Here is a 57,228-nt window from a genome sequence, read left to right on the forward strand (position 1 = left end):
CGTCCGGGAACAGGGCCGGAAAAAAGTTCCGCGAACCCGCGTAATGATCCGTGCCCCCGGTCCCTCTCCACTCGTACGGGCCCGCCCACGCGGCCCGCACGCGTCACGAGAGAGGACACGTACGTCATGCATCAGACCGTAGAGCGCGAGCTGGAGCTGCGGCTCATCCTGTCGCCGGAGCGGCGCATCCCCGTGCCGGCCCTGCTGAGCTATCACAGTGACGATCCGTACGCCGTGCACATCGCCTTTCACATCAACTCCGATCACCCGGTGCACTGGACCTTCTCCCGCGATCTGCTCGTGGAGGGGGTGTTCCGGCCGAGTGGGCACGGGGACGTGCGGGTGTGGCCGACGAAGGTGGACGGGCGCAGCCTGGTGCTCATGGGGCTGAGCTCGCCCGACGGGGACGCTCTGCTGGAGGCGCCGGCGGCGCAGGTGTCGGCCTGGCTGGAGCGGACGTTGCGGCTGGTGCCGCCGGGGGCCGAGGGCGAGCAGCTGGGGATCGACGACGCGCTCGACCAACTGCTCGCCAGGTGAGCCGTATCGAAGGGACGGATCAGAACAGCTTGCCCGGGTTCAGAATGCCCAGCGGGTCGAAGACCTGTTTGATGCCGCGCTGCAACTCGATCCCGACCGGGCCGATCTCGCGCGCCAGCCACTCCTTCTTCAGGACGCCCACGCCGTGCTCACCGGTGATCGTGCCGCCGAGTTCCAGGCCGAGCGCCATGATCTCGTCGAAGGACTCGCGGGCGCGCCGGGACTCGTCGGCGTCGGTCGCGTCGAAGCAGACGGTGGGGTGCGTGTTGCCGTCACCGGCGTGGGCGACGACGCCGATGGTGAGCTGGTGCTTGTCGGCGATCCGCTCCACGCCCTCGATCAGGTCGGCGAGCCGGGAGCGGGGCACGCACACGTCGTCGATCATCGTCACGCCCCGCACCGCCTCCAGTGCAGTGAGGGACAACCGCCTTGCCTGGAGCAGGAGTTCGGACTCGGCCGCGTCGTCCGCCGGGACCACCTGGGTGGCACCGGCCGCCTCGCACAGCGCGCCGACGGCCGCGAGGTCGGGGCCGGGGTCCGGGGTGTCGAAGGCGGCCAGGAGGAGGGCCTCGGTCGTCTCCGGCAGCCCCATGTTCGCGATGTCGTTGACCGCCTTGACCGTCGTACGGTCCATCAGTTCCAGCAACGACGGGACATGCCCGCCTTCCATGATCCGGCACACCGCGTCGCACGCGGCCGCCGCGGTCGCGAACTCGGCGGCGAGCACCAGCTGCTGCGGCGGCTGCGGCTTCAGCGCCAGGACGGCCCGTACGACGATGCCGAGCGAGCCCTCGGAGCCGACGAAGAGGCGGGTCATGTCGTACCCGGCGACGCCCTTGGCGGTACGGCGGCCCGTGGACATCAGGCGCCCGTCGGCGAGGACGACGTCCAGGCCGAGGACGTACTCCGCCGTCACCCCGTACTTCACACAGCACAGGCCGCCGGAGGCCGTGCCGATGTTGCCGCCGATCGTGCACATCTCCCAGCTGGAGGGGTCCGGCGGGTAGTACAGGCCGAGTTCGCCGACCGCGCGGGAGAGGGTGGCGTTGATGACACCGGGCTCGACGACGGCGATGCGGTCGACGGGGTTGATCTCCAGGATCCGGTCCATCTTGGTCAGGGACAGCACGATGCAGCCGTCGGAGGCGTTGGCCCCGCCCGACAGGCCCGTGCGGGCGCCCTGCGGGACGACCGGGACGCGCAGCTCGGTGGCGGTGCGCATGACGTGCTGGACCTCTTCGACCGTGCGCGGCAGCACGACCACGGCGGGGGCGCCGGCCGGGCAGAAGCTGGCCATGTCGTTGGCGTAGGAGGCCGTGATGTCGGGGTCGGTGAGGACGGCCTCGACAGGCAGACCCGCGAGCAGCCGCTCGGTGAGGTCACCCCGGGCCTGGTCGGGTGCGGCTTCGATACGGCTCATGATCACAGCGTGACACCCGGGGGCCATCGGTGTGAACCCCATGTACGGCAGCCGGGGTCGGACGGGTGTGGTCGTCGTATTGACGCAGGGTTTCACGCACAGTGATCGCCATGGAGAACAGCGCCCCGAAGAAGGCCGGGTCGGACAACGACGGCTCTGAGAACGCCGGGTCCGAGAAGGCCGGCTCAGAGAAGGCCGGCTCTGCGAACGACGCCTCGAAGGACCGGCAGGGCACGCCCGGCCGCCGCCCGCGCAACCGGGGGCGCGTGCTGATCGCCGCCGTGGCGGGGTGTGCCGTGCTCGGCGGGGTGCTGACGCTGTTGCCGTGGGGGCCCAGCGGGACACGGGCGGCTCCGCCGGCACCGGGGGCGCAAGCGCTGACCGCCGTCACCACGGGGGTGACCGCCGCGCTGCCCGATCTGGCGGTGCTGATCGACGAGCGCGAGGCTCACCTGCGGACGCATCCCAAGGACGCCCGGGCGTGGGCGGTGCTGGGGGCGGCGTATGTGGAACAGGGCCGGCGGACCGCGGAGCCGGCGAACTACCCGAAGGCCGAGAAGGCACTGCGGGCGTCGCTGCGGGTGCGCGAGCGCAACGCCGAGGCGCTGGACGGCATGGCGGCGCTGGCGAACGCCCGGCGGGACTTCCACGCGGCGCGCACGTGGAGCGAGGCGGCGCTGAAAGTGGACCGGAAGCGGTGGACGACGTATCCGCTGCTGATCGAGGCGCAGACGGGGATGGGTGACTACAAGGCCGCCAAGCGGACCCTGGACCGGCTGCTGAAGCTGCGCTCGGGACCGGCGGTGCAGGCCCGGGCGGCGGCCCTCTACCGGGACCGGGGCTGGCGGGAGGACGCGGCGGCGGCCCTCTCCGACGCGGCGGCGGCCACCGAGGCCCCGGCCGAGCGGGCGGCGTATCTCGAACAGGCCGGGCAACTCGCCTGGGAACGCGGCGACCTGGAGGTGGCCCTGCGCCACTTCCAGGAGGCGGTACGCCTCGACCCCGACCAGCGGGCCGCGCTCGCCGGGCAGGGTCGGACCCTGGCGGCACTGGGCCGCTCGACGGAGGCGCTGAACGCGTACCGGGTCGCCCTCGCCAAGCAGCCGCTGCCCGAATACGCCCTGGAGCTGGGCGAGTTGTACGAGTCGCTGGGCCTGGGCCAGGCGGCACGCGTGCAGTACGACCTGCTGCGCGAGCGGGCGGCGCGGGCCGCGGCCGGCGGGGTCGACGAGGAGTTGGTGCTTGGCCGCTTCGAGGCGGACCACGGCGACACGGAGATGGCCGTACGACGGCTCAGGGTCGAGTGGCGCCGGCAGCCGGGGATCGCGGTGGCCGACGCGCTGGGCTGGGCGCTGCACCGGGCCGGGGAGGACAAGGAGGCGCTGAAGTTCGCCCGGCGTGCGACCGACCGGCAGAAGGGGGGCGGGGTGCGCAGCGCGCTGTACGCCTATCACCTGGGGATGATCGAGCGGTCGCTGGAGATGACGGGGCCCGCGCGACGGCATCTGGAGGAGGCGCTGCGGATCAATCCGCACTTCTCGCCGACGCGGGTGCCGCTGGCGGAGGCGGCGTTGGAGGAGCTCGGGGAGCCGTCGGTGGAGGACGTACCGGACATGGACGCCAAGCCGCGCCGGAAGTGACCTTCGGCGGCCTTCTTCCACGGCCGTCGCTCGGACGGCACGGACAGATCGAACCGGTCCTCCACCGACGTCCCCCTGGTCGTGCGGGTGCCCCGTGACACCCGCACGACCGGACAGGCTCAACCAGCCGTCACAGGTTCCCGCGCTTGGCCTGCTCCCGCTCGATCGCCTCGAACAGGGCCTTGAAGTTGCCCTTGCCGAAGCCCATGGAGCCGTGGCGTTCGATGATCTCGAAGAAGACCGTCGGACGGTCCTGGACCGGCTTGGTGAAGATTTGCAGCAGATAGCCGTCCTCGTCGCGGTCGGCGAGGATCTTCAGCTCGCGCAGGGTCTCGACGGGGACGCGGGTGTCGCCGACCCACTCGCCGAGGGTGTCGTAGTACGAGTCCGGGGTGTCGAGGAACTGGACGCCGGCCGCGCGCATCGTGCGGACCGTCGCCACGATGTCGTTCGTGTTCAGCGCGATGTGCTGGACACCGGCGCCGCCGTAGAACTCCAGGTACTCGTCGATCTGGGACTTCTTCTTGGCGATGGCGGGCTCGTTGATCGGGAACTTGACCTTGAGCGTGCCGTCGGCCACGACCTTCGACATCAGCGCGCTGTACTCGGTCGCGATGTCGTCGCCCACGAACTCCTTCATGTTCGTGAAGCCCATGACCTTGTTGTAGAAGCCGACCCATTCGTTCATCCGGCCGAGCTCGACGTTGCCGACGCAGTGGTCGATGGCCTGGAAGGTGCGCTGGGCGGGCGGTTCGACCATCGGCTGCGCGGCGACGTAGCCGGGCAGGTAGGGGCCGTCGTAGCCGGTGCGCTCGACGAGGGTGTGGCGGGTCTCGCCGTACGTCGCGATGGCGGCCAGGACGACGGTGCCGTGCTCGTCCTTCAGCTCGTACGGCTCGGAGACGGACGTGGCGCCGTGCTCCAGCGCGTACGCGTACGCCCGGCGCGCGTCCGGGACCTCGATGGCGAGGTCGACGACTCCGTCGCCGTGCTCGGCCACGTGCTGGGCGAGGAAGTGGCCCCAGGTGGTGGCGGGCTTGATGACGGAGGTGAGGACGAAGCGGGCAGAGCCGTTCTCCAGCACGTAGCTCGCCGTCTCGCGGCTGCCGTTCTCCGGTCCGGAGTACGCCACGAGGCGCATGCCGAAGGCGGTCGAGTAGTAGTGCGCCGCCTGCTTGGCGTTGCCCACGGCGAAGACGACCGCGTCCATTCCCTTGACCGGGAAGGGGTCGGCCTGCCGGGCGGTGTCGGGAGTGTGGTGTGTGGTCTGCGTCATAGGCGCAGCCTCACTCCGATACGGCAAGGTGCGCAATAGTTTGGTTTCCGGCTGGGCAATCTGCTCAGTGACCGACCCGCTTCGGCGGGCTTTCTGTACAGGATGACCACCCACCCGGGGGCTGCTGTGGCGATCGATCATCTGGACGGGCGGATCATCGTGCTGCTGGCGCGGGAGCCGCGGATCGGGGTGCTGGAGATGTCCCGGCGACTGGGGGTGGCCCGCGGGACCGTGCAGGCGCGGCTGGACCGGCTTCAGTCGAACGGAGTCATCCGCGGGTTCGGTCCCGAGGTGGATCCGGCCGCGCTCGGGTATCCGGTCACCGCCTTCGCCACGCTTCAGATCCGGCAGGGGCAAGGGGCCGACGTACGGGCGCACTTGGCGACCGTGCCGGAGGTGCTGGAGCTGCACACCACCACCGGGACCGGGGACATGATGTGCCGTCTCGTGGCGCGTTCCAACGCCGATCTCCAGCGTGTGATCGACCGGGTTGTCGGTTTCGATGGGATCGTCCGGGCCTCCACCGCGATCGTGATGGAGAACCCCGTTCCGCTGCGGATCATCCCGTTGGTGGAGCAGGCGGCGGAGGACCCGGAGAGGTAGCCGACCCCGGGTGGTGCGCTTGTGAGCTTCTGGGAGTACCTGGGCAACCGCCACCAGCAGCTGTTCACCGACGCCCTACAGCACGCCAGCGCGGTCTTCCAGTGCATGGTGGTGGCGACCCTGCTCGGGGTGCTCATCGGTGTGGTCACCTATCGCAGCGAGTGGGCCGGCAATTTCGCCACCCTGTCCACCTCGGGCATCCTGACCATTCCGTCGCTCGCCATGATCGGTCTGCTCATCCCGATCGTGGGGCTGGGCGTACCGCCCACGGTGATCGCTCTGACCCTGTACGGCCTGCTGCCGATCGTGCGCAACGCGATCGTCGGGCTGCGCGGCGTCGACCCGGCGCTGGTGGACGCGGCCCGGGGCATCGGGATGTCCCGGCTCGCGCAGTTGCTGCGGGTGGAGCTGCCGCTGGCCTGGCCGCCGATCCTGACCGGGATCCGGGTCTCGACGCAGATGCTGATGGGCATCGCGGCCATCGCGGCGTACGCGTCGGGACCCGGGCTCGGCAACGTGATCTTCCGCGGCCTGGCCTCGCTGGGCAGCGCGAACGCGCTCAACCAGGTGCTCGCGGGGACGCTCGGGATCATCGTCCTGGCCCTGCTGTTCGACGCCGCGTACGTCCTGATCGGGCGGCTGACCATTCCCAGGGGGATCCGTGTCTGAGTACGGCAGCACCGCCGACGCCCCCGCCGACATCCCCGCCGGCACCCCCTCCGACGCTCCGCCCGACGCCACCGGTGAGCATCACGGCGCCTCCATCGAGCTGGAGAACCTGACCAAGCGGTATCCGGGCAGCCCGCAGCCGGCCGTGGACAACGTGAACATGGAGATCAAGGCGGGCGAGGTGGTCATCTTCGTCGGCCCTTCCGGGTGCGGAAAGTCGACGACGCTCAAGATGATCAACCGGCTGATCGAACCGACCGGTGGCCGTATCCGCATCGGCGGCGAGGACGTCACCGACATCGACCCGGTGAAGCTGCGTCGCAAGGTCGGCTACGCGATCCAGTCCGCCGGCCTCTTCCCGCACATGACGGTCGCCCAGAACATCGCGCTGGTGCCGAAGATGATCGGCTGGCCGAAGGCGCGGATCCGGGACCGGGTCGAGGAGCTGCTGGACCTGGTCGGCCTCGATCCCGGGGAGTTCCACGGCCGCTATCCACGTCAGCTCTCCGGTGGCCAGCAGCAACGGGTGGGGGTGGCGAGGGCGCTGGCCGCCGATCCGCCCGTCCTGCTGATGGACGAGCCGTTCGGGGCGGTCGACCCGATCACCCGTGATCATCTCCAGGACGAGTTGATCAGGCTCCAGCACGAGCTGCACAAGACGATCGTCTTCGTCACGCACGACTTCGACGAGGCGATCAAGCTCGGTGACCGTATCGCCGTTCTGCGCGAACGGTCCCACATCGCTCAGTTCGACACCCCCGAGGCGATCCTCACCAACCCGGCGGACGACTTCGTGTCCGGGTTCGTGGGCGCAGGGGCGGCGCTGAAGCGGCTGAACCTGACCCGCGTGCGGGATGTGGAGATCACCGACTACCCGACGGTGACCGTCGACGACCCGCTCCAGGAGATCTTCAACCGGCTCCGGTCCAGCGGCACCAACGAGATCCTGCTGCTGGACAAGCGCCGGCGGCCGTACAAGTGGCTGCGGCGCGGTGACCTGATGCGGGCCAGGGGTTCACTCGCCCGGGCCGGGACGCTGGTCACCGACACGGTGACGCGGGACGCCACGCTGCGGGACGCCCTGGAGGCGGTCCTCACCGACAACGCGGGGCGGGTCGCGGTGACCGGGCGGCGCGGTGAGTACACGGGCGTCGTCGACATGGAGACGCTGATCAACTCGGTGCACGAGCTGCTGGAGGCGGACCGTCTTGAGGCGCTGGAGGCCCAGCACGACCTGGAGGAGACACGGGCCGACCTGACGCACGCCGAGCAGGAGGGCGACGGAGGGGAGAGGAAGGCGTGAGCAGCCCCGAGGCTCCGAGGACCGGGACGGCGACGCCGGAGGAGACCGACACGGCCGACGTGACCGACGTGACCGACGTGACCGGTGTGACCGACGCGCCCTCCGCCGCCTCCTCCCCCACCGCCGCGAAGCCCCCGCGCCGGAAGGTGAGCTGGCAGAAGCTCACCTTCGTGCCGGCCCTGCTGGTGGCGATGCTGCTGGCGACCTGGCTGTGGTTCCAGCAGGCCGACCTGGACGCGGTCTCCGAGAACGCGCTGTCGAACGGCCAGGTCTCCAAGGCGTTGTGGCAGCACGTAGAACTCACGGTGATCTCCACGTTCTTCGTGCTGATCATCGCGATCCCGCTGGGGATCCTGCTCACCCGACGGGCGTTCCGGAAGGCGACCCCGGTGGCCATGGCGTTCGCCAACATGGGCCAGGCGACCCCCGCGATCGGCCTCCTCGCACTGCTGGTGATCTGGCTCGGCATCGGCCGGAAAGCCGCCCTGATCGGCATGATCGCCTACGCCGTCCTACCCGTGCTGTCCAACACGATCGCGGGCCTGAAGGCGAACGATCCGACGCTGCTGGAGGCGGCGCGCGGCATCGGCATGTCCCCGACGGGCGTGCTGACCCGGGTGGAGCTGCCCCTCGCGGTCCCGCTGATCCTGGCGGGCGTCCGCACGGCCCTGGTCCTCAACGTCGGTACGGCCACCCTGGCGGTCTTCGGCGGGGGCGGCGGCCTGGGCGTGCTGATCACGGCCGGCATCACCAACCAGCGCATGCCGGTGCTGGTGCTGGGCTCGATCCTCACGGTCGCCCTCGCCCTGCTGGTGGACTGGCTGGCGTCGCTGGCGGAAGTGCTGCTGCGGCCACGGGGGTTGGGGACATGAGGCGCCGGACGCGCGTATTCCTGGCGGTGGCACTCCTGGCGCCCTCGGGGTGCGGTCTGACCAGCGGCTCCCCCATGGTCGACGACGTACGGCCCGGCTCGATCGGGCGGGGCGAGCCGTTGAAGGGGGCCGAGCTGACGGTGACGTCGAAGTCGTTCACCGAGCAGCTGATCCTCGGCGCGATCATGGGCATCGCCTTCGAGGCGGCCGGCGCGGAGGTGCTCGACCGCACCGGCATCCAGGGTTCCATCGGCAGCCGGGAGGCGGTGCGGAAGGGGGAGGCCGACGCCGGGTACGAGTACACGGGCACGGCCTGGATCACGTACCTGGGCCGCAGCGAGCCGATCCCCGACCCGCGCGCGCAGTGGGAGGCGGTGCGGAAGGAGGACGCGAGGAACGGGGTGACCTGGCTGGAGCCCTCCGCCCTGAACAACACCTACGCCCTGGCGATGAACCAGGCCAACCACCGGAAGTACCGCACGAACACCCTGTCCGAGGTCGCCGCGCTGTCGAAGTCGGACCCCGGTGCGGTGACCCTGTGCGTCGAGGTCGAGTTCGCCAACCGCGCGGACGGGCTGCCGGGCATGGCGAAGGCGTACGGCATGGACCTGCCGACGAGGAACATCACCCAGATGGACACCGGGATCATCTACACCCAGGTCGCGAAGGGAAGTTGTGTCTACGGCGAGGTCTTCACGACGGACGGCCGCATCAAGTCGATGAACCTCGTGGTCATGGAGGACGACAAGAAGTTCTTCCCCAACTACAACGCCGCCCCCATGATCAACACCAGGACTCTCGAGGAGTGGCCGGCCATCCCGGAGGTCCTCGACCCGATCAGCAAGAAGCTGAACAACTCCGTGGCGCAGGACCTGAACGCGAAGGTGGACGTGGACGGGGAGGATCCGCATCAGGTGGCGTTGGACTGGATGAAGGAGGAGGGGTTCGTGAAGTAGGGGGACTTACAAAGAAGTTGTTGCAAAGAACCCTTTGCAACGCTACCTTTGCATGCATGGCGAACCCCGACCAGCCCAAGGTTCACGACCTCGACGCCCGGTCCCTGCGCGGACTGGCTCATCCCCTACGCATGCAGCTGCTCGACGCCCTGCGCATCGGCGGACCGGCCACCGCCTCCCAACTCGCCGGGAAACTGGGCGAGTCCAGCGGAGCCACCAGCTACCACCTGCGACAGCTGGCGGCGCACGGATTCGTCGAGGACGACCCCGGGCGGGGCAAGGGGCGGGAGCGGTGGTGGAAGGCGGCGGTGCAGGGACTGCGATTCGACGACGCCCTTCTGCGCGACCCGAGTCCCGACGTGCGCGGCGCCGCCGACCTGTATCTCCACGAGGTCGCCACCCAGCAGACCCGGGAGCTGTCTACCTGGCTCGGCACCCGTGAGGAGTGGTCGGACGCCTGGAACCGCAGCATGGACATGAGCAGCATGACGCTCCGCCTGACGCCGCAGCTCGCGACCGAACTTGCGCACAAGATGCACGAGTTGGTCGACAGCTACCGCGACCGGCCCGGCGTCGAGGACGCCCCCGAGGCGAGCACCGTTCGCGTACAGACCCGCACCTTCCCCCTCAGCACGGACTGAAAGGCAGCAGCCGATGCAGCACCCCGAGACCCACCTCGCCCTGCACCACGCCCGCGCCGCCGACCTCCACGCCGAAGCGCGTATGCACGCCCTCGCGGTTCAGGCCACACCCGCCCGGGATCTGCGGACGAGGGTGGGCTGGACGCTCATGGAAGTGGGTCTGCGGCTCGCCACCACGAAGCCGGCGTTAAACCCCTAGGCCGGACACGGTCTAAGCCCTGTCGTTTGGATCAGCCCGGCTGTGAGGCGCGGCTCCTTTCAGCCGACCCGAGCGGGGCCTGGTGCGTGCAGCTGCAAGGCGGAGGAGGGCGCCAACGCGGAGCGTTGGCAACCGACGACAACGCCGCAGATGCGCGTGCCAGGCCCCGCGACGCCGGGGTGATCCAAACGACAGGGCCTAGCAGCTGGGGACGGAGCCCTTCCCGCTGTCCAGGGCCTCCAGTGCGTTCACCGCGCCCTTCAGTGTGGTCACCGGGATGAGGCGCAGGCCCTTCGGGAGTTCCGCCTTCGCGTCGGAGCACTCTGCCTTCGGGACGAGGAAGACCGTCGCCCCGTCGCGCTTGGCCGCCTGGGTCTTGAGGGAGACGCCGCCGACCGCGCCGACCTTGCCGGCGACGTCGATCGTGCCGGTGCCGGCGATGGTGCGGCCGCCGGTGAGGTCGCCGTCGGCGCCGTCGCCGTTCAGCTTGTCGATGATGCCGAGGGAGAAGAGGAGGCCGGCGCTGGGGCCGCCCACGTCCGCGAGGGTGAGGGTGACCTCGATGTTCTTGTCGTTCAGGTCCAGGTAGTTCAGCGCGGCCTCGGTCGCGGCGTCCTGGGACTGCTTCATCTGCTCGGTGTTGTACTGCTCGATCTCCCGGGTGCTCTGCCCGCTCGGATACACCGAGTCACGCGGCATGACCGCCTCGTCCGTGCGGAACCAGGCGTCGATCACATCGCCCAGCCGCACATCCGTGTCCGGGGAGGTCGCCTCGATGGTCGTCATGCGCAGCTCACCGCTCGTGTCCCGGGTCGGCGCGCCGGAGATCGTGATCACCGGCTCGCCCTTGTTCTCGCCCAGGACGTCCGCCGTCAGGCCGGGCTGCGTCAGCGAGAACGGCAGTGGCGCGAAGGCCGCCGTGGCGAGCAGGGCCACGACCGGCAGGGCGCAGACGGCGACGGCCCGGGGGCGCGTGAGACGAGAGAACACGGGATCAATCTAACGTGGCGACGGAATCCGGCCGGGTGCAGGTCGGAGCTGCCCAGGATGCCCCGTTCAGATCACGTACAGGTCTCGGCGTTCCTCGGTGAAGCGCCGCAGCGCCTCCGGCAGCGGCTCCACCCCGATGCCCGGTGACCGCGGAACCGGAAGGTGGCCGTCCACCAGCACGAACGGCTCCGTGATGTCCTCGGCGAAGTAGCGGCCGGACGCCGAGGTGTCCCCGGGCAGTGTGAAACCGGGCAGGGCAGCCAGCACCAGGTTGGGCGCACGCCCGATGCCCGTCTCCAGCATGCCCCCGCACCACACCGGCACCCCGTGCGCGTAGGCCACGTCATGGACCCGCCGCGCCTCCAGGTATCCCCCGACCCGCGCGGGCTTGACGTTCACGACCCGGCACGCGTCCATCGCGATGGCGGACGCGGTGTCACGGGCGTTGTGCAGGGATTCGTCCAGGCAGACGGGGGTCGCGATGCGCTGCTGAAGGCGGGCGTGGGCGTACAGGTCGTTCTCGTTCAACGGCTCTTCGATCAGCAGCAGCCCGAACTCGTCCAGGCGCCGCAGATGCTCGGCGTCCGCGAGGGTGTACGCCGTGTTCGCGTCGACCTGGAGCGGCAGGTCCCTTCCGAAGCGGTCCCGCACGGCCCGTACGGGTTCGAGGTCCCAGCCGGGTTCGATCTTCAGCTTGATCCGCACATACCCGTCGGCGAGATAGCCCTCGACGGCGTCCAGCAGCTCGGCGATCGTCCGGTGGATCCCGACCGACACCCCCGCCGGCACCCGCTCCCGCACCGCCCCGAGATACGTGGCCAGCGGCATCCCGTACGACCGCAGCTCCGCGTCGAGTACGGCCGTCTCCAGCGCCGCCTTCGCCAGCTCGTGCCCCTTGATCCCGGCCATCGCGGGCGCGAGGTGGGCGGCGGCGAGCACGGGGAGCGCGGCGGCGCGCGGCAGCAGGAAGTCGCGCAGGACGATCTCCGCGCCGGCCACGAACTCCGAGCAGTACAGCGGCTCGGGGTCGCCCGCGAACTCCGACCAGCCCTCGGCGGTGTCCGTGACGACGTGCAGCAGGAAGGTGTCCTTCGCCGTCATCGTGCCGAACGACGTACGGAAGGGGGTGACCAGCGGGATCGCGACGTGGACGAGCTCGACGCGTTCGAGTTTCACGAGGCGGCCTCCCGCCGGGTCAGCGTGTACCAGCCGTCCCGGGACATACCCGTCGCGAGGAAACCGTCGGCGAACGCCTTCGTGAACACGTCCCGCACCGCCCGCCGCCAGCGCAGCGCCAGCTCGGGGTCGGCGGCCCGCAGCGCCACGATGTCGTCCGGCACCCGGCACCAGACGTACCGGTCGGAGAGGTCGCGGCGGGCGAGGGGGCCGCCATCGGGGGCCGCGTGGGTGGTGGGCGCCGCTTCTCGCTCACCGGGCCGGCCGTCGTCCTCGTCACGCTCCGGCTCGATCAGGTCCCAGGTCACCGCCAGCCGGTCGGTCTCGTCGCCGTCGTTCACGCCGTCCGCCATGGGGCCGTAGAAGTCGACGAGGTACTCGGTGCCGGCCGCGCCGAGTTTGACGAAGTTGAACCGCGCGTTGCGGCCGACCAGCGGATCGAAGGTCCAGCGCATGGTGCGCGCCCCCAGCTCCACCGCCCACGCGCGCTGCGCCTCCTTGAGCCGCACCCCGAGCCCCCGCTCGGCGGCGGCCAGCACGGAGTACGCCTCTCTCGACACCGGCGGCCCGAACACGGCCACACAGGCACCGGCGAGCCGCTCCCCGTCCCACGCGGCGTGCACCGCCCCGCCCGCGTGGGCGATGCTGTGCAGCGTCTCGGGCAGTAAGGGCGGCGCGCTGCGGGGCGTCCGCCATACGTCGCTGAAGTAGTCGGCGACCGCGGCGAACCCGGCGACGTCGTGAACGGTACGGATGCTGAGTGAGGTCATGTACCGAGTGTCGGAGCCGGTGACCGCCCTGCCTAGGGTGCCTCGGGCCCGCCGTACCGACGCCGGACGCCGCCCGCCCGTACCCCGCCTCAGCGCAACGCCTCCGCCACCTCCCGTGCCGCGTCCACGACCCGCGGCCCCACCCGCTCCGGCACCGCGTCGGCCAGCATCACCACTCCCACACTGCCCTCGACGCCGGTGACCCCGATGAGCGGCGCGGCGGCCCCACTCGCTCCCGCCTCCAGCTCCCCGTGGGTCAGGGTGTATCCGGGGTCGTCCAGCGGCTGCTGCCGGGCGGCGAGGATGGCCCGGCCCGCGGCACCGCGGTCCAGGGGGTGCCGGAAACCGGCCCGGTAGGCCACGTGATAGTCCGTCCAGGTCGGTTCGACCACGGCGACCGCCAACGCCTCCGTGCCGTCCACCAGTGTCAGATGGGCCGTGGCCCCTATGTCCTCGGCGAGCGAGCGCAGCGCGGGCAGCGCGGCCTCCCGTACCAGCGGGTGCACCTGGCGGCCAAGGCGCAGCACGCCGAGCCCGACCCGGGCGCGGCCGCCCAGGTCGCGGCGTACGAGTGCGTGCTGTTCCAGCGTGGCGAGCAGCCGGTACACAACGGTCCGGTTCACGCCCAGTTTGTTGGATAGCTCGGTGACGGTCAGCCCGTGGTCCGTGTCGGCCAGCAGCTTGAGGACGCGCAGTCCCCGGTCGAGCGTCTGAGAGGTCTCCGCGGTCACGACGCCCACTCCTTAGTGGTGAGGTCGGCAGCCCCCTCGCGGCGGATGCGTCACCGAGTCCCGTCAGTGACGCGCTTCAGAGGCCGCCGATCGGCCCGCGGCCCGGGCTGTCCCGGACCGCGTCGCTTCACGGCTGCGCTCCGCGGCGGCGCTGCCACGGGGCGTGTGCGTAGCGGGACATTAGCGAAGCCGGTTCGCTGAGCGGAAGGCTCCGTCCAGAATCCGGTCAGCGCCGGGTACGGAGCACGCCGGTATGCCCGGAAAGGCACGGGCCGTGGAGCGCCCCGAAGGGGCGCGGAGCGCCTTTCAGGGCGCGGGGCTGTGTCGACATGCGCCTCCGCCGCGTGGGCGCGACCAGCCCCACCGGCCCGGCAGCCGACATACGGCCTGCCGAACCACTCACCTCATGCGCGTGGCCCACTCCTGCACCTTGGCGATGCGCTGCCGCAACTGCCCCGCCGTCGCCTCCGCACTCGGCGGCCCGCCGCACACCCGCCGCAGCTCGGTGTGGATCACCCCGTGCGGCTTGCCGCTCTGGTGGACGTACGCGCTGACCATCGTGTTGAGCTGCTTGCGGAGCTCCATCATCTCCTTGTGCGAGACGACGGGCCGTCGCTCGGCGGGCAGCTCCAGCAGGTCGGCCTCGGAATCCGGCTTCTTACGGCTGTGCGCGATCTGCCGGGCCTGCCTCTTCTGGAGGAGCAGCTGAACCTGATCGGGCTCCAGCAGCCCGGGGATCCCGAGGTAGTCCTGCTCCTCCTCGCTCCCCGGGTGGGCCTGCATGCCGAACTCGGCACCGTCGTAGAGCACGCGGTCGAAGACGGCCTCGGACTCCAGCGCCTCGAAGGAGAACTGCTCCTGCTCGCCGGTGTCCTCGTCCTGCTCCTTGTTCGCCTCCTCCATCTCCTTCTCGGACTCGGCGTAAGGGTCCTCCTCGCCCTCCTTCTTCGGCTTGTCGAGGGCGTGGTCGCGCTCGACCTCCATCTCGTTGGCGAAGGTGAGGAGATCGGGGACGGTCGGCAGGAAGACGGAGGCGGTCTCACCGCGCCGGCGCGACCGTACGAAACGTCCGACGGCCTGCGCGAAGAAGAGCGGGGTGGAGATGGTGGTGGCGTACACGCCCACCGCGAGCCGAGGCACGTCGACGCCCTCGGACACCATCCGCACGGCGACCATCCACCGGTCGTTGCTGCCGCTGAAGTCGTCGATCCGCTTGGACGCGCCCGCGTCGTCGGAGAGGACGAGGGTGGCCCTGGTGCCGGTGATCTCGCGGATGAGCTTGGCGTAGGCGCGGGCGGAGTCCTGGTCGGAGGCGATGACGAGGGCGCCGGCGTCCGGGATGCCCTTCCTGACCTCGGTCAGCCGCTGGTCGGCGGCGCGCAGCACGCTCGGCATCCACTCACCGCGCGGATCGAGGGCGGTACGCCAGGCCTGGCTGACCGCGTCCTTGGTCATCGGCTCACCGAGCCGGGCGGCGATCTCGTCACCCGCCTTGGTCCGCCAGCGCATGTTGCCGCTGTAGGAGAGGAAGATGACGGGCCGCACGACATGGTCGGCGAGCGCGTTGCCGTAGCCGTAGGTGTAGTCGGCGGCGGACCGCCGGATTCCGTCGTTCCCCTCCTCGTACGTGACGAAGGGGATGGGGTTGGTGTCCGACCGGAAGGGCGTACCGGTGAGCGCGAGCCGGCGCGTGGCGGGCTCGAAGGCTTCGAGACAGGCCTCGCCCCAGGACTTGCTGTCACCCGCGTGATGGATCTCGTCGAGGATCACGAGGGTCTTGCGCTGTTCGACCCGGTTCCGGTGGAGCATGGGCCGCACACCGACACCGGCGTACGTCACGGCGACGCCGTGGTAGTCCTTGCCGAGCGGCCCCGCGCTGTACTCGGGATCGAGCTTGATGCCTATCCGCGCGGCGGCCTCGGCCCACTGCTTCTTCAGATGCTCGGTCGGCGCGACCACGGTCACCTGCTGCACGACATGGTGGTGCAACAGCCAGGACGCGAGCGTCAGGGCGAACGTCGTCTTGCCGGCGCCGGGCGTGGCGACCGCGAGGAAGTCACGCGGCTGCTCCTGGATGTACTTCTCCATCGCCCCCTGCTGCCAGGCACGCAGCTTGCTGGCGGTGCCCCAGGGGGCACGGCCGGGGAAGGCGGGGGACAGGTGGTGGGAGGAGGAGGCGGCGGTGGTAGTCACGGTCTCCGTAAGGGGTCAGGGCTCGGCTACGTATGACAACCGGGCCACCCTACCGGCGGCCCGGTTGTGCCAACGCGCGGACGGGGCCTGCTCGCACGCGGGTGGGACCGAGGTCACAGTCAGCGCGCGAAGCGGGCCAGCTGAGCCGCGATCTTGGGCACGTCCCACGCGCCCTGGCAGACGTCCAGCACGAACCGCTCGGCCTCGTCCACGTCGAAGTCCGCGTCCAGGGGGTGCCCATTCATGTGCAGGAAGACCCAGGTCGCGTACCAGGCGATGCGCTTGTTCCCGTCGACCAGTGCACGGTTGCGGGCGAGGGACTCGATCAGCGCAGCAGCCTTCTGCCATACGTCCGGGTAGGCGTCCTGCCCGAACACGCTCGACCGAGGACGTGCCAGCGCGGAATCCAGCAGCCCGTAGTCGCGCACCTCGTCCGCCCCGAGCCGCTGCGCCAGATTCAGCAGCTCCGGCAGAGTGAGGTAGTGCATCAGGCGAGCCTCCGGTTCAGCTCGGCGCTGGCCTTCAGCACGTGCTCGGCGGCCTCGTTGAACAGCCGTGAGTGCTCGTTTATCGCCGCGATCACGGCGTCGTGCGCGAAGGCCTGCATGCTGCGCCCTTCCGCCGCCGCGCGCTCACGCAGGGCGTCGAGCTCTTCGTCCGAAAAACGCAGGTTCAGTCCAGCCACGCCTCGACGGTACTACGCGGTACCACTCGGTTTCACCGGGGTTCGCCACGCAACCGCGTAGTCACCCAAGCCCCCACCAACGCCACCCCCGCCATCGGCAGGAACACCGCCGCGAACGCCGCCGGATGCGAACCGGACACCTCCGTGGCGGCATGACTCACCGCGCCGCCGCCCAACGCGGCGAACGCGGCGCCACCCGCGGCCAGCAGCACGACGTTGGACAGCGCGTCGGAGATCTGGAGCGCCGCCGAGTTCGTACCCGCCTCCTCGGGCGCGGAGAGCTGGAGCAGCAGCACGCTGGTGGAGGAGATCACCAGGCCCATCCCGAAGCACCCGAAGGCCCACGCCACGGCCAGTGCCCAGGCCGGCACGGAGTCGATCAGCACGCTCGGCGCGGCGGCGATGGACGCCGCCACCAGCACCATCCCCAGCGTCATCAGACGTTCCCGGTACGGCTCCGCCCGCGGCCGCGACTGCACCCACGACCCCAGCGCCCACGTCCCGCCACCCGCCGCGAGCGAGAACCCGGCCAGCGTCGGCGACAGCCCCCGCTGGGTGACCAGCATCAACGGTACGAAGGACTCGGCCGCGATGAACGATCCCGCGGCGACCCCACGCAACAGCACCACCGACGGCAACCCGCGCGCCGCCCGGTACGTGCCGCGCGGGAGCAGCCCGAGCACGGCCGGCACGAGGAGCGCGGCGCCGGCGACGCCGGGGACGAGGGAAATCCACCGCAGATCCTGGGCGGCGTACTGCAACAGCCCCGCGCCGAGGGAGATACCGAGGGCGAGCCGGATACGCCGCCGGTCGAAGGAGGCGCTGCCCGCCGCGCCGTCGACCGGTCCCGCCGCCCGCCGCCGTATCTGCGGCAGCGCGAGCGCGAGCGGAAAGATGACGAGCACCGGGATCCCGACGAACACCCAGCGCCAGCCCAGATGTTCGGTCACGGCCCCGGACGCCAAGGGCCCCACGATCGACGGCACGACCCAGCTCGCCGCGAACGCCGCCATGATCGCCGGCCGCAGCCGCCCGGGGTAGGCCCGGCCGACGACGACGTACAAGGCGACGATCACCAGCCCGCCGCCCAGCCCCTGCACGGCCCGCCCGAGGACGAACAGCCACATGGCCCCCGCGGTCCCCGACAACAGCAGCCCGGCCCCGAAGGCCGCGATCCCGGCCGTCAGCGCCCCGAGCGGACCCCGCCGGTCCGACCACTGTCCCGCGAGCACCATCCCGAAGAGGCTGGTGGTGAAGTACCCCGAGAACGCGAAGGCGTACAACGACACCCCGTCCAGCTCCCGCGCCGCCACCGGCATGGCCGTCCCGACGGCGGTCGCCTCGAAGGCGATGAGCAGCACGACGGAGACGATCCCGACGCTGAGGGCCCGATAGGTCCTGCTCAGCACGGTCTCCTCGGCCTCGGGGACCAGGGGGACGTCGGCTCTCTTCGTGACGTCGGCGTCACGCGGTTCAAGGGCGGTCATGGCCGCCAGCGTAAGGGCCACAACCAAGTTTGACCCCTGTCGGGAGACGGGGCCCGACCTGCGACCTTGGTCGTAGGACCGCGGCTTTCATGAACGCGGTGTGGCAGTCCCGTTGCACCACCCCCGATTCCCTTGAGCCACGCACGAACCCCTACGTACGCTCGGTTCACCGATCGAGCCCGGCTCAACCCGACCCAACCGGACCGGACTTGCCGACGGCCGTGTGCCCGAGTGGTTCAGGGGCTCGCCTGCGCTGCGTCCATCAGCGAGCTCCGCTCGCGGGGAGTTACGTGGGTTCGAATCCCGCCACGGCCTCAACACGCCTACCCGAACACGCCTACCCGACGTTCGGCAGCGCCTCCGCAGTGCCGCTCTCGTCCGCCTTCCGCCGAGCGCGACGCTCGTTGTCCGCACGCACAGCGTCCAACCACCGCCATAGCCCGATCTCCTCCAGCCGCAGCCCGGGACACGCCACCTGATGCGGGATCCGGCACATGGCGCCCGGCTCGGGCTCGTCCTCGCGGCTGTTCCAGGCCGTCCCGTTGGAGTCGACGTACCAGCGGTGCCATGCGGGCACCCTGTGCGCAGGCACCGGCAGGCCCGGCTCGAGGAGAACGTAGAAGCCGTAGTAGGTGACATGCCGATCGCCGGCGAGGCCGCAGTGGGGGCACAGGGGTGGAGCGGGCGGCTCCGGCCCGGTGGCGCCCTCCTCCGCGGCCTGGGCGCGGTCGGTCTTCTCCCATGGCTGCGGCGCGCCCGGTGGCTGCTGCCGGTGTCCGTCCGGGTCGGGTTCGGAGTCAGGTTCGGGGTCGGGTAACGGGATGATGCTCGACTCGCCTGTATCCCCCATGGGTCCGAGCATGTGGGCGGGCCCAGGAGTGAGGTAGGGCGCGACCAGGGCGCAACGGGAGCAGACCGGTGGGGAGCGGCAGCGTGGTCGTGCCCCGGCGTTGCCTTGCGGATGCGGCCCGCAGATCGCGGGTGTTGAATGGATATCAGCGTCCGCCGCGTCACGCCGCGTCCAGCGCGCCACCGCGATTCGCGATCGGCACTCGACGCCGAAACCCTTCCTCATGCCGTTCGAGGTCAGCCATGAGCAGGACATTCCGGATGCGCATATGCGCGGCAGTGATCACGTCGATACTGCTCGCCAGCGGAGGTTACGCATACGGCGCGCCCGCGAAATACGGTGACCCGATGCAGGAGGACATAGACGCGGCGGTGCAGGGCGTGGACGAGTTCTGGAAGAAGCACTGGTCGGACTACTTCACCGAAAGCTACACCTCACCCCAGGTGTTGGGCCTGTACGACGGCACGGCGCCGGACGCGCCCACCTGCGACGGCGCCCCTCTGGAGGCGGGCAATGCGGTCTACTGCCCGTCGGAGGACTTTCTCGCGTGGGACGTCGGTCTGATGAAACAGGGATATTCGACCGGGGACAGCTACGTCTATTTCGTCGTTGCCCATGAATGGGGACACGCGATACAGAGCCGGCTGGACGTCGCACTTCAGGAAGTCTCCACGGAACTCCAGGCGGACTGTCTCGCGGGAGCGGAACTCCAGGGTGCCCAGGACGACGGAACGATCGGCTTCGAGGAAGGGGATGCCGCCGAACTGGAGCAGGCAATACACAGTGTTTCCGATCAGCTCCCCTGGACCAATCCAGAAGACCACGGGGACGCCGACCAGCGGACCAAGGCCTTCGTCCGGGGCCTGGACGGCGGCGTCAACGCCTGTCTCCCCCTGACGGCCTAGCGGCGCCCCTTCGCAACATCTCCTCAAACAGCGGCACAACCCTGGGCATCCACCGCATGTCCAGGGCATGACTGGACGGTAATCCTCCGGTCGCCGTGCTTCCTGTCCCGAGGAGACAACCTGTGCGCCAGCGCATCCTCCCCTCGCACATCCGTCACTCGGCGGCCCTCGTGGCCGCCACCGCGATCGTCGCGGCCGTTCCCGCGGCCCTCGCGCCCTCGGCCTACGCCGAGGAGGGCGAACCCTCCCTCGTGATCTCGAATCTGCCGCGCACGTCTCCCAAGCCCGGCGAGGTGTACGACGAGTCCGTCGTCATCACCAACAAGGGCACCGCGGCGGCGGACGGCGTCACCTTCCGGATCCGGCTGACCCGAGGGCTCGACTTCCCCGACGAGACGGCGAAGGGCTGCACCTACTCGACCACCGACGACCAGGTCAGGCAGGCGCTCTGCGAGCTCGACACCGTGATCGGACCCGGCGCCTCCGTCGAGACGCCCGTACGGTTCAAGGCCCTGCCCCACGCGCTGATGGAGGCCGTCGAGTACGGCACCTCGGCGACCGGTGCGGCCCCGGGCGAGGGGTTCGACGACAGCAACCGTCGGCTCACCCTGACCGCGGACAGCACGGCCGATCTCGTCGCCGTCGGTGAGGACACCGAGGCGCTCGCGGGCGAACGGCAGTCCGTCACGGTGAAGCTCCGTAACCACGGACCCGGCTGGATCCAGAACCAGGACAGCGACGACCAGACGGCGCTCATGGTGCAGATCCCGCCGGGCACGGCCGCGGCCGAAGTACCCGACGAGTGCGCGCCGTTCGGGATCGACGGTCCGTCCGGGCCCGCGGGCACACCGGGCAAGGCCAAGTACGTCTGCCGGCCCGCCGACCACACCCTCGACGTCGGCGAGTCCCTCTCCTTCACCTTCATGCTGGACATCAAGGACGACGCGAAGACCACCACGGGCGAGGTGAAGGCGACCTCCGTCTACGACATCCACCCGGCCTTCGACAAGAACCCCGCCAACGACAAGGCGCAGATCCGCATCGCCATCCCGACCGACTACGAGCCCGAACCGTCCCCCTCCGACGGCTCGACCGACGGCGGCTCCACCACGGCCGGCAACGGCAACGACCCCGAGGGCCAGGCCGTCGGCGGCACGGGCAGCACCGGCGGCACGGGCAGCACGGCGGCCGGTTCCTCCACGGGCACCTCGACCGGCGGGAGCGGCACCTCCACCACCGGCTCCGTCAACGGCAACCTCGCGAGCACCGGCTCCGACGGCACCCCGCTCATCGCCGGCGCCGCAGCCACCGCGGCCGCCCTCGGCGGCATTCTGGTCATGGCCGTACGCCGCCGCCGCGCCACCACGAAGACCGGCTGAAGGCCTCAGGGATACGGCGTCGTCCGCGCGACGTGCGCCTGGAGGAGACGCGGCGAATTCCCGAACCCCTGGCGGGCGTACGCGGGGATGGCCCGGGGTGAGGAGTGGACGGTGACCCGCTCCAGCCCCAGGTGCTTCGCCTGCGCCAGGGTCTCGGTGATCAGCCGGCCGCCCAACCCCGCGTCACGCGCCTCCGGCACCACGTACACGCACTGGAGATCACCGGAAGCCCGGTGCAGCGCGTGCGGCGTCGGTACCCGCTGCACCACCGCCAGCCATGCCATGCCGATGACCCCGGAGTCATCGGTGCCGTCACCGCCGACAGCACCGTTCACCAGCACCATGCAGCGGTGCGACTCGGCGTTCTGCTCGGCCCAGGTGACGAAGTGGCGTACGAAGGCGTCGCGGTCGACGCTCGCCGCTGCCGCGCCGTCGTTCTCCAGGATCCACTGCCAGCGCAGTCGCGCGACGGCCGCCAACTCACCCGGTTCCGCCAGGCGGACCATCACATGGTCCCTGCCTGTCACCACACACCGCCCACCGACTCGAAGATCCCGCTCGCCTCGTCCTGGAACAACTCCGTCCAGTAGTGCCGGCCGTCGTCGGCCCGGGTGCCGGTCGGGTCGACCGCCGCCAGGACCTGGAGCATCGTGATGGCCAGGTGGTCGTAGGTGTCGGGGGTCGTCAGCTCGTGGCCGGACTCCTCGTCGATCGCCTGCTCGCGATGGAGCAGCCAGAGCGTGAACGCGAGGGTCGAGACGTCGGTGTTCAGGGGGAACAGTCTCGCCTCGGGCTCGCTCCAGTTCAGGACCGCGCCCGTCTCGCCGTCGATGAGCAGGCTGTTGTCCTCGACGAGGTGGCCCAGGCGTATCAAGCGGTCGGCCCGGGCGGGGAGTTCGGCGGCCCGCTCCTCGTCGGCGTAGTACTCGGCCAGTGTCTGGAGCGGCACGTCCGTATCCAGGCAGAACAGGAAGCCGTTCTCCGGGAGGCCCACCTCGCGCAGGAAGCGACGGGTCGGCTCGTGCGTCAGCGTGGCGGGGAAGTCGACCTCCTCGAAACGCACCACCTTGCCCTGACCGAACTCCTGGTCCAGCAGGCGCGACGGAAGGTCCAGGGCCAGGCCCGACGCCCCGGCCCGGCCCGCCACCAGCGCCAGGGGGCGGATCAGCGCGGCCATCTTCCAGAACGGCGCAGGCTCGCCGTTCGTGCCCTCCTCGAACACGGCCAGCAGGTGCTGCGAGGCCTCCGCGACCGCCTTCGGGCCGTAGCGGCCGACGTAGGACGCGAACTGGCCGCGCAGGCCCGCCAGTTCGTCCGTCGCCTCGGCGAACCGGATCAGGGTCCGCAGCGACGGTGCGAGCGTGCGGCGGTCCATCAGGTCGGGGCGGTCGTACAGGAGGTACGTCGTCGAGATCTCGCCCGTCGCGCCGTCCAGCAGGACCGACTCCGCCTCCAGGCCACCGGGGCCCAGCAGCCCGCCTATCACCAGCTGATCCCGCAGCTCCGCCGCCAGCCGGTCACCCGGACCGCCCGTCGCTTCCGCCACGGTCCGCAGAACCTCCCGGCCCTCCTGGCCCTCCTGGCCCTCCTGGCCCGCCCGGTTCTCCCGGCACAGCTCGGCGAAGCTCAACACCCCGCTGTCGTACGGCAGTCCGGGTCCCGTCAGCCAGCGCCGCGTCTCCGCGTGCGTGACGTACGGCTCCAGCTCGGCCTCGGTCAGGATGATCGCCGTATCACCGGTGTCCGTCGTGATCGTCGTGCTCATGGCTCCCCCGCATGCGCTTGCTCACCGCCCCAGGGCAGGACACGGCCGACCGACCGGCCCACCGGACCCAGCCGCCGCCCCCACTGCCCAGAACACTACGCGCCACCACTGACAACGCCCCCGGATCAGCCCAACCGCCCACAAGCCCCCGGCCCAGCGCCCCCACTGACAGCGCTTCACCTCAGTAGACGCTCAGCCCACCCTCGCGCGTTCCCTTCGAGCCAGCACGCGTCCGCCGTCGCCAGCCGGTACCGCAGTCGGAGTTGAGCCTCTCTCGCCGATCCCGCCACGCTGGGCATCCTCGGCTTCCGGCTCGTACTCCACGCGCCCCGAGACGATCATCCGCCCGGACAGGTCACCCGTGATCAGGACAGCCCCGTCCACGACAGCCGTCCACGACAGCCCTCAACGCAGCCGGGACGAGCTGTTCACTGCCCGGTCACCACCGCCGCCTGCGGACGGATCGGCAGGCGGTTGACCGGGCGGCCCGTCGCCGCGCGTACGGCTGACGCGATGGCCGCCGGCGAAGTCACCACCGGTACCGCGCTCACCGCCTTCGCGCCGAAGGGGGCGACCACGTCGCGTTCCTCGACGAGTTTCACGATGCGGATGTCCGGGGCGTCCAGGGCCGTCGGCAGGGAGTAGCCCGTCAGGTCCGGGTGGCGGATCAGGCCGCGTGCCGAGCGCAGGTTCTCGGTGAGCGCGATGCCCACGCCCTGCGTCACGCCCGCCTCGATCCGCGCCTCCAGCTGGGCCGGGTTCAGCACCCGGCCGACGTCCTGGGCGAGCGCCAGCTCGACCACGCGGACCGAGCCCAGCTCGATGTCGACGTCGACGACCGCGCGGATGGCGCAGAAGGCCATGCCGACGAAGGCGTCGCCCTGGCCGGCCTCGTTCAGCGGTTCGGTCGGGTGCGGGCGGCACTGGGCCGTGGCCCACAGTTCCTTGCCGTCCAGCGCCTCCGTCACGGTGGTCGACAGGACGCCGTCGTACGACGTGATCTTGCCGTCCGTGATCTGGAGCAGCTCGGTGGACATGCCGAACTTGTGGGCCAGGGGCTGGAGCAGCTGCGTACGGACCATCTTGGCCGCCCGCTCCACCGCGCCGCCCGACACCCACGTGTGGCGGCCGCGGCAGCCCGCGCCCGCCGGGGGCTGGTCGGTGTCGACGGGGGCAACGTGCACCTCGTCGATGCCCAGCGTGTCCTGGACGATCTGCCGGGCCAGCGTCGCGAAGCCCTGGCCGGTCTCGACGGCGGCGCACAGCACCGTGGCCACCCCGTCGTGGACCTTGACCGTGGCCGTGGAGACCTCGTCCGCGCCCTCGGCGCCGAGCATGTGCACCATGCCCAGGCCGTAGCCGACGCCGCGCCGCACCGCGCCCGGTTCGCCCGCGCCCTCGGGGCCGCCGGGCAGCAGCCACTCGTCCTCGGGCGTGTCCTTGGGGAGGGCGGGCAGCGGGTAGTCCCGCACGGCCTGGAGCAGTTCCGCGACCGGGGCCGGGCAGGTCACCGTCTGGCCGGTCGGGAGTACGTCGCCCGTGGCCATGGCGTTGCGCAGGCGCAGCTCCGCCGGGTCCACGCCGAGCTTCTTGGCCAGCTTGTCCATCTGCGCCTCGTAGGCGGCGCACACCTGCATGGCACCCTCGCCGCGTACGTGGCCGGAGGGCGGGTTGTTGGTGCGTACGGCCCAGCCCTCGATGAAGGCGTTCGGGACGACGTACGGGCCGCACGCGAAGCCGACGGCGGCGGCCAGGGCCTCGGAGGAGGTGTCGGCGTAGGCACCCGCGTCCAGCAGGATCTGCGCCTCGACCTTCACCAGCCTGCCCTCGGCGTCCGCGTGGTGGCGGTAGCGCAGGAGGGTGGGATGCCGGTGCACATGGCCGAGGAAGGACTCCTCGCGCGTGGCCGTCAGTTTCACCGGGCAGCCGGTCTTCAGCGCCAGCAGGCCGAGCGGGAGCTGGAAGCCCTGGTCCTCGCGGTCGGCGGTGGCGCCGGGGACGCCGGTGACGACGACCTTGACGCGCTCGGGCTCCAGGCCGTAGCAGGCGGCGGCCCGGTCTCGGTCGGTGTGCGGGTCGGTGGAGGCCAGGTAGAGCTCCACGCCGCCGTCGGGACGCGGAACGGCGAGGCCCGCCTCGGCGCCGATGGGGGCCGGGTCCTGGCGGCCGATGCGGTACAGGCCCTCCACGACGATGTCGCCGGCCGCGTCGGGGTCGCCGTGGCGCAGCGGGATGTGGCGGATCAGGTTGCCGTCGGGGTGCAGCGGCTCGGCCTCGAAGGCCTGCTCGGGGTCGGTCACCGGGTCGAGTACCTCGTACTCGACGATGACGGCGGCGGCGGCCAGCCGCGCGGTGTCCGGGTGGTCGGCGGCGACCGCGGCGATGGGCTCGCCGTGGTGGCGTACGACCTCGGAGGCGAAGACCGGGCGGTCCGCCGTGCCGCGGCCGTGCAGCGGGCTGCCCGGCACGTCCTCGTGCGTGACGACGGCCCGGACGCCGGGCATCTCGCGCGCGTGGGTGATGTCGATGGACTTGATGCGCGCGTGCGGGTGCGGCGAGCGCAGTACGGCCGCCCAGAGCAGGCCCTCGGCCCACAGGTCGGCCGCGTACGGGAACGTGCCCTCGGTCTTGGCGCGGGCGTCGGCGGCCGGCAGGGAGGCGCCGAGGCCGTGCGGGATCGGCTCGGGGGCGGGTGCTGCCTCCGCGGCTGTGGTCGCGGTGGCGGCTTCGTTGCTCACGCCTGGCCTCCGTCGTGTCCGTACGCCTGGTCATGCGGTCCCCTGGGCCCCGGGTTCATGGCCCCGGGTGCCTCGAACGCCGACGGGTTGACCCCGCCGGCCCCGGGGCCCGCCTGGTGAGGGATACGCGGCTCGTCGCCGTCCTGTTCGCCGTCTGCGGACGCCGTGTGGGCCTCGCGCTCGGCGACGACCTCCTTGACGGCCTCGACCACGCCCCGGTAGCCGGAGCAACGGCAGAGGTTGCCGCAGAGTGCCTGGCGGGTCTCCATCTCGGTCGGCGCCGGGTTGCCCTCCAGCAGGTCGTGCACGGTCATCGCCATGCCCGGCACGCAGAAGCCGCACTGCACGGCGCCGCACCGCGCGAGCGCCCGCTGCACGTCGGAGGGCTGCCCGTCCTCGGCGAGGCCCTCGACGGTGCGGACCTCGCTGCCCGCGGCGGTCACGGCGGGCACCAGGCAGGACGCCACGAGCCGTCCGTCGACCTGCACGTTGCAGGCCCCGCACTCGCCCTGCGAGCAGCCGTCCTTGGCGCCCGCGAGGCCGAGCCGCTCACGCAGCACGTAGAGCAGCGACTCGCCGATCCAGGCGTCCGGGACGGGCCGGTCGACGCCGTTGACGCGCAGCACGTAGGAGGCGAGGGGGTGTTCCTCGCCGGTGGGCGCCGGTACGTCGTCGGAGGCGGCGGTCTGCGTCGCGGCTCCCTCGGCGCCCTCCGGGGCGGGGTCGCCGTCCTCGGCCGGGGCGGTCTCGGCGGAAGCCTCTGCCGGGCCCTCTACGGCCTCCGGGGCGCCCTGGGTGTCCGGTGCCGCCTCAGGGGCTTCGGGAGCGGCCTGTGAGGCCTGTGCGGGCTCTGAGGGGCTCTCGGCGGAGTCCTCGGCGGGCGGCTCGGGCGTGAACTCGGGTGCGCTCGCGGCCTGCTGGTCCTGCGCGTGCGGGACGGGCTGCTCGCCGGAGTACGCGTCGGGGTGTCCCGGCTGCCCGTGCACGTGCCCGGCCGCGGGCCCGGCTCCCAGCGCTTCCTCGGCCGTCGCCGCGGCCTCCGCCTGCTGTCCCCACGGCTGCCCGGTCGGCTGCGTCGCCCAGGGTGCGGGCGCACCGCCCGGCAGTGTGGCCGGAGGGGTTCCGCCCCACTGCTCGACGAGCGACGACGTGGTGAACTCGCCCGATTCGTCCGGTAGGTCGCCGTCGGCGACGGGGATCGACCACTGCCCGGTGACGTCGTGACCGGGCGCGGCGGCGGCATCGTGACCTGCCCGGCCGGCCTGGCCCTGCACGGTCTCCGAGAAGTCCCACTGCTGGGTCGCCCCGGGGTTGTAGCCGAACTGGCCCGTGCCGACGCCCTGCGCCATGGCGTTCGGGTCGGGCCACTGGCTGCCGTCGCCGGGTGTGCCCGCGACCGGCCAGCCGCCCGGTGCCGCGGGGTCGGCGCCCGCGGTCGATCCCGGTGTGGCTGTTATCTGCGGGGGCACATAGCCGTGGCCGCGCGCGGCGAGCGGGGTGTCCGAGGAGGCCAGGAGGGCGTCGATGCCCCCTTCGGGAAGTTTGACGAAGGCGGTGGCGCCGTCGTCGTAGTCGCCCTGGGGCAGCGGGTCCCAGCGACCGCCGCCCTGGGGCGTGCCCTCTTGGTGCTGGTCGTCGGTCACGACAGCGCCCTCCCCAGTGCTCGTCGGGCCAGCGCGGCGACGGTGCGCCGCAGGTGCAGTACGGCGGGCGGATGCTGCGGTACGGAGCCGTCCTCGGCCGGGGCCGGGTCCGGGATGCAGGCCGCGGCGACGTACTCCCCGAAGGCGTTCAGGGCCTCGGGGACGATCGCGCGGCCGTTGTCCCAGTCGATCAGCTGGGCGACCCAGTGCTCGGCGTCCAGCGGCCGCAGCGGCATCGGCGCTATGGCGCCCACGGCGCACCTGATGCCACGCCGGGCCGGGTCGAGCACGACCGCGACGGATGCCATGGCACGCCCCGGGCCGGTGCGGCCGGTGGCCTTGAGGAAGACCTGCGGGGCGTGCAGCAGCGGCACGCGCACGTAGCCGATGAGTTCACCGGCCCGCAGCATGTCCATGCCGGCCAGCAGATGCGACACCGGGATCTCCCGGCGGGCTCCGCCCGGGCCCGCGATGATCAGGGTCGCTTCCAGGGCGGCGAGGACCGGCAGCGCGTCACCGGTCGGGGACGCCGAGGCGATGTTGCCGCCCAGGGTGCCCGCGTTGCGGATCTGCGGCGGGCCCGCGGCGCGGGCGGCGGCCGCGAGCGCCGGGATCAGGGCGGCGAAGTCGGGGCGGCCCATACGCGCGTGCGTGAGGCCCGCGCCGAGCAGGGCGTGACCGTCCTGGTACTGCCAGCCACGGATCTCGCTGATCTTGCCGAGGCCGACCAGCGCGGCGGGCCTGAGCTGCCCGGAGTTGACGGCGGCCATGAGGTCGGTGCCGCCCGCGACGGGCACGGCGGCGGGCATGGCGGCCAGTGCCGCCACGGCCTCGTCCAGCGTCGTGGGCAGCGTGACGGCCTGCGCCGCCTGCGGTGCGCTCGTGGTCAAACCGGCTGCCCCTTCCCGCTGCCCCACCTGGTCCCACCTGTGCTGCCGTACGGTACGTGCTGACAGGGCGGACGTGGCAACTCTGGCACATCTTCGCAGGACCCGAAGACAGGGGTCCGCTAGGAGGCATTCGCCCACCTCACCGGGGAGATGGTCCGTTTTCATACGGCATCACCGGTGTTTACCGATTGACACTCTTCGGTGACCCCTTGCCGGTTTTTTTCAATTACCTGTTCGGGGGTGGGCCGTCGATCGGGCGGCCGAGCACGCCGGGCCGCCGCTGCCACGGCCGCGGTCCCGCCGGCGGACGGTAGGCGACCCCCAGGGCGTCAAGCCGCCCGTAGTGGGCGGCCATCCGCTGCTGGAAGCCGGCGAAGTCCCGTTCCGCGGGGGCGGGCAGGCGGCTCCAGGCGACCTCGGCGAAGGCGGCGAGGCGCGGGAACGCCTGGTAATCCACGCGCGCGGGATCCTCCATCACCTCGGTCCACAGGTTGGCCTGCGCGCCGAGCACGTGCCGGGCCTCGTCGGGCGTCAACTCCGGTGGCACCGGTTCGAACCGATAGACGTCCTCCAGGGTGCGCACGTAGCCGATCGGCACCGGCTCGTCGGCGCCCGCGTCCTGACGGTGGTCCAGGTACACCTGCTGCTCGGGGCACATGACGACGTCGTGGCCCGCGCGGGCCGCCGCGATGCCGCCCGCGTACCCGCGCCAGGACGACACGGCAGCCCCGTCCGCGAGGCCGCCCTCCAGGATCTCGTCCCAGCCGATGAGCCTGCGCCCGCGCGCGGTGAGCCACTTGTCGAAGTGGCCGATGAACCACGCCTGGAGCTCGTCCTCGTCCTTCAGCCCGAGTTCCCTGATGCGCTCCTGCGCGGTGGCCGACTGCCGCCACTGGTCCTTGAGGCATTCGTCACCCCCGACATGGATGAACTCCGAGGGGAACAGCTCCAGGACTTCCTCGAACACCCCCTCGTAGAAGCGCAGGGTGTTGTCAGTGGGGGCGAGTACGTTCGGAGAGATCCCCCAGTTGTCCCAGACCGAGAGTGCGGAGCCCCCCTCGATGGATGCAGTGATGACGTCGGTGTTGCCGAGTTCCGGGTACGCGGCGATCGCGGCCTGCGAGTGGCCGGGTACGTCGATTTCGGGGACGACGGTGATATGCCGCTCAGCGGCGTAGGCGACGATCTCGCGGATGTCGTCCCGGGTGTAGTAGCCGCCGTGTGGCTTCTCCTCCCACAGCGGGGAGGCCCGATGGCCGAATTTCGTACGAGCCCGCCAGGAGCCGACCTCCGTCAGCCGCGGATACTTCTCGATCTCGATGCGCCAGCCCTGGTCGTCCGTCAGATGGAAGTGGAAGACGTTGAGTTTGTGGGCGGCCATCAGGTCCAGGTAGCGCAGGACGCCGTCCTTGGGCATGAAGTGCCGGGCCACGTCGAGCATGAGGCCGCGCCAGCGGAAGCGAGGAGAGTCCCGGATCTCCGTCAGGGGCAGCCGCCACGTACGGCCGGGAAGGGGTGCGCGCCGGAAGGCGTCGCGGCCGAGAAGCTGGCGCATCGTCTGGGCGCCCCAGAAGACACCGGCGGGCGAGCCGCCCTGGATATGGACGCCATGGGGGGCGATGACGAGGCGGTATCCCTCGGCGTCGAGTCCGGGCCGTACGGACAGATGCAGGACGTCGTACTCGTCCCCCTTCCTGGGCGGCAGCGCGAGCCCGGTCGCCGCGCCGAGCGTCGAGCGCAGCCATCGCGCGGTGTCCTCGGTGCCCGGCCCGGCCTCGATCCCGAAGTCGTCGCCGAGTTCGAGGAAGCGGTCGGTCCGCTCCACCAGGTGAGGTACCGGAATGAGATCCATGAACAATCAGGCCTTTCAGTCCTTGACCGCGCCGCCCAGCCCGGACACCAGGCGCCGCTGTACGAGTACGAAGAACACCAGCACCGGAATCGTCATCACCGTCGACGCCGCCATCACGCCGCCCCAGTCCGGCTCGTCCGGCTTGTAGAAGACGAGCAGCGCCATCGGCAGGGTTGACTGCGAGGTGTCGCTGATGATGAAGGACTTGGCGAACAGGAAGTCGTTCCAGGCGGAGATGAAGGAGAAAACGCTGGTGGCCACGAGGCCGGGGAAGACCAGCGGGAAAAGGATCTGCCACAGGAATCGCGACCGGCTCGCCCCGTCCATGTACGCGGCCTCCTCCAGCGCCTCGGGAACGGCCTTCACAAATCCTCGCAGCATCCAGATCGCGAACGGCAGCGAGAAGGCGATGTGCGGCAGGATCAGCGAGCCCAGCGTGTTCAGTTGGCCGAAGTCCCGCATGAGGAAGAACAGGGGGATCGTCAGGGCCTCCACCGGCACCATCTGGGCCACCAGAAACATGATCAGCAGGGTGGTCCGGAAGCGGAAGCGGAAGCGTGTCACCGCGGTGGCGGCGAGAAACGCGATCAACGCCGAAACGATCACGACACTGCACGCGACGACAAGACTGTTGAGGAAGTACCGGCCGAATTCGTTCTGCTCGAAGACCCGCCGGAAGGAATCCAGCGAGGGCGCGAGCGTCCACGGCCGTGGCTCGCTCGACTCGATCTCCCCGGCCGGTTTGAAGGCGCTGAGCACCATCCAGTACAGCGGAAAGGCCACCACCACGGCGATCAGCAGCGCGGACGCCTCGGCGAGGAGCCGCCAGGGCCGCCGGAACCATGTCACCGACCTCATATCTCCTCCCCCTGCCTGCGCAGCAGCCGCAGGTACACCAGCGTCACCGCCAGCAGGATCAGCAGCATCACCACGCCGATCGCCGAGCCGAGGCTGTACTGCGAGGACGCGAACGCCTTCTGATAGGCGTACACGTTCAGCACGAGGTTCTGCCCCGCGATGCCGCCGCCGTTCGTCATGACGTAGATCTGGGTGAAGACCTTGAAGTCCCAGATGACCGACTGAATGGTGACGACCACCAGGATCGGCCGCAGCATCGGCGCCAGCACCGACCGCCAGATCCGCCACTGCGAGGCCCCGTCCAGCGAGGCGGCCTCCAGCACCTCGGCCGGGACGGCCCGGATACCGGCGTACACCGTGACCATCACGAACGGGAAAGAGCACCAGACCACTTCGAGCAGCACGAGGAAGAAGGCACCGAACCTCCCGTACGTCCACGAGTGGTCACCGAGCCCGAGCACACGGTTCACCGCCCCGAAGTCCGGATCGAACAGAAACAGCCACACGGTCGACCCGGTGATGGCGGGAGTGGCCCACGCTCCGAGCGCGGCCAGCATCAACACCAGCCGCGGTACGGCACGCACACGCGTGAGCAGCACGGCGAGCGAACAGCCGACCGCGAGCGTCGAGACGACGCAAGCCGCCGCGAAGACGACCGTGGCCAGCAGCACCTGCCAGAACTGCGAGTCCGAGAACAGCTCCGAGTAGTTCCCGAACCCCTGAAAGGTCGTGGGCTCCCCACCGCTGACCTGAGCCTGCGTGTACTCGAAGAACGAGATCAGCCCGAGCTGATAGACGGGATAGACAAGCAGCCCACCGAGAACGACGAGGGCAGGGGCGAGACAGAGCCAGGGCGCCTTCTGGCTCGGCCCACCGGAACGCCGACGGGGGCGCGGGGCTGTGTTGGACTTGCGGCTACCGCCGCGTGGGCGCGAGAAACCACGATCCACCCGCACCCGCCGACGCTCCACAACCCCCGAGCTACCAGGCACTGTCATCCGACGGACCCGAAGGCCTCGTCCATCTTCTTCGCCGCATCCCCCGAAGCCCCGGCAACATCCTTCTTACCGCTGATGACCTCCTGCAACATCGTCGGCAGCACAAGAGACGAGTCGATCTCGGACCACGCAGGCGACGCGGGCACGAACTTCGTACCCGCGGCAAGGGTCTCCACAAAAGGCTTCACGTACGGCTTCTCCGCCGCAGCCTTCTCCCGCATGTCCCCGAACGTGGGCAGGAACCCCATCGCCTCGAACATCGAAGCCTGCGTCTGCTTCGAGGCAAGCTGCTCCGTCAGCTCAACCGCCAGCGTCCGATGCGACGTGCTCTTCAGGACACCGATGTTGTTGCCCCCGGCGAACGCAGGCGCGACCGACCCGGCCTTCACCCCCGGCAACGGCACGACCGCGTACTTCCCCTTCACCTTCCCGGCCTCCACCGCGGTGTGACTGAAGTCGCCGCCGATCGCCATCCCCGCCTTGCCGGCCGCGAACGCGGTGATCGTGTCGTTGCCGCCCATGCCGGCGCACTTGGCGGCGGGACAGTTGTCGTCGCTGAAGAGGGACGTGTACGCCTTGATGCCCTTCTGGGCGGCCGCGCTGTCGATGGCGGAGGTGTACGAGTCGCCCTCGCCGGTGGCGAGTTCGCCGCCGTTGGCCCAGACGTAGGGCATCGCGCCGTACGTGTAGGCACCGCCGACGACCAGGCCGTACAGCTCGGGCTTCGCGGCGCGGATCTCGCGGGCCGTCGTCGCCAACTCGGCCATGGTCCCCGGCACTTCGAGACCGAGCTCCTTGAAGACGTCCGTGCGGTAGTACAGGGCGCGGACGCCGACGTAGAACGGGGCGCCGTAGACCTTGCCGTCCACGGTGACGGACTGCTTGGCGGTGGGGTCGGTGTCCTTGGCCTCGGTCCAGTCGCCGAACTCCTTCGTGACGTCGAGGAGTCCGCCGTCCTTCACATAGCCGGCGGTGTCGGTGTTGCCGTACTCCATGACGTCGGGGGCGGACTTCGGGTCGTTGAAGGCGGCCTTGACGCGCTGGGCCCGGGTCTCGACCGGGATGTACTCGACGTCGACCTTCGTGCCGTCGTGGGCCTTCTCGAAGGCGGTGACGACGGAGTCGACGACCTTCTCCTTCGGCTTGTTGCCGACCTCCTGGAAGAGCCAGACCCGCAGGGTGCCGGTCTTGTCGTCCTTGTCGGAGGAGGAGTTGGCGGAGGTCTGCGGGGCGCAGGCGGTGACGGTCAGGGCGGTGAGCAGTACGGCGAGTCTGGGCGCGAGCTTCATGGAGCGGTCCTCCGGGCGTGCGTTGCAACATATGCAATGACGGTTTCGCTCTGCACAACGCATCGGAGCCTAGGGACTACGTGAACATGCCCACAAGAGGTCTCAACCACTTCGTGACACGCAAAGGCCCCCGGGGCGCGCTGAAACGCGCCCCGGGGGCCTCGCGGACCTCAGGCCGAGGGGACCCTCAAGCCGAGGGGAGGACTACTTCTTGTCGCCGCCCTTGCCCTTGTCGTCGCCGCCGGAGCCCATGGACTCGTAGATCTCCTTGCACATGGGACACACCGGGTACTTCTTCGGGTCGCGGCCGGGCACCCAGACCTTGCCGCACAGCGCCACGACGGGGGTCCCGTCGAGGGCGCTCGCCATGATCTTGTCCTTCTGGACGTAGTGGGCGAAGCGCTCGTGGTCGCCGTCGCCGTGGGAAGTCTGCGGCGTGGGCTCGACGAGGGTCCCCGTACCAGTCCCGCGCTCGGGCTCGAGAGTGCTCATACCGCCAAGAGTACTGAAGCTCACACGCATCAGTTGAGCGAAGGGTCGTCCGGATACGTGGCCACCATCGCGAGCTCGTTGCGCTGCCGGCGCAGTACCTCGCGCCAGAGTCTTTCCGGCGACGGCGAGGACACGTCCCCGGGTTCGGACTCGACGACGTACCAGGCGCCCTCCACCAGCTCGTCCTCCAGCTGGCCGGGTCCCCACCCGGCGTATCCGGCGAAGATCCTCAAGGATCCGACGGCCGAGGCGAGCAGTTCCGGCGGCGCCTCCAGGTCCACGAGCCCGATCGCGCCGTGCACCCGGCGCCAGCCCAGCGGCGCGCTCTCGCCGTTCGCGTCGCCGGGGATGACGGCGACGCCGAGTGCCGAGTCCAGGGACACCGGGCCGCCCTGGAAGACGACACCGGGCTCACCGGCGAGGTCCGCCCAGCCCTCCAGGATGTCGCCCACGTCCACGGGGGTCGGACGGTTGAGGACGACACCGAGGGAGCCCTCCTCGTCGTGGTCGAGAAGGAGCACCACCGCGCGGTCGAAGTTCGGGTCCGCCAGGGCGGGCGTTGCCACGAGCAACCGCCCTGTGAGCGAGGACACCTCGGTCATGCCAGACATGATCCCGCATCTTCCCTCCATGTGGGGAGGCAATGCCGGTTCGGGAGTGAATGCAGCTCAGGGCGGACGGAAGCGCCGCCCGGCGCGCGGGCGGGGCGGTGACCGCTCGTGCCCGACGGGGAACCGTTCGTGTTGTGACAGAGCTATGACGTTCCTGAGCCGCCCTTGGGCTTACAGAAGGGGGGTCGGCGGCGATTACCCTTTCCCTCCTGGCCCCTGCCCAACTCATCGGAACGCGAGATACATGACCGTCAACGACGATGTCCTGCTTGTCCACGGCGGAACCCCGCTGGAGGGCGAGATCCGTGTCCGAGGTGCGAAGAACCTCGTACCGAAGGCCATGGTGGCTGCCCTGCTGGGCAGCGCGCCAAGTCGACTGCGCAACGTGCCGGACATCCGTGACGTGCGGGTCGTACGCGGTCTGCTCCAGTTGCACGGGGTGACGGTCCGTCCGGGTGAGGAACCGGGCGAACTGGTGATGGACCCCTCCCACGTGGAGAGCGCGAACGTCGCTGACATCGATGCCCACGCGGGTTCGAGCCGTATCCCGATCCTTCTGTGCGGTCCGCTGCTGCACCGCCTCGGGCACGCGTTCATCCCGGGCCTCGGCGGCTGCGACATCGGCGGCCGGCCCATCGACTTCCACTTCGAGGTGCTGCGGCAGTTCGGCGCGACGATCGAGAAGCGCGCCGACGGCCAGTACCTGGAGGCCCCGCAGCGGCTGCGCGGCACGAAGATCCGGCTGCCGTACCCGTCCGTGGGCGCGACCGAGCAGGTCCTGCTGACGGCCGTGCTCGCCGAAGGCGTCACCGAGCTCTCGAACGCGGCCGTGGAGCCGGAGATCGAGGACCTCATCTGCGTCCTACAGAAGATGGGCGCCATCATCGCGATGGACACCGACCGCACCATCCGCGTCACCGGTGTGGACAGCCTCGGCGGCTACACCCACCGCGCCCTCCCGGACCGCCTGGAGGCCGCTTCCTGGGCGTCCGCGGCGCTCGCGACCGAGGGCAACATCTACGTCCGTGGCGCCCAGCAGCGCTCGATGATGACGTTCCTCAACACCTACCGGAAGGTGGGCGGTGCCTTCGAGATCGACGACGAGGGCATCCGTTTCTGGCACCCCGGTGGCCAGTTGAAGTCCATCGCCCTCGAAACGGACGTCCACCCGGGATTCCAGACGGACTGGCAGCAGCCGCTGGTGGTGGCCCTCACGCAGGCCACGGGCCTGTCCATCATCCACGAGACGGTCTACGAGTCCCGCCTCGGCTTCACGTCCGCGCTGAACCAGATGGGCGCCCACATCCAGCTCTACCGCGAGTGCCTCGGCGGCTCCGACTGCCGCTTCGGCCAGCGCAACTTCCTGCACTCCGCGGTCGTCTCGGGCCCGACCAAGCTCCAGGGCGCCGACCTGGTCATCCCCGACCTCCGCGGCGGCTTCTCGTACCTCATCGCGGCCCTGGCCGCCCAGGGCACGTCCCGGGTCCACGGCATCGACCTGATCAACCGGGGCTACGAGAACTTCATGGAGAAGCTCGTGGAGTTGGGCGCGAAGGTGGAACTGCCGGGCAAGGCGCTGGGATAACAAGCGCAGTCGTACGAACGCCGATGGGCGGTCACCCTGATTCAGGGTGACCGCCCATCGGCGTTCACTGGGGCGCCCCGAAAGGGGCGCGGGGAACTGCGCGACCAGCCACAACGGACCGGCAGACACAAACGGCGCTCAGTCCCCGGCGCTCGAAGCGGAGCGCTTACTTGCCCTTGGCCGCTTCCTTGAGCTTGCTGCCCGCGGAGACCTTCACGCTGTAGCCGGCCGGGATCTGGATCGGGTCGCCGGTCTGCGGGTTGCGGGCGGTGCGAGCGGCACGGTGGGTGCGCTCGAAGGTCAGGAAGCCAGGGATGGTGACCTTCTCGTCGCCCTTGGCGACAACCTCGCCGACGGTCTCGGCGAACGCGGCCAGCACGGCGTCGGCGTCCTTGCGGGTCACCTCGGCGCGGTCGGCCAGCGCGGCCACCAGCTCACTGCGGTTCATGTTGTTACTCCCGTGTTCAATTGCCTTGAGGCGTGCCACGCGGCAGGGCCGCATGTCGGGCACAGCGATGTCGATGCTGCCAGGGTCCTCGGTGAGACCCGGGACCCGGGTCCGTCGTCAGACCCTCGCGCCCAGAGACGCATCCTGCCCCTACCTGCGGCGGGAAAGCCAATCCGGCGCCCGGAGGAGTCGTGAGACAACCCTTGGGAGTCACACGAAGAGAGGGCCTGAACTTGGCCGTCACGATAAACGGCGTCCAGAGGCCCCAGGTTCCACGACGCGCCGGTACAAGGGCTTGCCGTGGCGATCCTCACAGCCCACGCACACTTCGCGGGCTGTGAGGCACTGATTCCGGGTGACTACTCGCCCGCAGCCGCGGTCGTGGCGGCCCTCGCGGCCTCACGCACCGCGCCGGCGACCGCGCCCGCGACCTTGTCGTTGAAGACGCTCGGGATGATGTAGTTCGGGTTCAGCTCGTCCTCGGTCACCACGTCCGCCAGCGCCTTCGCGGCCGCGAGCATCATCTCGGTGTTGACGGTGCGGGACTGCGCGTCCAGCAGACCGCGGAAGACACCCGGGAAGACCAGCACGTTGTTGATCTGGTTCGGGAAGTCGGAGCGGCCCGTGGCCACAACTGCGGCCGTCTGACGGGCGATTGCCGGGTCGACCTCGGGGTCCGGGTTCGCGAGTGCGAACACGATCGCGTCGTCGGCCATGGCGGCCACGTCGTCGCCGTCGAGGACGTTCGGGGCGGAGACGCCGATGAAGACGTCCGCGCCGCGCACGGCCTCCTTCAACGTGCCGGTCAGACCCTCGGGGTTGGTGTTGTCGGCGATCCAGCGCAGCGGCGAGTCCGCGGGGGCGTCCCGCAGGTCCTCGCGGCCGGCGTGCACGACGCCGTGAATGTCGGCGACGACGGCGTTCTTCACGCCGGCCGCGAGCAGCAGCTTGAGGATGGCCGTACCGGCAGCGCCGGCACCGGACATCACGACGCGAATGTTCTCAATCGCCTTGCCCGCCACGCGAAGTGCGTTGGTGAGGGCGGCCAGGACGACGATCGCGGTGCCGTGCTGGTCGTCGTGGAAGACGGGGATGTCGAGGGCCTCGCGCAGCCGCGCCTCGATCTCGAAGCAGCGGGGCGCGGAGATGTCCTCCAGGTTGATGCCGGCGAACCCCGGGGCGATGGCCTTGACGATCTCGACGATCGCGTCGGTGTCCTGGGTGTCGAGGCAGATCGGCCAGGCGTCGATGCCGGCGAACCGCTTGAAGAGGGCCGCCTTGCCCTCCATGACGGGCAGCGCGGCCTTCGGGCCGATGTTGCCGAGGCCCAGCACCGCCGAACCGTCCGTCACAACCGCAACGGAGTTGCGCTTGATGGTCAGACGCCGTGCGTCCTCGGGGTTCTCGGCGATGGCCATGCAGACCCGGGCCACGCCGGGCGTGTAGATCATCGAGAGGTCGTCACGGTTGCGGATGGGGTGCTTGGACGCCATCTCGATCTTGCCGCCGAGGTGCATCAGGAACGTACGGTCGGAGACCTTGCCGAGCGTGACGCCCTCGATGGTGCGCAGCTGCTCGACGATCTCGTCGGCGTGCGCCGTGGAGGTGGCGGCGATGGTGACGTCGATGCGGAGCTTCTCGTGCCCGGAGGCGGTGACGTCGAGGCCGGTGACCGAGCCTCCGTGGGACTCGACGGCTCCGGTGAGCTGGGAGACCGCGGTTCCGCTCGCGGGCACCTCCAGCCGGACCGTCATCGAGTAGGAGACGCTGGGCGCCGTTGCCATGGCCGACTTCCTCTGCTTTCACCTGTGACGCTGGGTATGCCGTCCGATCGTCGCACCTACCGCCGAGTAGGAGTTAGCCGGGCTTGAATTGCGAACGTATTGTTCGCCACGTCTTCTCATGAAAAGAGACCCACGTCACTTGGTGACGTGGGTCTCTTCTCTCCGTTCATGACACCGGCCCGCCATGCTCGCCTCGCGGCAAGTGGTCGCTCGTAGCGACGAAGGTTGGGCCCGGGGGCTTGGATCGAGCCGGTGCCACACCCAGGCTAACAAACGGATCCCCCAAGGCCATTCCCGCACCGAGTGTTCATCCGAATCGGTCTCCGCTCAGGCCTCCGGTCAGTCCCTGAGCAGGTCGGGCACCCCGGACACGTCCGGTTCGTCCCGCTCCCCCGAGACCACCGTCAGCTGCTGGGTGGCCCGGGTCAGCGCGACGTACAGCACGCGCAGTCCGGCCGGCGACTCGTCCGCGATCTCCGCCGGGGAGACGACGACCGTCGCGTCGTACTCCAGGCCCTTCGCCTCCAGGCTGCCGAGCGCCACGACCCGGTCGCCGAGTCCGGCGAGCCACTTGGCCGCCTCCTCGCGCCGCTGCATGGCGACGACGACGCCGACCGTGCCGTCGACGCGGTCGAGCAGCCGGGCGGCCTCCTCGCGGACGGTGTGGGCGAGCGAGTCCCGCACCACGGTGAACCGCGGCTCGACGCCGGTGGAGCGGACGGCCGACGGTGAGGTCGAGCCGGGCATGGCCAGCGCCAGGACCTTTGCCGCCAGCTGGGCGATCTCGGCCGGGTTGCGGTAGTTCACGGTGAGCTGGAAGCGGCGGCGCGGACGGGTGCCCAGCGCCTCGTCCCTGGCCTCGGCCGCCTCGTCGACGTCGGACCAGGACGACTGGGCCGGGTCGCCGACGACCGTCCAGGTGGCGTGGCGGCCCCTGCGTCCGAGCATCCGCCACTGCATCGGCGTGACGTCCTGGGCCTCGTCGACGATGACGTGGGCGTACTCGGTGCGCTCGGCGGCCAGCCGCTCGGCGCGCTCGCGCTGTGACTCCTCGCGGACCGGCATCAGCTCCTCGAGGCCGGTGAGCTGGTCGAGCGGGTCGAGGTCGCGCTTCTTCCTGGGGCGGGCCGGGGTGCCGAGGATCGCCTGGAGCTCGTCGAGCAGGGCGATGTCGTGCACGGAGTAGCCGTCCCGTCTGAGCGAACGGGCCACCTTGCGGATCTCGCCGGGGTTGAGGATGCGGCGGGCCCAGCGGCCGAGGCGGCGCTCGTCGGCCATCGCGGCCAGGACGGTGTGCGGCGTCAGCTCCGGCCACCAGGCGTCGAGGAAGGTGAGGAAGCTGTCCTCCGTGCTGACGTCCTCGTCGAAGGAGGAGCGCAGCTCGGCGGCGAGTTCCGGGTCGCTGTGGCGGGTGGCGCCGCCCGACTGCGTCCACAGGGCGTCGAGCAGCAGCTTTCGGGCGCGGGGGCGCAGCAGGTTCACGGGGGCCGTGCCGCCGAGGGCGGCGTGGCGGATACGTTCCAGCTCCGCGGCCTCCAGCTCGAGGCGGCGGCCGAAGGCGACCACGCGCAGCCGGGTGGGCGGTCCGGCCGGGGTCCGCGCGGGCGTGCCGGTGTCGTCGTCGCCCGGGTCGTCACCGAAGGCGAGCCGGCCCGTCCGGTTCGCCGCCGCGTCACCGGAGGCGGGTCGGCCCTGCGCGCTGCGGCCTCCGGGCCCGAGCTCCAGCGTGCCGCGCGCCGCCTTCCGCAGCACCTTGAGCATGCGGTACGAGCCCTTGGCGCGGGCCGTGGACGGGGAGTCGTACAGCGTGGCCTCGGCGCCGTCGACCAGCGAGCCGATCGCCCGGATGGCGACCTGGCCCTCTTCGCCGAGCGACGGGAGGACGCCCTCGGTGTACGCGACGAGCAGGGGGGTCGGGGAGACGATCAGGATGCCGCCCGCGTACCGGCGGCGGTCCTGGTAGAGCAGGTAGGCGGCGCGGTGCAGGGCGACGGCCGTCTTGCCCGTGCCGGGTCCGCCCTCGACGTACGTCACGGAGGCGGCGGGGGCGCGGATGACCAGGTCCTGCTCGGCCTGGATGGAGGCCACGATGTCCCGCATGGTGTGGCTGCGGGCCTGGCCGAGGGCGGCCATGAGGGCGCCGTCGCCGATGACGGCCAGCTCGTGGCCGTCGAGGAAGGCCTTGAGCTCGGGGCGCATGAGGTCGTCCTCGACGCCGAGCACACGGCGTCCCTTGGAGCGGATGACCCGGCGCCGTACGACCCGCCCCGGGTCGACCGGGGTGGAGCGGTAGAAGGGCGCCGCGGCCGGGGCCCGCCAGTCGATGACGAGCGGGGCGTAGTCCTGGTCGAGCACGCCGATACGGCCGATGTGCAGGGTCTCGGCGATGTCGGCGGTGTTGTCCTCGCGGACCGCGCCCTCGGCGGGCTCGACGGCGGTGTACGCGCCGTCGGGCCCCTTCTTGCCGTCCTTGCCGAGCAGCAGGTCGATCCGGCCGAAGAGGAAGTCCTCGAACTCGTTGTTGAGCCGGTTGAGGTGGACACCCGCCCGGAAGACCTGGGCGTCCCGCTCGGCGAGTGCGCCGGGCGTGCCGACCTGGCCGCGCTTGGCCGCGTCGTTCATGAGGAACTCGGCCTCGTGGATCTTCTCCTCGAGCCGTCGGTACACCCGGTCCAGGTGTTCCTGTTCAACGCCGATCTCCCGGTCTCTCAAGGAGTCTTCGAGCGCGGTTTCCTGTGGAGCCTGAGCGGCCACCGGGCCCCCTTCTGACGTGCTGGGCAGCCGTCAACCGTACGCGAAGGGGACCCGGAAAAGCTACGCCACGACTAGACGTCGACCTCGGCAAGCTTGTTCCCGTCGAAGTCCATGACCTCCACGTGGTCCACGTCGTCCGGGGACATGGACACGCCGCCGCTGACGTAGAGCGGGTTCCTGGCCTGCTCGGTCTTGGCGTCCGGGATGCCGTAGCCCCACTTCGGGACGGACCAGGAGGCGGCCGTCTCGCGTTCGCCGTTCTTGCTGACGAAGATCAGGGAACACTTGAGCGGCCCCTTGACGCCCTTGAGTTCAAGGGCCGTCTCGGTGCCCCAGAGCTTCTCCGACATGGCGACGGTCGCGCTGACGCCGGTCGTCGCGTCGTTGCCCGAGGCCTTGGTCCCGATGCTGTTGAACAGGTCCTTGGCGGGGTTGGCCGCGGCCACGGTCGGGTTCCCCTCGGCACCACCGCCGCTGCCGTCGTCGCCGTTCGTCGCCACGGCCACGAACGGGCCGCCGACGATGAGCGCGGCCGCGGCGGCGACCATGTAGAAGCTGCGCCGGCGCTTCTGGGCGCGGCGCTCGGCGACCTCGTCGACGAGCTTGTTCACCAGGCGCGGGCTGGGCTTGGCGGACAGGGAGTCACCGATCGCGGGCGTGCCGGCGCCGGGCAGGTCCGCGAGCGCGGCCAGCATGGGCTCCATTCCGGCGAGCTCGTCCAGCTGCTGGGCGCACCATTCGCAGGTCGCGAGGTGGGCCTCGAAAGCGGTTGCCTCGGCGTCGTCGAGGATCCCGAGGGCGTAGGCGCCGACGGTCTCGTGCTCGCTCGGGGCCGAATGTCCCTGCATGGGTCCAGACATACCCGAACCGCCCATCCCGAATCCCTGGTTTCCCCCGTAAACACTCATCACGCCGTCACCCCCCGCTCCTCCAGAGCCAGCTTCATCGACCGCAGGGCGTAGAAGACCCTTGAGCGAACGGTGCCGCTGGGTATGCCCAGGGTCTCGGCCGCCTCATTGACCGTACGCCCCTTGAAGTACGTCTCGACCAGGACCTCCCGGTGGGCGGGGGTCAGGTCGTCGAGTGCGTCCGACAGCGTCATCAGCCACAGCGCCTTGTCGATCTCGTCCTCCGCGGGGATGACCTCCAGCGGCGACGGATCGACCTCCTGCGGCCGGGCCTGCCGGCTGCGGTGGCCGTCGATGACGATGCGCCGGGCGACCGTCACCAGCCAGGGGCGTACCGATCCGGTCGCTCGATTGAGCTGTCCGGCGTTCTTCCAGGCACGGATGAGCGTCTCCTGCACGACGTCCTCTGCTCGTTGCCGGTCACCGGCGACCAGTCGAAGGACATACGCAAGGAGGGGTCCGGCGTGCTCTCTGTACAGCGCACGCATCAGCTCCTCATCAGGTTCCGAGGGCTGGGACATGCGATGTCGGGCCCTCGATCCACGTTCATTGGCCACGACGGAATCCTTGCGCACGCCCACCTCCGATGTCCGGGGGTTCCCCCAGTCGGTCGCTCGACCACCCGTACGCAAGCGGCGCGTTGAGTGTTCAAAGTGAAGCGACAGTTTTCTTCGGAGTGACGTGACGAGCGGGACATGACAGCACATTCCCACCGTGCGATCTTTACATTTCCGTCACATCGGCAAGATCGATCGAGGGCTTCCCTACGGGTGCGTAGGTAAACGGCATGTAATCGAAATCACTTCGACGGCCGTTCCACAGAAGCCGCATAACGGACCGTCAGGCGCGGGTGAGGGCCGCGCGACGACGGTGCCGGGCCACTCTTTCCCGGTTTCCGCAGACCTCACTGGAGCACCAGCGCCTCCTGCGCCCCCGGGACGTATCGACATAAACGATCGGGCAGTTGTCGCCCTCGCACTCCCGCAGCCCGGCCCGCGCGACCGGATCGGTGAGCAGTTCCAGGGCGTCCCGCGCGAGGGCGCCGAGCAGCGCCGCGCACTCGGGCGGATGATCCAACTGCCGGACGAGGGTGCCGTCTTCCCCGCGTACGGCACGAGGCGCGGGCGGCGCCGCACGGGCGACGTCGTTGACCCGGGCGAGCGCGATGTCGTACGAGGGCCAGGGCTCGGGCGCGAGGCCGCCGCGCACCAACTGCCCGATTCGTCCGCGCAGTTCACGGAAGCCGACGAGCCAGGAGGCGTCGGCGTGGCCCAGCGGTGTGCCCGGCGGCGCGAGACCGGCCCCGACGATCCAGGTGCGCAACACCTCGACCGAGTCGAACCGTTCCTCGGGGTGCGTCGTCGCGAGGAGATCCAGACAGAGCCGCCCCGCGTCGAACCGCAGCTCGTACGCGCCCGTGGCCGAACCCAGTGCCATGTGCCTGTCACCCCCTAGGGGTCACCCCGGTCAGAAGGGGTCGGTGTTCCCTCTAACAGTGCCTGCCCAGGGGCGGAGCCGGAACCCCTCGTACCGGCCGTTGCCCGGCCCGGCCCGGTCGGCGCTCGCGGACGAGGCCGGCCAGGCCGACGGAGGTCACACGTCCGCGTACTTGGAGTCGGCAGCGGGGTCCAGCGCCAGCCGGTACCCCCGCTTCACCACCGTCTGGATCAACTTCGGCGCCCCCAGGGCCGTACGCAGCCGTGCCATCGCCGTCTCGACGGCGTGCTCGTCGCGCCCCGCCCCCGGCAGCGCCCGCAGCAGATCCGCCCGCGGCACGACCCATCCCGGCCGTCGCGACAGCGCCCGCAGCAGGGACATCCCCGCCGGCGGCACCGGCCGCAGCACCCCGTCGACGAGCACGGCGTGCCCGCGGATCTCCACCCGGTGCCCGGCGATCGGCAGGGACCTGGCCCGCCCGGGCAGCTCCTGGCACAGCAGCTGGACCAGCGGCCCGAGCCGGAAGCGTTCGGGCTGGACGGTGTCGACGCCGAGGGCCTGGAGGGGCAGCGCGGTGACCGGCCCGACGCAGGCCGGCAGGACGTCGTGGTGGAGGGCGGCGAGCAGCTCGGGAAGCAGCCCGCGCTCCTCCGCCCGCGACAGCAGGGACGCGGCGGCCGGGGCGCTGGTGAAGGTGACGGCGTCCAGACCGCGGGAGACCGTGGCGTCCAGCAGCCGGTCGACCGGCCCGATGTCCACCGGCGGCAGCCACCGGTACACCGGCACCCCGAGCACCTCCGCTCCCCCGGCCTTCAAGGACTCCACGAACCCGGGCAGCGGCTCCCCGTGCAGCTGGATGGCGACCCGGCGCCCTTCGACGCCCTCCTCCAGCAGCCGGTCCAGCACCTCGGCCATGGACTCGCTGGACGGCGACCATTCCTCGGTCAGCCCGGCGGCCCGTACCGCGCCCTTGACCTTGGGGCCGCGCGCGAGCAGCTCGACGCCGCGCAGCCGGGCCAGCAGGTCCTCGCCCAGCCCCCACCCGTCGGCGGCCTCGATCCAGCCCCGGAAGCCGATCGCGGTCGTGGCGACCACGACGTCCGGCGTCCGCTGGATGATCTCCTTGGTGGCGGCGAGCAGTTCGCTGTCGTCGGCGAGCGGCACGATGCGCAGGGCAGGGGCGTGCAGCACGGCGGCGCCGCGCCGCTGGAGCAGCGCCCCGAGCTCGTCGGCCCGGCGCGCGGCGGTGACGCCCACGGTGAAGCCCGCGAGAGGTCCGTGGTCAGGTTGCTGCTGTTCGTCGTACATAACTCTCGTCCCGCACTCGAGTTGTGGTGCCTGCGCCAGGTGGCGCCACCGGGGGTGGCTGGGAGCGGCTCCTGATCGCACCCATGGTGGTCACACCTGCATGCCGAGCGAGCCTGTCAACGGTGCGTGACAGGCTCGGTTCGGCTTGATGTCGGTGGTGTTACGTCACACCTCCGCGTAGCTGAGCTGCGGCTTTGCCTCCGTCGTCGCTGTGGCGTTGGTCTCGGAGGCAGCCGGGCGGCGAAGGTATACGGCCCAGGTGACCACGAAGCAGACGCCGTAGAAGGCAAGGAAGGCGAGGAAGGCGCCGGTGCCGGAGCCCACGGTGAGGAAGGACTGACGGAAGGCGAGGTTGATGCCGAGCCCGCCGAGCGCGCCCACCGCGCCGATCAGGCCCATGGAGGCACCGGAGAGCCGGCGGCCGTAGACGGCGGCCTCCTCACCGGTGAGCCCCTTGGCGAGGGCCTTGGTGTGGAAGATGCCGGGGATCATCTTGAACGTCGAGCCGTTGCCGAGGCCGGTCAGCACGAACAGGGCGATGAAGGCGACGGTGAACAGCGGCAGCGACTCCCGCATCGAGGCCACGATGATGACGGCGGTCGCGGCGGCCATGGCGACGTAGTTCCACAGCGTGATCTTCGCGCCGCCGAACTTGTCGGCGAGCGAGCCGCCGAGGGGGCGGATCAGGGAGCCGAGCAGCGGGCCGATGAAGGTGACGTAGGCGGCCTGGAGCGGCGTGCGGCCGAACTGTGTTTGCAGGACCAGGCCGAACGCGAAGCTGTAGCCGATGAACGAGCCGAACGTCCCGATGTAGAGGAAGGACATGATCCAGGTGTGAGCGTCCTTCGCGGCGTCCTTGGCGGCGCCGGTGTCGTTCTTGACGGACGCGATGCTGTCCATCTTCAGCCAGGCGAGGACGGCGGCGATCACGATGAACGGGATGTAGATCCCGAGCAGCAGGCGCGGGCCGCCGCTCGCGCCGATGACCGCGAGACCGATGAGCTGTACGACGGGGACGCCGATGTTGCCGCCGCCGGCGTTGAGTCCGAGCGCCCATCCCTTCTTCCTGAGCGGGAAGAAGGCGTTGATGTTGGTCATGCTGGAAGCGAAGTTCCCGCCACCGACACCGGCCAGCATCGCGCACACCAGGAACGTGCCGAACGACGTCCCCGGCTCCATCGCCACGAACGCGGCGACCGTCGGCACGAGCAGCAGACTCGCCGAGACGACCGTCCACATCCGGCCGCCGAAGATCGCCACGGCGAAGGTGTACGGCACGCGGACGACAGCGCCGACCAGCGTTGCCATGGAGACGATGGTGAACTTGTCGGCGGGGGTGAGGCCGTACTGCGGACCCATGAACAGCACCATCACCGACCACAGGGTCCAGATCGAGAACCCGATGTGCTCGGAGAGGACGGAGAAGAAGAGGTTGCGCTTGGCGACCTTCTCTCCGGTCTCGTTCCAGAAGGTCTCGTCCTCGGGATCCCAGTGCTCGATCCAGCGGCCTCCCCTGCTCGCAGCGGGGGCTGTGCTACTGGCTGTCATGACGCCTCCACGGTACTTCGGGCTCGGTCGCGCTATGAGTGGCTGATCCCGAAGGTAGGGAGGGCTCGTTTCCACACTGTGGCACCGAGTGACCGGAAAGGAACTTTGCTCTCACCCAGCGAGATGGACGGATGAGAGGTTTGTTGGCCGTGCCCTGTACAGGGGACGTCGGCATGGGGGCTTCAGCGCTGCGGGGGCTGCCACTGGGGGTTCTGCTGGGGGTAGGGCTGGGGCTGGCCGTACGGCTGCGGCGGTGGCTGCTGACCGTACGGGGGCTGCGGCGGCTGGGGCTGCGGCTGGCCGTACCCCTGCTGGTGCGGGGCACCGCCGTAGGGGCCGGGGGCTGGTTGCCGTAAGGCCCGGAGGCGAAGGAGTTGTGCTGTCCCGGGATCTGCGCGCCGGGCGGCAGGTAGCGCACCCGACCCGCCTGGTCGGTGATCGGCATGAACCCGGCGGCCTGGAGGCGGGCCGCGAACTTGACGTTGCGCTTGCGGGTGACGGCGAAGCCGATGCCGACGATCGCCATGAAGAACGCCCAGGTGAGGAACGCGGCGACCCAGGCGGCACCGTCCGCGCCGAGCCGCAGTCCGAGGATCACGGCGCCGATGGTGAGGCCGATGGCGGCGTAGCCCATCCGCTTCTCGGCACTCTTGCCGGTGAGATCGAAGTTAATACGGGCCTTGAGCAGTTCGAAGGCGTCGGGGATCAGGGGCGGTACGGACACTCCGTCGCCGGCGTTCGGATACTGCGCCCAGTTCTGCCCGGCGCGGGCGCGGGCCTGCGGGCTGGGGTCGGGGGCGATGAGCATCACGAGCGCGTTGTTCCGCCCGGCGCTCTGCCGTACGTCCACGTACTCGTACCCGAACTGCTGGGCGATGAAGGCGAGTCTGGCGAGCTTCTTCACCGAGGCCAGGGGACTGGTGAGCTCGACCGGCTCCCCGCTCGCCATCAGCCGCAGCATCTTCTGTACTTGCCGCTTGCTCATCAGTACCTGCTCCCCACCGGCCACCCGGGCCCGCCCGGCCACATGGGCCGCCCCGTTCACTTCCGCAACGCGATCAGTGTTCCACGGGGGTCTGACAGTCGGGTACCTCGGCCGGTGGGTTCACAGGATCTTGGACGAACCTTGCCGGAGTTGACAGGTTCAGGCGCGCTTGGCCCGCTTGGCCCGGCGACCGCCCGTCCGCTTTGAGGAACCGTCCGGCCACAACTGCGGCCTCCTCTTCGCCGCCAGGTCCTCCGCCCACCCGAACCACACGATGCAGCTGCCGATGAGCACCCAGGTGAACGCCAGCACCGGCCAGGGGCTCTCCAGGAGCCAGGAGAAGTGCATCCACATCAGGTCGATGCCCCACAGCCGGTCCCACATCGTCGCGGCGACGAGGATGCAGGTGTTGTGCCAGAGGTAGATCGTCACCGCGCGGGAGTTGAGCAGGGTGATCAGTCGGTCCCAGCGGCGCAGGCGGCGTGGCCACTCGGACCAGGAAGGGCTGAGGTGGAGGAGGAGCAGGACCGTGCCGAAGGACCAGAGGGCCTGGGCCAGGGGCATGCTGTCGAGGTCGTTGCCTTCGCCGAAGTCGTGGTTCAGGGCGTACCACAGCCCGACCGCGGCGAAGATCGGGGCGATGGACGGCACGACGTAGCGGGGCAGCCGGCGCATGATGCCCTCCTGGTGTGCCATGCCGAGGATCCAGCAGGCGCCGAAGGTGCTGAAGTCCGTGAGGGCGGACGGGATCCGCTCGCCGGGGAGGCTGAGGTAGCCCAGCTCGAAGGCCGCCGACAGGGCGAGCGGCGCGAGGACGGTGGCCAGCGGCATCGTGCGCAGGGCCTTGAGCAGGAACGGGGAGAGCAGGACGTACCAGAGGTAGGCGCGGATGTACCAGAGCGGTCCGGCCAGGTCGGAGGCCCAGTTCTCGCCGACGAAGCCGGGGAGGCCGGGGAGGCCCTCGCCGTACGGCGGGTCGCTGAGCGGGACGACCCAGTAGGCGAGGTGGACCCACCACCAGCCGGGGTGGCCGTCGGCGTCCGGGCCCCAGCCCTGGATCACCATGCCGGCGACGCCGACCACGCCCAGCAGCCACAGCGGAGGCAGCAGGCGGCGTATGCGGCCTTTGATGACCTGCGCGGCCGGGCGCTTCAGGGAGCGGGCCATGAGGTTGCCGGCGAGGGCGAACATCACGCCCATGGAGGGGAAGACGAGGGGCAGCCAGGCCCAGCCCGTCAGGTGGTACAGGACCACGCGGAACAGGGCGAGGGCGCGCAGGAGGTCGAAGTAGCGGTCGCGTACCGGGGCTTTGCGGGCGGCCTGCTCGGTCGTCTCCGATGGGAGCGGGGGCGCCGCGTCGGACGGCAGAGCCGTCGCGGGGGTGGGCGGGTTCATCGGACCGGCCTCTCGTCCATGATCTGCCGACGCTGAGGAGCCGGAACGGTCGGCGGTGCGGACACCCCGCCCTTGCGCCGCAGCTTCTGCCAGCGCAGCCGGCCGCCGGTGAGGGCGGTGATCCAGGACTGGAGCAGGACGACGTACATGAGCTGTCGGTAGAGGATCTGCTGGAGCGGGAGGGAGATGAGCGGGGTGAGGCGCTCGCGGTCCAGGACGAAGGCGTAGGCCGCGCAGACCACCTGGATGGCGAGGACGCCGAACCAGGCCAGGATCGTCTTCTCGGTGGGGCCGAAGATCAGGCCGTAGACGAGGAAGACGTCGATGAGCGGGGCCAGCAGCGGGGCCAGGACCATGAAGAGGGAGACGAGAGGAAGGCCCACCCGGCCGAAGCGGCCCGACGGGCCCCGTTCCACGAGCGCCCTGCGGTGCTTCCAGATCGCCTGCATGGTGCCGTACGACCAGCGGTAGCGCTGGGACCACAGCTGCTGGACGGACTCGGGTGCCTCGGTCCAGGCCCGGGCCTTCTCGGCGTACACCACGCGCCAGCCGTCGCGGTGGATCGCCATCGTGATGTCGGTGTCCTCGGCGAGGGTGTCGTCGCTCATGCCGCCGACCCGTTCCAGGGCCGAGCGCCGGAAGGCTCCGACGGCGCCGGGGATGGTCGGCATGCACTGAAGGACGTCGTACATACGGCGGTCCAGGTTGAAGCCCATCACGTACTCGATGTGCTGCCAGGCGCCGATGAGGGTGTCCTTGTTGCCGACCTTGGCGTTGCCGGCGACCGCGCCGACGCGCGGGTCGGCGAACGGCTGGACGAGTTCGCGGACCGTGGACGGTTCGAAGACGGTGTCGCCGTCCATCATCACGATCAGGTCGTGGCGGGCGTTCGCCAGGCCGCGGTTGAGCGCCGCGGGCTTGCCCGCGTTGAGCTGGCGGATGACGCGGACGTTCGGAAGTCCCAGCCCCTCGACGATCCGGGCCGTGCCGTCGCTGGAGCCGTCGTCGATGACGATGATCTCGACGGGGTGTTCGCTGCGCATCAGGGACCGCACGGTGTTCTCGATGCACTTGGCCTCGTTGTACGCCGGGACCAGCACCGACACCGGTTCGGTGACCGGCGCGTTCGGGCCCCAGGTGAAGTCGCGGCTGCGGGTGCGGCGGGCGTGGATGCCGGAGAGCAGCAGCATCAGGCCGAAACGGGCGATGACGAGGGAGCCGATGGCGGCGAGGCCGACGACCAGGACCGCGGTGATGTTGTCGGAGGCGTCGACCAGGAAGACCCAGGCCTTGCCCTTCCACAGGTCGAGGCCGGTGACCTGGGTGTGCGCGCTGGGGGCGTCCAGGGCCTCGGTGAGGTTCTGGAACTCGTAGCCCTTGCCCTGGAGCTGAGGGATGAGCCGGTCCAGTGCCTGGACCGTCTGGTGCCGGTCGCCGCCGGAGTCGTGCATCAGGACGATCGCGCCCTTGCCGGGCTTGGGTGTGGAGTTGCGGATGACGGCCTCGACGCCCGGCTTGCGCCAGTCCTCGCTGTCGGTGTCGTTGACGATCGTGATGTAGCCGCGGCTGCCGATGTACTCGGTGACCGGCCAGGAGTTGTTGTCCATGTTCTCGGACTTGGACGAGTACGGCGGCCGGAACAGGGAACTGCGGATGCCGACCGCGCCCGCGAGCGCGAGCTGGTTCTGGGAGAGCTCCCAGTCGACGCGCTTCTTGGACTGGTAGGAGAGGTCGGGGTGGTTGAAAGTGTGCAGACCGATCTCGTGTCCCTCGTCCACCATGCGCTGGACGAGGTCCGGGTAGCGGGAGGCCATCGTGCCGGTGATGAAGAAGACGGCGTGCGCGTCGTTGCGCTTCAGGGCGTCCAGCACCTTCGGCGTCCACTCGGGGTCCGGGCCGTCGTCGAAGGTGAGGACGACGCTGTCGTCCGGCACGCCCAGCGTGGTGGCCTTGCCGCCGCGGGTGTCGATGACCGGGCCGCCCTTGAGGATCTCCTGCGGCACCTTGTCGTTGGCCGCGGCGGGCGCCACGCGATAGTCGGCCAGGATCTCGCTGTGGACGTAGCCCCGCAGCATCAGCATCGCCATCAGCGCGACGAGGACGAGGCAGGGCAGCAGCAGGCGCATGGGCACGCGTCGGCGCCGGGAGCCGTCGGGGGCTCCCTTCGCGGGGCCGTGACGGCGGGTGCGGGATGCCATCAGAGGGTGTACTCCGGGGACGGGGCGGCGAGGGCGGAAGCGGTGGCGCCCGGTTCCTGGGCGATGGGCGACGGGTCGCTCGGACCGTCGGCGACCGTGCCGGTGCCGGGTTCGTCGATGGTCGGGGTGTCGGTCGGGGCCTCGGTGGGGCCGCCGCCGTCCGTCGGGGTCGGGTCGGGGCCGGGGTCGGGCACGGTGGGCTCGACGGTCGGATCGGTGCCCGGGGTGGGATCCGTGTCCGGTTTCACGGTGGGTTTCGTGGCGCTCGGCTTCGGGTCGGCGGACGCGCCCGGGCTCTCGACGCCGGCCGACGCACCGGGCTCGGAGACGCCGGCGCCCGGGGACGGGGTGGTGCCGGCGTCGGCCGTCGGGGAGACGCCCGGGGCGACGCCGCCGGTGCCGGAGGGCACCGGTGCCGACTCGGCGGGCAACGGCGGGGTGTCGACCTGACCGGCCGGCTGTTCCTTGGGTCCCTCCACGGGCAGCCACGGCGCGTCGGAGTTGCCGGACAGCACCGTGGCGACGATGACGACGGCGTAGACCGCGCAGGCGAGGGCCACGGCCATGCCGATCCGGCGGAAACGACGACTGCGGCGCCCCGACTCGTCGACGAACACCGGCCCGTCGGACCCCTCGCCGCCCCCGCCCGGCCCGTCCTTGGCCGCGCGCAGCATGTTGTCCAGCTGAAGCCCTACGCCGTCGAGCTGGATGGTGACTTCGTGCGGGTCGTGGGTGGCACCGGGCGCGCCGGGCGTCGCCGCCTCGGCGGCCTCGTCGCCCTCGGCCCACGGGTCACGGACGGCGGCACGCGTCTCACCGGGTGCCGGGAACAGGTCGTTCCGGGAAGCCGGGGCCGCGCCGCCCCCCGTGGCCGACGACCCAGCACTCCCGGAGGCCGGAGACGGGCAGTCCCCGGAAGCAGACGCCCCGTCGCTTCTGCGAGTCGGCCGGCCTCGGTCGAAGGCCGACCAGGGCTCCGTCTTCCCCGTGGGCCGGCCAGAGCCCCCCGCCGCCGGTCTCCCGACCGCCGGAAGCACCGCGGTCTCGTCCGCGCCGGACGCGGACGCGGCGGAAGAGCAACCAGAAGCGGACGAACCGGAACCGCCCCCCAGGACCTGTGTCTCGTCGGCGTCCGAAGACGCGCGCCCGCCACCGTGGAGTATCTCCGTCTCCCTTGCCTCGGATCGGGAGCGATGGCCCCGACCAGGGACCTCGGTCTCCCCGGTCGCCGGGAAGGCCTGGGTGTCACCCCGGGAGCCCCCCGCGGAAGCGCCGCCTCCGGAGCCCTCAGCGATCTCGGGCCACTCCGGTCGGGCGTCTTCTCGCCACTTCTTCACACGCACGCACATCCCCCCACGGGACCGTTCCGGGTGCGCGCACGACACTGAGCACCCGTCGCCGTACCGAGCCCCCACCCGGCCGAGCGCCCCCCTATTACCACACCGTGCTCAGGCCACGAATGTAGCGCACGCGGAGGTTTCGTGTTGGCCGCGTGTCAATTGTGCACGCCCATACTGGCTGAATCCTTGGCCGATATCCATCCGTTCGCGGGCCTCCGCAGCCAGCCCTCCTCGGCCGCGACCTGGGCCGCAGCCCGTCGAAGGGTGTCGAACGCGGGGTGCGCGAGCCCCTTTCGCCACACCAGCGAAACGGGTGACAGCGGCACCGGATCGATCAAGGGACGCAGCACGGTCCGGGGCATGGGCGGGAAGTCCACGACGGCGAGCACGGGCGTGCGCGTCTTGGCCATGACCCGCTCGAACTCCTCGTCGCCCACGGCGAGCGGAGCGGGCGCCGCGACCTCGATGCCCCGCCCGTCGAACAGCCGGCGCGCGAGATCGGTCCACTCCGGGGTACGGGGGTTCCCGGCCCCGGCGTAGACGACCTCCCCCGCGAGCGCGGCGAGCGGTACCGCCTCCAGGGCCGCCAGCGGATGGTCCTCGGGGAGGAGGATCGCCATGGGCTCGTAGCGGACCGGCTGATGGTCGAGCCCCGCCCGCAGCGCCGGGTCCAGCCCCGCGAACCGTCCGAAGGACGCGTCCAGCCGCCCCGCCACCATCTCACCGGCCGCCCACGTCAGGCCGCTCTCGTAGCGCGCCATCAGCTCGTACTCGGGGGCGAGTTCGCGGGCCCGGTGCAGGACGCGGCGCGGGGTGCCCAGGCCCGGGGAGTTGAGGTCCACCAGCAGGGCGCGTGCCTGCCCGAAGGCGGCGAGCAGATCGTCCTGGGCCCGCAGGGCGCGGCGCGCGTACGGCACCAGCCGCTCGCCGTCACCCGTCAGCGTGACCTGCCGGGTCGTCCGTACGAACAACTCGGCGCCCAAGTCCCGCTCCAGCCGCCGTACGTCCCGGCTGAGCGCCTGCTGGGCGACGTACAGCCGCGCCGCGGCACGCGTGAAGTGCAGTTCCTCCGCAACGGCGAGGAACGCACGCAGGAGACGGGGGTCGAGGTGAGCGGGCATGCTGGGAAACCTACAGCTCACGCCCGTCTCACAACACAGGTGCGTGAATCCGCGCCCAGCAGGTGTTGGACCCCGTGATCCACTCCGGACGACGGTGGATCCATGCCGCAACCGCCGTACCGAGAAGCCCCGAAGACCTCGAACACGCAGAACACACCCGCCACCCCTCTCCTCACCGTCACCGCCGACGCCCTCGTCGCCGTCGACTTCGGCGCCCGCACGAAGAGCCGTCCCCCCGGCCCGTACCGCCGGCTCTTCACCCGTCCCGGCACTCGCGCCTTCACCTTGGCGAACCTCACCGCCCGTCTGCCCATGGGCATGTTCAGCGTGAGCGCGGTCGTGATGATCGCCGGCACCCGGGGTTCGTACGCCCTCGCCGGCGCCGTAACCGCGACCGGCCTCGCGGCGACCGCGCTGGTCGCCCCCTGGACCGCGAGGCTCGTCGACCGGTACGGACAGGCGCGGGTCGCCGTACCCGCCACGCTCCTCGCCGCACTGGGCAGCCTCGCGCTGCTGCTGTGCGTGCGCTACGACGCCCCGGCCTGGACCCTCTTCGCCGCGTACGCCGCCACCGCGACCACCCCCAACACCGGCGGCATGTCCCGCGCCCGCTGGGCCCATCTGCTGAAGGGCGACCCCGAGTCCCTGCACACGGCGAACTCCTTCGAGCAGGCCGCCGACGAACTGTGCTTCATGCTGGGCCCGGTGCTCGCGGCCTTCCTGTGCGGGACGCTGTTCCCGGAGGCGGGGACGCTGGCCGGCGTGGTGCTGCTGGTGACGGGTGTGCTGGCCTTCGCGGCACAGCGCTCGACCGAGCCGCCGACGCCGCCCCGGGACCGCACGGGTGCGGCGGCCCGTACGACCGCGCCGTCCCCGCTGCGCGCCCCCGGCATGCCCGGGCTGCTCGCCGTCTGCCTCGCCATGGGCGCGGTGTTCGGCGCGACAGAGGTCGTCACCCTCGCGTTCGCCGACGCGCAGGGCCACCGTACGGCCGCGGGCGCGGTCCTGGCGCTTCAGGCGGCCGGATCCTGCGCGGCGGGCCTCCTGTACGGCCGGCTCAAGCTCTCCGGCCCCGCCGAGCACCGCTATCCCCGGTGCATAGCGGCGATGACCGCGCTGCTGACGCTGCCCCTGCTGGCTGCCACCCTCACCGGCTCGCTGGCCCTGCTCTCACTCGCCCTGCTGATCGCCGGCATGGCCACGGCCCCAACCATGATCATCAACATGAGCCTGGTCCAGCAACGCACTCCGCCCGCCCGCCTGAACGAGGGCATGACCCTCGCCGTGACCGCCCTCCTGGGCGGAATCGCCTGCGGCAGCGCGATCGGAGGCTGGGTGGTGGAGCACCTGACGCCGGCAGCCGCCTACGGAGTTCCCCTCACCGCAGCGGCGGCAGCACTCCTCATCACCCTGGCAGCAACCCCCTGAGTGCCACCGCCCCATTGACTCGCCCCGACGGCGCACATACCTTCGCCAATCGAAGCGCTTCGACACAATTGATCGAAACGATTCGACAGGACCGAGGACCGGACCGGACGCTGCGAGGGACCCCACATGAAGTTCACCGACGGCTACTGGCTGCTGCGCGAAGGCGTCACCGCCGCCTATCCGGCCGAAGTCCTGGACGTCACCGAGTCGGACGGCGTCCTGGAGATCCACGCGCCGACCCGGCCCATCCGCTCGCGCGGCGACCTGATGACGGGACCGGTCATGACGATCAACGCCCACACCCCGATGCCCGACGTGATCGGTCTCACCCTCACGCACTTCAGCGGTGAACAGCCGCGCGGCCCCGAGTTCGAGCTCACCGAGTCGGCGCAGACGGTCCCGCAGATCTCGTACGACGACGAGCACGCGACCCTGACCTCCGGAGCGCTGTCGGTCCGGGTCGCCCGCGCCGGTTCCTGGCAGGTCGACTTCCTGGCGGGCGGCCGCACCCTCACCTCCAGCGGTCCCAAGAGCATGGGCATCATGCGGGACGCGAGCGGGGCGCACTATCTGCGCGAGCAGCTGGGTCTCGGTGTCGGTACGGCCGTCTACGGTCTCGGCGAGCGCTTCGGCCCGCTGGTCAAGAACGGGCAGGTCGTCGACATCTGGCAGGCCGACGGCGGCACGTCCAGCGAGCAGGCGTACAAGAACGTGCCGTTCTTCCTGACCGACTCGGGCTACGGCGTCTTCGTCGACCACCCGGGCAAGGTCTCCTTCGAGGTGGCCTCGGAGGTCGTCTCCCGGGTGCAGTTCAGCGCGGAGACCCAGGAGCTGACGTACTACGTCATCTACGGCCCGACCCCGAAGGACATCCTCCGCAAGTACACGGCCCTGACCGGCCGCCCCGCGCTGCCGCCCGCGTGGTCCTTCGGCCTGTGGCTGTCGACGTCCTTCACCACGTCGTACGACGAGGAGACGGTGACGTCGTTCGTGGACGGCATGCGGGAGCGTGAACTGCCGCTGTCGGTCTTCCACTTCGACTGCTTCTGGATGCGGGAGTTCCACTGGTGCGACTTCCAGTGGGACCCGCGCGTCTTCCCCGATCCCGAGGGGATGCTGGCCCGGCTGAAGGCGAGGGACCTGCGGATCTGTGTCTGGATCAACCCGTACATCGCCCAGCGCTCCCCGCTGTTCGCGGAAGGCAAGGAGCTGGGGTACCTGCTGAAGCGGCCGGACGGGAGCGTCTGGCAGTGGGATCTGTGGCAGCCGGGCATGGCGCTGGTCGACTTCACCCTGCCGGCCGCCCGCGACTGGTACGCGGCGAAGCTGGAGGCGCTGCTCGCGCAGGGCGTCGACTGCTTCAAGACCGACTTCGGCGAGCGGGTGCCGGTCGACGTGGTGTGGTCGGACGGCTCCGACCCGGAGCGGATGCACAACTACTACACGTACCTGTACAACAGCACCGTCTTCGACGTGCTGCGCAAGCACCGCGGCGAGGAGGAGGCGGTGGTCTTCGCGCGCTCGGCGACCGCGGGCAGCCAGAAGTTCCCCGTGCACTGGGGCGGCGACTGCGAGGCCACGTACGAGTCGATGGCGGAGTCGCTGCGCGGCGGCCTCTCCCTGGGGCTGTCCGGCTTCGGGTACTGGAGCCATGACATCGGCGGCTTCGAGGGCACGCCGTCGGCCGCGCTGTTCAAGCGGTGGCTGGCGTTCGGGCTGCTGTCCTCGCACAGCCGGCTGCACGGGTCGTCGTCGTACCGGGTGCCGTGGCTGTTCGACGAGGAGTCGGTGGACGTGGCCCGCCACTTCACCCGGCTGAAGCTGCGCCTGATGCCCTATCTCTACGAGGCCGCCCGTACCGCCCACACCGAGGGTGTGCCGATGATGCGGGCGATGGTGCTGGAGTTCCCCGACGATCCCGGGTGCGCGCATCTGGAGCGGCAGTACATGCTCGGGCCCGACCTGCTGGTGGCGCCCGTCTTCAGCGACGAGGGCGACGTCTCGTACTACGTCCCCGAGGGCACCTGGACCGACTTCCTCAGCGGGCGGACGGTGACCGGGCCGCGCTGGGTGCGCGAACGGCACGACTTCACCAGTGTGCCGCTGCTGGTGCGGCCGGGCGCGGTGATCCCGGTGGGCGCGGTGGACGACCGGCCCGACTACGACCATGCCGACGGGGTGACGCTGCGGGCGTTCGGGCTGGAGCGGGGCGCGCAGGTGACGGTGCGGGTCGGGGAGGTGGCCTACACCGTCGTACGGGAAGGGGACACCTTGCGGGCGTCGTGCGGTGACCCGGCCGCGCCCTGGGGGCTGGCGGCGGGCGAGCGCGAGGTGCGGGCGCAGGCGGGGACCGGGTTTCTCTCCCTGGAGCTGGGCTGATGGTGAAGATCACGGACGTGGCGCGGCATGCCGGGGTCTCCGCCAGCACCGTGTCGTATGTGCTCAGCGGCAAGCGTCCGATCTCCGAGGAGACCCGGCGCCGTGTCGAGGAGTCCATCCGCCGGCTCGGCTACCGCCCGCACGCCGGCGCCCGCGCGCTGGCCGGCCGCAGTTCGAACGTGCTGGCCCTGG

49 protein-coding genes, 1 tRNA gene and 1 pseudogene (1 of these 51 cut by a window edge) are annotated in these 57,228 nt (G+C 70.7%); 16 read left to right on the forward strand and 35 right to left on the reverse strand.

Annotation, left to right across the window (positions count from 1 at the left end):
* Window positions 1-126: 126 nt before the first annotated feature.
* Complete coding sequence (locus tag KUM44_RS40155) at window positions 127-537, forward strand: SsgA family sporulation/cell division regulator (RefSeq protein WP_217214710.1); 411 nt, start codon at window positions 127-129, stop codon at window positions 535-537.
* Window positions 538-556: 19 nt separating this feature from the next.
* Here KUM44_RS40155 and KUM44_RS40160 read toward each other — a convergent pair whose 3' ends face one another.
* Complete coding sequence (locus tag KUM44_RS40160) at window positions 557-1,963, reverse strand: FAD-binding oxidoreductase (protein ID WP_217214711.1); 1,407 nt, start codon at window positions 1,961-1,963, stop codon at window positions 557-559.
* Between the two features lie 104 nt (window positions 1,964-2,067).
* Here KUM44_RS40160 and KUM44_RS40165 point away from each other — a divergent pair, with 104 nt between their 5' ends.
* A complete protein-coding gene (locus KUM44_RS40165) occupies window positions 2,068-3,597 on the forward strand; it encodes a tetratricopeptide repeat protein (protein WP_217214712.1) in 1,530 nt (509 codons plus the stop codon).
* Window positions 3,598-3,727: 130 nt separating this feature from the next.
* On the opposite strand, the gene hppD is transcribed toward KUM44_RS40165, so the two are convergent.
* Window positions 3,728-4,873 carry a 4-hydroxyphenylpyruvate dioxygenase gene (gene hppD / locus KUM44_RS40170; protein WP_217214713.1) on the reverse strand — a complete coding sequence of 382 codons (1,146 nt, stop codon included), beginning with the start codon at window positions 4,871-4,873 and terminating at the stop codon, window positions 3,728-3,730.
* Window positions 4,874-4,999: 126 nt separating this feature from the next.
* Between hppD and KUM44_RS40175 the strand changes: the two genes are divergently transcribed.
* From KUM44_RS40175 to KUM44_RS40205, 7 genes are all read left to right on the forward strand, one after another.
* Complete coding sequence (locus tag KUM44_RS40175; protein ID WP_217214761.1) at window positions 5,000-5,476, forward strand: Lrp/AsnC family transcriptional regulator; 477 nt, start codon at window positions 5,000-5,002, stop codon at window positions 5,474-5,476.
* A 21-nt stretch (window positions 5,477-5,497) separates the two neighbouring features.
* Window positions 5,498-6,145: an ABC transporter permease gene (locus KUM44_RS40180; RefSeq protein ID WP_217214714.1), complete on the forward strand. Its 648-nt coding sequence runs from the start codon at window positions 5,498-5,500 to the stop codon at window positions 6,143-6,145.
* A 31-nt stretch (window positions 6,146-6,176) separates the two neighbouring features.
* Window positions 6,177-7,448, forward strand: coding sequence for a betaine/proline/choline family ABC transporter ATP-binding protein (locus KUM44_RS40185; protein ID WP_217214762.1), 1,272 nt, complete (start codon window positions 6,177-6,179; stop codon window positions 7,446-7,448).
* Window positions 7,449-7,534: 86 nt separating this feature from the next.
* A complete protein-coding gene (locus tag KUM44_RS40190; RefSeq protein WP_308402829.1) occupies window positions 7,535-8,320 on the forward strand; it encodes an ABC transporter permease in 786 nt (261 codons plus the stop codon).
* A complete protein-coding gene (locus KUM44_RS40195) occupies window positions 8,317-9,276 on the forward strand; it encodes a glycine betaine ABC transporter substrate-binding protein (RefSeq protein ID WP_217214715.1) in 960 nt (319 codons plus the stop codon). The genes KUM44_RS40190 and KUM44_RS40195 overlap by 4 nt, the downstream gene beginning before the upstream one ends.
* 56 nt (window positions 9,277-9,332) lie before the next feature.
* On the forward strand, window positions 9,333-9,917 hold the full coding sequence (locus KUM44_RS40200) for a transcriptional regulator (RefSeq protein ID WP_217214716.1): 585 nt from the start codon (window positions 9,333-9,335) through the stop codon (window positions 9,915-9,917).
* A 13-nt stretch (window positions 9,918-9,930) separates the two neighbouring features.
* Window positions 9,931-10,116: a hypothetical protein gene (locus KUM44_RS40205; protein ID WP_217214717.1), complete on the forward strand. Its 186-nt coding sequence runs from the start codon at window positions 9,931-9,933 to the stop codon at window positions 10,114-10,116.
* Window positions 10,117-10,314: 198 nt separating this feature from the next.
* On the opposite strand, the gene KUM44_RS40210 is transcribed toward KUM44_RS40205, so the two are convergent.
* The 8 genes from KUM44_RS40210 to KUM44_RS40245 all read right to left on the reverse strand — a co-directional run bounded on the left by KUM44_RS40210 (window position 10,315) and on the right by KUM44_RS40245 (window position 18,148).
* Window positions 10,315-11,106: a S16 family serine protease gene (locus tag KUM44_RS40210; RefSeq protein ID WP_217214718.1), complete on the reverse strand. Its 792-nt coding sequence runs from the start codon at window positions 11,104-11,106 to the stop codon at window positions 10,315-10,317.
* A 66-nt stretch (window positions 11,107-11,172) separates the two neighbouring features.
* On the reverse strand, window positions 11,173-12,282 hold the full coding sequence (menC, locus tag KUM44_RS40215) for an o-succinylbenzoate synthase (RefSeq protein WP_217214719.1): 1,110 nt from the start codon (window positions 12,280-12,282) through the stop codon (window positions 11,173-11,175).
* Window positions 12,279-13,052: a chorismate synthase gene (locus tag KUM44_RS40220; RefSeq protein WP_217214720.1), complete on the reverse strand. Its 774-nt coding sequence runs from the start codon at window positions 13,050-13,052 to the stop codon at window positions 12,279-12,281. The genes menC and KUM44_RS40220 overlap by 4 nt, the downstream gene beginning before the upstream one ends.
* Window positions 13,053-13,141: 89 nt before the next feature.
* A complete protein-coding gene (locus KUM44_RS40225; protein WP_062720968.1) occupies window positions 13,142-13,783 on the reverse strand; it encodes an IclR family transcriptional regulator in 642 nt (213 codons plus the stop codon).
* A 399-nt stretch (window positions 13,784-14,182) separates the two neighbouring features.
* Window positions 14,183-15,976 (reverse strand): DEAD/DEAH box helicase, encoded by a 1,794-nt coding sequence (locus KUM44_RS40230; protein ID WP_217214721.1) that lies wholly within the window; start codon window positions 15,974-15,976, stop codon window positions 14,183-14,185.
* A gap of 119 nt (window positions 15,977-16,095) precedes the next feature.
* Entirely contained in the window at window positions 16,096-16,464 is a 369-nt protein-coding gene (locus KUM44_RS40235; RefSeq protein WP_217214722.1) for a type II toxin-antitoxin system death-on-curing family toxin, read from the reverse strand.
* Window positions 16,464-16,661, reverse strand: a complete 198-nt coding sequence (locus tag KUM44_RS40240; RefSeq protein WP_048583275.1) for a hypothetical protein — start codon at window positions 16,659-16,661, stop codon at window positions 16,464-16,466. Before KUM44_RS40240 ends, KUM44_RS40235 begins: the two co-directional genes overlap by 1 nt.
* A 32-nt stretch (window positions 16,662-16,693) precedes the next feature.
* Complete coding sequence (locus tag KUM44_RS40245) at window positions 16,694-18,148, reverse strand: MFS transporter (RefSeq protein WP_217214723.1); 1,455 nt, start codon at window positions 18,146-18,148, stop codon at window positions 16,694-16,696.
* 217 nt (window positions 18,149-18,365) lie between these two features.
* Between KUM44_RS40245 and KUM44_RS40250 the strand changes: the two genes are divergently transcribed.
* Window positions 18,366-18,463: transfer RNA gene (locus KUM44_RS40250), tRNA-OTHER, on the forward strand.
* A 22-nt stretch (window positions 18,464-18,485) separates the two neighbouring features.
* On the opposite strand, the gene KUM44_RS40255 is transcribed toward KUM44_RS40250, so the two are convergent.
* Entirely contained in the window at window positions 18,486-18,998 is a 513-nt protein-coding gene (locus KUM44_RS40255; protein ID WP_217214724.1) for a DUF6083 domain-containing protein, read from the reverse strand.
* Window positions 18,999-19,345: 347 nt separating this feature from the next.
* On the opposite strand from KUM44_RS40255, the gene KUM44_RS40260 reads away from it, so the two are divergent.
* Both KUM44_RS40260 and KUM44_RS40265 read left to right on the forward strand, forming a co-directional pair.
* Window positions 19,346-19,903, forward strand: coding sequence for a neutral zinc metallopeptidase (locus KUM44_RS40260; protein WP_217214725.1), 558 nt, complete (start codon window positions 19,346-19,348; stop codon window positions 19,901-19,903).
* Between the two features lie 122 nt (window positions 19,904-20,025).
* Complete coding sequence (locus KUM44_RS40265; RefSeq protein ID WP_217214726.1) at window positions 20,026-21,282, forward strand: LPXTG cell wall anchor domain-containing protein; 1,257 nt, start codon at window positions 20,026-20,028, stop codon at window positions 21,280-21,282.
* Between the two features lie 5 nt (window positions 21,283-21,287).
* Here KUM44_RS40265 and KUM44_RS40270 read toward each other — a convergent pair whose 3' ends face one another.
* From KUM44_RS40270 to KUM44_RS40320, 11 genes are all read right to left on the reverse strand, one after another.
* Window positions 21,288-21,788: a GNAT family N-acetyltransferase gene (locus KUM44_RS40270; protein ID WP_217214727.1), complete on the reverse strand. Its 501-nt coding sequence runs from the start codon at window positions 21,786-21,788 to the stop codon at window positions 21,288-21,290.
* A 17-nt stretch (window positions 21,789-21,805) separates the two neighbouring features.
* Entirely contained in the window at window positions 21,806-23,047 is a 1,242-nt protein-coding gene (locus tag KUM44_RS40275; protein WP_217214728.1) for an SUKH-4 family immunity protein, read from the reverse strand.
* A gap of 428 nt (window positions 23,048-23,475) precedes the next feature.
* A complete protein-coding gene (locus KUM44_RS40280; RefSeq protein ID WP_217214729.1) occupies window positions 23,476-25,785 on the reverse strand; it encodes a molybdopterin cofactor-binding domain-containing protein in 2,310 nt (769 codons plus the stop codon).
* Window positions 25,782-27,428, reverse strand: a complete 1,647-nt coding sequence (locus tag KUM44_RS40285) for a 2Fe-2S iron-sulfur cluster-binding protein (RefSeq protein WP_217214730.1) — start codon at window positions 27,426-27,428, stop codon at window positions 25,782-25,784. Before KUM44_RS40285 ends, KUM44_RS40280 begins: the two co-directional genes overlap by 4 nt.
* Entirely contained in the window at window positions 27,425-28,318 is an 894-nt protein-coding gene (locus KUM44_RS40290; protein WP_217214731.1) for a xanthine dehydrogenase family protein subunit M, read from the reverse strand. Before KUM44_RS40290 ends, KUM44_RS40285 begins: the two co-directional genes overlap by 4 nt.
* A 226-nt stretch (window positions 28,319-28,544) precedes the next feature.
* Window positions 28,545-30,170: a beta-N-acetylhexosaminidase gene (locus KUM44_RS40295; RefSeq protein WP_217214732.1), complete on the reverse strand. Its 1,626-nt coding sequence runs from the start codon at window positions 30,168-30,170 to the stop codon at window positions 28,545-28,547.
* A gap of 15 nt (window positions 30,171-30,185) precedes the next feature.
* Window positions 30,186-31,028, reverse strand: coding sequence for a carbohydrate ABC transporter permease (locus KUM44_RS40300; protein WP_217214733.1), 843 nt, complete (start codon window positions 31,026-31,028; stop codon window positions 30,186-30,188).
* Window positions 31,025-32,026 (reverse strand): carbohydrate ABC transporter permease, encoded by a 1,002-nt coding sequence (locus tag KUM44_RS40305; protein ID WP_254390806.1) that lies wholly within the window; start codon window positions 32,024-32,026, stop codon window positions 31,025-31,027. The genes KUM44_RS40300 and KUM44_RS40305 overlap by 4 nt, the downstream gene beginning before the upstream one ends.
* A complete protein-coding gene (locus tag KUM44_RS40310; protein ID WP_217214735.1) occupies window positions 32,023-33,315 on the reverse strand; it encodes an extracellular solute-binding protein in 1,293 nt (430 codons plus the stop codon). The genes KUM44_RS40305 and KUM44_RS40310 overlap by 4 nt, the downstream gene beginning before the upstream one ends.
* A 204-nt stretch (window positions 33,316-33,519) precedes the next feature.
* Window positions 33,520-33,807, reverse strand: a complete 288-nt coding sequence (locus KUM44_RS40315) for a DUF3039 domain-containing protein (protein WP_217214736.1) — start codon at window positions 33,805-33,807, stop codon at window positions 33,520-33,522.
* A 29-nt stretch (window positions 33,808-33,836) separates the two neighbouring features.
* Window positions 33,837-34,409 carry a YqgE/AlgH family protein gene (locus KUM44_RS40320; RefSeq protein ID WP_030054423.1) on the reverse strand — a complete coding sequence of 191 codons (573 nt, stop codon included), beginning with the start codon at window positions 34,407-34,409 and terminating at the stop codon, window positions 33,837-33,839.
* A 253-nt stretch (window positions 34,410-34,662) separates the two neighbouring features.
* Here KUM44_RS40320 and murA point away from each other — a divergent pair, with 253 nt between their 5' ends.
* Window positions 34,663-36,003: a UDP-N-acetylglucosamine 1-carboxyvinyltransferase gene (gene murA, locus KUM44_RS40325; protein ID WP_217214737.1), complete on the forward strand. Its 1,341-nt coding sequence runs from the start codon at window positions 34,663-34,665 to the stop codon at window positions 36,001-36,003.
* A 166-nt stretch (window positions 36,004-36,169) separates the two neighbouring features.
* Here murA and KUM44_RS40330 read toward each other — a convergent pair whose 3' ends face one another.
* From KUM44_RS40330 to KUM44_RS40390, 13 genes and pseudogenes are all read right to left on the reverse strand, one after another.
* On the reverse strand, window positions 36,170-36,451 hold the full coding sequence (locus tag KUM44_RS40330; RefSeq protein ID WP_007498188.1) for an HU family DNA-binding protein: 282 nt from the start codon (window positions 36,449-36,451) through the stop codon (window positions 36,170-36,172).
* Window positions 36,452-36,810: 359 nt separating this feature from the next.
* Window positions 36,811-38,235, reverse strand: a complete 1,425-nt coding sequence (locus KUM44_RS40335) for an NAD-dependent malic enzyme (RefSeq protein ID WP_217214738.1) — start codon at window positions 38,233-38,235, stop codon at window positions 36,811-36,813.
* Window positions 38,236-38,574: 339 nt separating this feature from the next.
* Complete coding sequence (locus KUM44_RS40340) at window positions 38,575-40,989, reverse strand: UvrD-helicase domain-containing protein (RefSeq protein ID WP_217214739.1); 2,415 nt, start codon at window positions 40,987-40,989, stop codon at window positions 38,575-38,577.
* Window positions 40,990-41,060: 71 nt separating this feature from the next.
* Window positions 41,061-41,897, reverse strand: a complete 837-nt coding sequence (locus KUM44_RS40345; protein ID WP_374202122.1) for an anti-sigma factor — start codon at window positions 41,895-41,897, stop codon at window positions 41,061-41,063.
* Entirely contained in the window at window positions 41,897-42,418 is a 522-nt protein-coding gene (locus tag KUM44_RS40350; RefSeq protein ID WP_010039908.1) for a sigma-70 family RNA polymerase sigma factor, read from the reverse strand. Before KUM44_RS40350 ends, KUM44_RS40345 begins: the two co-directional genes overlap by 1 nt.
* A 319-nt stretch (window positions 42,419-42,737) precedes the next feature.
* Complete coding sequence (locus KUM44_RS40355; protein ID WP_217214741.1) at window positions 42,738-43,334, reverse strand: ABATE domain-containing protein; 597 nt, start codon at window positions 43,332-43,334, stop codon at window positions 42,738-42,740.
* 156 nt (window positions 43,335-43,490) lie between these two features.
* Window positions 43,491-44,642: a uroporphyrinogen-III synthase gene (locus KUM44_RS40360; protein ID WP_217214742.1), complete on the reverse strand. Its 1,152-nt coding sequence runs from the start codon at window positions 44,640-44,642 to the stop codon at window positions 43,491-43,493.
* A gap of 165 nt (window positions 44,643-44,807) precedes the next feature.
* Window positions 44,808-46,190 carry a NarK/NasA family nitrate transporter gene (locus tag KUM44_RS40365; RefSeq protein WP_217214743.1) on the reverse strand — a complete coding sequence of 461 codons (1,383 nt, stop codon included), beginning with the start codon at window positions 46,188-46,190 and terminating at the stop codon, window positions 44,808-44,810.
* Between the two features lie 182 nt (window positions 46,191-46,372).
* Window positions 46,373-47,175, reverse strand: a pseudogene (locus tag KUM44_RS40370) (hypothetical protein).
* A 159-nt stretch (window positions 47,176-47,334) separates the two neighbouring features.
* Window positions 47,335-48,570 (reverse strand): acyltransferase, encoded by a 1,236-nt coding sequence (locus KUM44_RS40375; RefSeq protein ID WP_217214744.1) that lies wholly within the window; start codon window positions 48,568-48,570, stop codon window positions 47,335-47,337.
* The gene (locus KUM44_RS40380; RefSeq protein ID WP_217214745.1) at window positions 48,567-50,768 is read right to left on the reverse strand and encodes a bifunctional polysaccharide deacetylase/glycosyltransferase family 2 protein; all 2,202 of its coding nucleotides are present in this window, start codon (window positions 50,766-50,768) and stop codon (window positions 48,567-48,569) included. The genes KUM44_RS40375 and KUM44_RS40380 overlap by 4 nt, the downstream gene beginning before the upstream one ends.
* On the reverse strand, window positions 50,768-51,442 hold the full coding sequence (locus KUM44_RS40385) for a hypothetical protein (protein WP_217214746.1): 675 nt from the start codon (window positions 51,440-51,442) through the stop codon (window positions 50,768-50,770). The genes KUM44_RS40380 and KUM44_RS40385 overlap by 1 nt, the downstream gene beginning before the upstream one ends.
* Before the next feature lie 821 nt (window positions 51,443-52,263).
* A complete protein-coding gene (locus KUM44_RS40390) occupies window positions 52,264-53,229 on the reverse strand; it encodes a LysR family transcriptional regulator (RefSeq protein WP_217214747.1) in 966 nt (321 codons plus the stop codon).
* Window positions 53,230-53,331: 102 nt separating this feature from the next.
* Here KUM44_RS40390 and KUM44_RS40395 point away from each other — a divergent pair, with 102 nt between their 5' ends.
* The 3 genes from KUM44_RS40395 to KUM44_RS40405 all read left to right on the forward strand — a co-directional run.
* The gene (locus tag KUM44_RS40395) at window positions 53,332-54,657 is read left to right on the forward strand and encodes an MFS transporter (protein WP_217214748.1); all 1,326 of its coding nucleotides are present in this window, start codon (window positions 53,332-53,334) and stop codon (window positions 54,655-54,657) included.
* Between the two features lie 126 nt (window positions 54,658-54,783).
* Window positions 54,784-57,036: an alpha-xylosidase gene (yicI, locus tag KUM44_RS40400; RefSeq protein ID WP_217214749.1), complete on the forward strand. Its 2,253-nt coding sequence runs from the start codon at window positions 54,784-54,786 to the stop codon at window positions 57,034-57,036.
* Window positions 57,036-57,228 carry the beginning of a LacI family DNA-binding transcriptional regulator gene (locus tag KUM44_RS40405; protein WP_217214750.1) on the forward strand. The gene runs 818 nt beyond the window's last position, so the window shows 193 of its 1,011 coding nt (coding positions 1-193); it begins with the start codon at window positions 57,036-57,038; its stop codon lies off the right edge, out of view. The genes yicI and KUM44_RS40405 overlap by 1 nt, the downstream gene beginning before the upstream one ends.

The organism is Streptomyces sp. AC550_RSS872 (assembly GCF_019049285.1).
Taxonomy (GTDB): Bacteria; Actinomycetota; Actinomycetes; order Streptomycetales; family Streptomycetaceae; genus Streptomyces.

Excerpts from the sequence above, each read along its gene's own strand:
- KUM44_RS40155 (WP_217214710.1), top strand. The coding sequence starts at position 127 with ATGCATCAGACCGTAGAGCGCGAGCTGGAGCTGCGGCTCATCCTGTCG.
- KUM44_RS40165 (WP_217214712.1), top strand. The coding sequence starts at position 2,068 with ATGGAGAACAGCGCCCCGAAGAAGGCCGGGTCGGACAACGACGGCTCT.
- hppD (WP_217214713.1), bottom strand. The coding sequence starts at position 4,873 with ATGACGCAGACCACACACCACACTCCCGACACCGCCCGGCAGGCCGAC.
- KUM44_RS40195 (WP_217214715.1), top strand. The coding sequence starts at position 8,317 with ATGAGGCGCCGGACGCGCGTATTCCTGGCGGTGGCACTCCTGGCGCCC.
- KUM44_RS40200 (WP_217214716.1), top strand. The coding sequence starts at position 9,333 with ATGGCGAACCCCGACCAGCCCAAGGTTCACGACCTCGACGCCCGGTCC.
- KUM44_RS40205 (WP_217214717.1), top strand. The coding sequence starts at position 9,931 with ATGCAGCACCCCGAGACCCACCTCGCCCTGCACCACGCCCGCGCCGCC.
- KUM44_RS40220 (WP_217214720.1), bottom strand. The coding sequence starts at position 13,052 with ATGACCTCACTCAGCATCCGTACCGTTCACGACGTCGCCGGGTTCGCC.
- KUM44_RS40235 (WP_217214722.1), bottom strand. The coding sequence starts at position 16,464 with ATGCACTACCTCACTCTGCCGGAGCTGCTGAATCTGGCGCAGCGGCTC.
- KUM44_RS40245 (WP_217214723.1), bottom strand. The coding sequence starts at position 18,148 with ATGACCGCCCTTGAACCGCGTGACGCCGACGTCACGAAGAGAGCCGAC.
- KUM44_RS40255 (WP_217214724.1), bottom strand. The coding sequence starts at position 18,998 with ATGGGGGATACAGGCGAGTCGAGCATCATCCCGTTACCCGACCCCGAA.
- KUM44_RS40260 (WP_217214725.1), top strand. The coding sequence starts at position 19,346 with ATGCAGGAGGACATAGACGCGGCGGTGCAGGGCGTGGACGAGTTCTGG.
- KUM44_RS40270 (WP_217214727.1), bottom strand. The coding sequence starts at position 21,788 with ATGGTCCGCCTGGCGGAACCGGGTGAGTTGGCGGCCGTCGCGCGACTG.
- KUM44_RS40275 (WP_217214728.1), bottom strand. The coding sequence starts at position 23,047 with ATGAGCACGACGATCACGACGGACACCGGTGATACGGCGATCATCCTG.
- KUM44_RS40295 (WP_217214732.1), bottom strand. The coding sequence starts at position 30,170 with ATGGATCTCATTCCGGTACCTCACCTGGTGGAGCGGACCGACCGCTTC.
- KUM44_RS40300 (WP_217214733.1), bottom strand. The coding sequence starts at position 31,028 with ATGAGGTCGGTGACATGGTTCCGGCGGCCCTGGCGGCTCCTCGCCGAG.
- KUM44_RS40305 (WP_254390806.1), bottom strand. The coding sequence starts at position 32,026 with ATGACAGTGCCTGGTAGCTCGGGGGTTGTGGAGCGTCGGCGGGTGCGG.
- KUM44_RS40310 (WP_217214735.1), bottom strand. The coding sequence starts at position 33,315 with ATGAAGCTCGCGCCCAGACTCGCCGTACTGCTCACCGCCCTGACCGTC.
- KUM44_RS40315 (WP_217214736.1), bottom strand. The coding sequence starts at position 33,807 with ATGAGCACTCTCGAGCCCGAGCGCGGGACTGGTACGGGGACCCTCGTC.
- KUM44_RS40320 (WP_030054423.1), bottom strand. The coding sequence starts at position 34,409 with ATGACCGAGGTGTCCTCGCTCACAGGGCGGTTGCTCGTGGCAACGCCC.
- murA (WP_217214737.1), top strand. The coding sequence starts at position 34,663 with ATGACCGTCAACGACGATGTCCTGCTTGTCCACGGCGGAACCCCGCTG.
- KUM44_RS40330 (WP_007498188.1), bottom strand. The coding sequence starts at position 36,451 with ATGAACCGCAGTGAGCTGGTGGCCGCGCTGGCCGACCGCGCCGAGGTG.
- KUM44_RS40335 (WP_217214738.1), bottom strand. The coding sequence starts at position 38,235 with ATGGCAACGGCGCCCAGCGTCTCCTACTCGATGACGGTCCGGCTGGAG.
- KUM44_RS40345 (WP_374202122.1), bottom strand. The coding sequence starts at position 41,897 with ATGAGTGTTTACGGGGGAAACCAGGGATTCGGGATGGGCGGTTCGGGT.
- KUM44_RS40350 (WP_010039908.1), bottom strand. The coding sequence starts at position 42,418 with ATGTCCCAGCCCTCGGAACCTGATGAGGAGCTGATGCGTGCGCTGTAC.
- KUM44_RS40355 (WP_217214741.1), bottom strand. The coding sequence starts at position 43,334 with ATGGCACTGGGTTCGGCCACGGGCGCGTACGAGCTGCGGTTCGACGCG.
- KUM44_RS40360 (WP_217214742.1), bottom strand. The coding sequence starts at position 44,642 with ATGTACGACGAACAGCAGCAACCTGACCACGGACCTCTCGCGGGCTTC.
- KUM44_RS40365 (WP_217214743.1), bottom strand. The coding sequence starts at position 46,190 with ATGACAGCCAGTAGCACAGCCCCCGCTGCGAGCAGGGGAGGCCGCTGG.
- KUM44_RS40375 (WP_217214744.1), bottom strand. The coding sequence starts at position 48,570 with ATGAACCCGCCCACCCCCGCGACGGCTCTGCCGTCCGACGCGGCGCCC.
- KUM44_RS40380 (WP_217214745.1), bottom strand. The coding sequence starts at position 50,768 with ATGGCATCCCGCACCCGCCGTCACGGCCCCGCGAAGGGAGCCCCCGAC.
- KUM44_RS40385 (WP_217214746.1), bottom strand. The coding sequence starts at position 51,442 with ATGCTGCGCGCGGCCAAGGACGGGCCGGGCGGGGGCGGCGAGGGGTCC.
- KUM44_RS40390 (WP_217214747.1), bottom strand. The coding sequence starts at position 53,229 with ATGCCCGCTCACCTCGACCCCCGTCTCCTGCGTGCGTTCCTCGCCGTT.
- KUM44_RS40395 (WP_217214748.1), top strand. The coding sequence starts at position 53,332 with ATGCCGCAACCGCCGTACCGAGAAGCCCCGAAGACCTCGAACACGCAG.
- yicI (WP_217214749.1), top strand. The coding sequence starts at position 54,784 with ATGAAGTTCACCGACGGCTACTGGCTGCTGCGCGAAGGCGTCACCGCC.